Below are 57,671 nucleotides of genomic sequence, written 5' to 3' on the forward strand. Positions count from 1 at the left end.
AGCTTAGCAAATTTATTCAGGTAAACAGTCGCATAATATTTATCATTGCTTTGTATCAGTGCGTCAATGCTATTAATGCAATTGAAAATAAAATGTGGATTCATCTGTGCTCTCAGCGCCATCATTTCTGTTTCCGTAATCTTTTGTTTCAGGGCTGCTTCATAACGGATGTTACTAATCCTCCTGCGAACCACCCATAAAACAATGCCGGCTATAGCCAGCAGGCAGCCTGTACGAAACCACCAGGACTGCCACCAGGGCGGCAGAATGGTGAAGGCCAGTGTAGTAATTCCCTGGCTCCATTTTCCATCGCTATTGGCCGATCGCAGCTGAAAACGGTAGGTGCCTGACGGGAGACTGGTGTAACTGGCTTCATTATTATTGCCACTATTAGTCCAGTTATTACTGAGCCCGAGCATCCGGTAGGCAAACTGGTTGTTTGCACTGTTTGAAAAATTATTCACTGCAAATTGTAAGGTGATAAAATTCTGTTGGTGATGTAATACAATTTCATTCATCGTGTGCGTTGAATTATTCAATGGCCATGCAACAGCATTTACCTGCATCGCAGTGATGAGTGGGTCGGGACTGAATGTATTTTCCCGGAGCGCCATAGGGTCAAATTTTATGATGCCTCCTACTCCTCCAAATAAGAGGGTGCCATCATCTTCAGTAAGCGCGCTGGCGGTATTGTACTCAAGAAAACCAAGGCCGTTATCGAGGTCGTAATGCTGTACCTGGTAATTGCCAGGGTCCATTTTATACAGACCGGTGTTGGTGCTTACCCATAAAAAACCTTTACGGTCTTTCTGAATGGCATAACATACGCCGGAGGTATTTGCGGTATTAATGGTAACATGCCTGATCACTTTTTTCCTTTTGAAATCATATTGGACAATACCATTGTCGGTAGCTATCCAGAATAAATCTCCATCACGCAGGAGGTGCCTTGTGTTAGGAGAGTATTGTCTTACAGCTTCCTGGATTTCAAATCTGCCCGTCGGGTAGTCGTATTTTATGAGGCCGCCACCTGTGGTACAAATCCATACTACGTTATCCTGATCTTCATAAATATATCTCCCGATATAGGCATTTTGCTGTAGTAATTTGTCTGAACAGCTTGTCCAGTGATGGTCTTTCAATGAAAAAAAAATGGGGCCGTTTTCACCGGTAATAAAAAGACTGTCTGCATTTTTTAACTTATGCACACAATACAGTTTTTTTGTAGTGAGCAAGCTATCATCTTCCTGGAGATAGAATTGTTGCCTTTTCTTATCAGACCGGATTAACCCTCCCCAACTGGCTATCCAGAGTTGATGGTCATCTTCCGTAATATCGTAAATGGTATTGTCTGCTGTACCAAATGTAGCGAATGAAGGGTAACGGTAAAAATGGTTTGTAGCAGTATCCCATGTCGCCAATCCTTTATTCTGAGTACCTGCATAGTGTTTGCCATCTTTATCTTTATAGATATCAAAAATCATATTATCGGGCAGCGTAGCGGTATTCAGCAGTTCGTTAGTCAGGTTGCCAAATTGATACTTCAACGGATCATATTTAGCGATACCGCCACCGCTAAGGCCGCACCACAAAATGTTTTGCCGGTCACGGAACAGGGACAATACAAAATCTTTTCCCGGCGTGCGATCATCATATCTGTTGTGTACAGCGGTTTGTATTAATTGTGAACGGGGATTAAGTCGTATAATACCATTCCCTCTGGTACCTATCCATAAGTTGCCGGTGCTGTCTGTTGCAAAGCAACCAATACCGCCGGCAGTGGCCAGAAACGGATGAATATTCTGTGCTGCTTCAAGTGGGGTGTTTATATAGAAACATCCTTCGGTTGACGTACCAACCCACAAAGCATTCCTATAGGAAAACAATTCTCTTATTTCTGAAAAGGAATGCTGTATAGGTAGTGGTTGCGCTTCATAATGACCGTTCTGCGGTACGATGCAAAACAAATGTTGTGATACTGCTACTATTATTTTTCCCTGATGCAAAATAATGCTGCTTACGAGAGATCGGTTCTCCTCATCGCCAAAAAACGTATGGATACTTTGCGCTTCCGTATTCATTTGCAATAATCCGTTGTTATAGGTAATGATCCAGTATTCATTTTTCCTGAAACTAACAATTTGCTTTATGGGCATCTTTTCCAAAACTGTTGCAAAAGGGAAAAGTTCACTCACGCTCAGCAGGGAATCCCTTTCAGTGTAATAGATGCAGGCACCGCGGACAGTACCCACCCACAATAGTTTTTTATAAGGATCAAAAAAGAGCGATGAAATATAGTTAGAAGGTAATTTTTTACCGGCATCATTTTGCGGTAGAAAAATTTTAAACTGTTTACCATCATATCGGTTAAGGCCGTCCTGCGTACCAAACCACATAAATCCTTCTGCATCCTGTGCAATGGCAAAGCAACTGTTCTGAGACAGACCATTCTGAGAAGTATAATTTTCAAAAAACAATCCACCGGTTTGAGCTGCCAGCAAGTGATAACTCAATACCATAAACGAGAGCAGGCAATATCGGGGTGTACAGCTCAAGCCGGTGATTTTCTCAAAATTACTACTAATTCCGGACCTCTCTATTCGGAAAGGTGATAATACCTCAGTACCGCATAATAATCGGCATAATTGACCGGTGGACTGCTGCTTTGCCGTCCGCCCGGAAGTATAGTGGCTGCAGGTGCGATAATGACCCTGATCTTTCTAAAAGTCACCGGATTAGGATAACTGAATCCTTTTAGATCCAACGTTAATAAGCTCAATTCGTAAATACTTGGAGAGGCACTTGACTGATAAAGATAAAAACGCGTTTGATACATAGTAGCAGAACCGGCACCTGGCGAGGGATACCATGCTGTGGTAGCTTCCGTAACAGGATTATAATAAACAAGAATAAGGCTGGAGTCTATTCTACCCGGTGAAATATCTTTCAGATAAAGCCTAAGTAGTCCTACAAAGCTTTGCGATTCAAATGTATACATCGTAACACTGGCGTTCCCCTGCGGGCCCGCAGGGCCATCATCTCCTTTTTTGCAGGCTATAAAGCTGAGCAGGAGGAAAGCAAAAAGATAGTATTTCATTTCATCAGAATTTAGTGATTGGGAAAATTTATCCCCTGACTTTTGGGAAAAGTTGCTCGCTATGGATGCTGAATAACGTCTCTTATATATTTAAACCTGGGATCGTTTGCACCATTGATAAGATCAATATTTAGTTTATCGAACTCCCCTCCGTTGAAAAAGCCGTTGTACCAATCGCTGACAATAGCAGCTTGCTGCTCCAGATTGTATTTGTCATATGGTTTTTCCGGTGGCCATTCATAGGGATATGGATCGATACCCATCTCCTCAGACGCAGCATCTGCAAAAGCCTCCGCTATAAATGTCTGCGAAAGGGTTGAATGATAAATTTGCCAGGCATGTACCAGCTCGTGGATAAGCACTTCTCCATATTTTAGCAGAGTACCGTTGGTGGGATTTGTTTGATTTACCAGATATTTCCGGGGATCAGCAAAACCGTCTGCTCCCATATTGAGCGTGATCAGCGAACCGTACATCGGAAATGTAAATCCCCGGTGGTTAGCGCCAGTGGTATCCGTTAGTAATATCGAATTTCTTGGAGGAAGGGTATTATTAAAAATTAATTGGTTTGCCCAATTGTATTCGTCCTCGCCCAATTGTTTATGGTTAGATCCAATCGCAATCACAGCACCTCCTGCGATAGAATAAAGGGTGCCATAAGGTCCCATCATCCATAATGTGCCGTTGATAAGGCGCGCACCTGTTTCGAATGAGCCTGTGGCTCCTAAAGAGAATAATTCAGTACTCAGGAAAATAACCAACCCGACCACCAGGTCCGGGATCAGTACCAGCCCCAACACCCAGGAGAATACCAACTGGAGACAGTTTTCCAGTGTGCTTACTGCGCTACTGGAATAATTTTTACTGGCATCTATCCAACTGTTAATAAATTCTTCAAAAAATTCTGCCACTGCTGGACTGAAAATATTTTCATTGTGGGTATCAGATCCCCGATGATCAATCTCCCCGGATTTACGAAGCAATATCACCTTCCCACTTAATGAAGTGATCAGTACAACAATGCTGTATTCATAGTGATCAAAATAGCTGCTGTTTGTTACAACACATTGGAAATTAACTTCTCCTGTTCTATGTAAAATAACTTTTATGATGGCCCCAAATGCATACCATCCGTCAGAGGTAATTACCTTCGTTAGTATCACGGTGTCTCTGTCCGGCATTTCCCAACCACCGGCCCTGCCATACATTTTATGCAGCAAGCTGGTAAGGCAATGATCACCAGGCTGAAACCGCTGATTTAACGCGGTAAGACAATAAGGCGGAAAATATGTTTCACCTAAAAGTTTCTCCTGCCGTAAAATGGCTTGTTTAACTGATAACATGATCTGGTTTTTTAAGTTACCGTAGCGATACCAGCACTGGAATGTATCCCTGTCCGTTGGCCAGAGGTTTTAGTGCCTTACCTATCACGGCACCAAATGCCCTCACCGGATCTGATGCTTTCATAGCATGTCCCGGCGTAAATGAAGTGGTGAGCAGGTCCCCTGTTTCAATAGCACCGTACTGCGCATCTACTTTGCAAAAAACCTTTCCCATCAGCGCAAGTGGTTTCCTGGCGTTAACCGATTGCTGCTTATCCAATATAATTCCGGGTCTGTAAGTGCCTGCCCCGGATATGATCCCCGCTACGCGTTTATCATATTCGTTTGCACTTACCCGGAGAAAGTCTTCTTCTCCCAATATCATTACAGTACCTGGTTCCGCATCCACTTCATTTATCACGTTAAAATCTTCCGCGAAGTCAGCCCCCTGGCAACAGATATCTCCATCTGCAGTTATGTTACCTGTTACGTGAACATTGCCTTCGAAAAATCCGGCGTGCCCTCCCTGGCCTTCCTTCTTCGCAAACAGTGCAGCACCGGTTCCTACGGGGTTCAGGTGAAGGGCAGTGATGGCGTGTAAACGTGGTGATCTTGTTTCTGCGTGGAGCCCTTCAAAGGTTTCACTTTCCGCCCATATGCCGATTCCTGATTTACTTTTACCAACTACTCCGGTATTAGTTTTACTTTCTCCCCATACACCAAATCCGGCGTTACTCTGGCCTTCTACAGCGGTGTTGGTTTGGCTTTCACCCAGTACCCCTCTTCCGGAGGTACTTTTACCCAGCACGCCAATACCGATCCCCTTCTCTATTTTGGGCCCCTGGTGATGTACTTTTCCTTCGGCTGCCCCGTGCGGGATGTCGTTATTAAGAACCGAAAGGGGGGGCTGATCTTTCGACTCTCCATATACCCCGATCCACGCCTCACTGAAACCGATAACACCAGAGCCTTTTGCAGATTCCCCATGTAACCCGGTTCCTGCATAACTCTTGCCGTATACACCGGTTGAGCGCTCTGATTCGCCATGCACTCCCAGCCATACTTTACTCTTGCCAAATACACCCGTCAGTTGATCAGATTCGCCCTGTACCCCGATCCATTCTTTACTATGACCGTATACACCGACTGCTGTTGTTGATTCACCGGTTACACCCGGCCCCTCCGGACTAACACCGGCAACACCGGCCTGCTGCGGCGCATCCGAAACACCTTTTACCCCAATATATTTTTCGCTTTCGCCATAAACACCAGCAGTATTAGGCTGGGTGGCTTTGCCTGTTAAGTGTGCCATGATATTTTGTTTTTTATTTATAATCAGGAAAGACCAGCTTGCATGTCCATTATCCAGTCACTGGTGAACAGCCAGGAGCATTTCCAAACAAATTTCCCATATAGCAGGAGATGGGAAAAGACCTGATGAGCCATTCACAGATATGGGTGAGTAAGCGGCGAAAATAGCTGGTAATTCCCACCATTGGCTGAGGCATTCCTGTTGGCGTTACGATATAACTGTCTTATTCAACAGATGGCGCGGGCATCAGATGAAGGGTAAGGGGATACACCATAAAGGCAAAAAAACATCGGGGAATCATCAAAATCAGTAAAACCAAAAAAATGGATTACAAATCATAAAACTGTTTCGTTCGGTTGATCCGCAAATCCCTTAACAGTCCGGCTTTGGCGCTGATGGTGAAACTAAACTGCCGGTAGGTACCAAATGGAATCAGGTTAATGGATAAATTGAAATCATGCAGGTCGCGCGAGATATACATATTCGTATAGGCAATCTGCATATTGGTGAAATCAAATCCACTATTCAATCCGATCTTCCATTTCGGCGTGAGACTAAAATCGCCGTTGAAACTAATGTACTGCGTAATGCGTTTTACCACGCCACCGGAATCAGGAATGATGGTATTGGTATAGGATAAGCTATACGAAAGATCTATGCGCCATGGAATATCGAAATCTACATACTCGCCCGGGTTTGAGCGTACCATGGCCAGTTGCCGCTGTTGCGCGGCAAAGGCAGCATCTCCGTTTTGTACATTGGTGATAGAATCTATTTTCTGTTCTTTGGCCTGACTCTTTTTATCTTTCGACTGAAACGAAGTACTCATGGAAATACTGGCGTTGGTTAAACGACCCAGACTGATTTTACCTTGCTGCCATACGTATCTATCAATGCGGCGACCGCGGGCATCTGTCTGGTAAGGATCAATATTGCCGCTGGCAGAGATATTCAGCTTGTCGAACAAATTGGTACGTGCATATAAACTGAAAGTGGAAAGCTTGAAGGAATCGGCTACCAGGTTATAGCTGCCGTTGATCCCAAAACCATCCAGTAGTTTTATTTTTCGTTCATGGTTGCCCGTAGTATCTTTTTTGGAATATACTTTCATCTCCAGGTTATTGTCCAACCCGAAGTTCAGGCCACCAAAAGAACCAGGAGAAGGTACGCCGATAATGGCGCCGTCATATACGGATACCATGGTTTTGTCACCGGCCTTGTTATATTGCAGTTCCTTATAAAGATTGGGATTCAGATCCGGTCGGTAGCTGGCGCTCAGGGTAGGGCGCATCACATGTCGGATGGCTTTTATTTTGGAATTTTTATTGAACGTGTACATGCCATACATGGCGGTCGACAACGACATGCTGGCGCTGACATCACGGGCAGTGAAAAATCCGGCTTCATAACTGGTGTCAATGGCGCCATTCATCTTCAGTCCCGGGTTGTATTTATCATCTTTCCATTTACGGATAAACTTTTTCGTATACCAGTACTCGGTATAGTTAATGCCCGGAGATAAGGTAAATGTTTTAAACACCGGTATAGAAAAGGAAATCGGGATATTATGCTGCATACCCGTTTGCATGGCATCAAACATGGCCTGTTTACCAAACAGGGAATCTTTGAAGTTAGCCTGATTGCGCAAAACGGTATTATAGGAAACGCCTATTTTTTCGTACCATTTTGGGCTGCCCACCATTTCTTTCCGCTGGAAAGGATAGATAGTATTGACGGTGAAGGTACCATCCGGGAAGGAAACGGATACATCGCGGGTACTGAGGTTTTGCGAATGGTTCAACCCCAGCGTCAGGTTGTAAGGTTTCCCTATCCAGGTTTTGGAGAAGGTAATAGATGATCCGATATTATTATTTACACGGGTATTATAATCATACACGTTGTATTTATTATAGGAGGAGGTACCGAAGTTGACGGCTGCTCCGAAGTTAACGCCGGGACGGGCTTTGCTGTCCATGCTGTGATTCCAGGTTACCCGGAAATCTTTAGAGGTACTGAATTCTGATGTTACTTTAGGATCACCGAAGCGGGTGTTGGCAAAGCTGAAGTTCAGTCCTCCGTTGTATTTGTATCTTTTGCGGTAAGTAGGGCTGGCAGTGAGGCTCCAGCTGCCGTAGGAATATATATCCCCGCGCATGGTGAGGTCGAAGTGTTCGCCCAGGCCCAGGTAATAGCCGCCGTTTTCAAGCCCTATTCCTTTTTGTTGATTGACTACGTACTGTGGTGGTAGTATCCCCGACCGTTGTCCCTGTGTGAGCGGGAAAATGGCGAAAGGAATAAACAGGGGAGTAGGGATGCCTTCAATTTCCAGGTTAGCCGGACCAGAAATCACCAGCTTGTCGGGGATGACTTTTATTTTGCGGGCGCGGAACTGAAAATGTGGTGTGTCCAGGTCACAGGTAGTGAAAGTGTTTTTAAAGCCGAAGATGGTATTGTCGGGCATTCGTTTCGACTGCTGGCTGCCTATATATGCTTCTCCGTATACGGAGCGGGTATGATAAATTTTTGCTTTGCGGGTGTTGATATTAAACAGCATGGTATCCGAGTCAAAGCTTTGACCGTTATCTGTCATCACAGGTCTGCCATAGGGTTTACCGGCGGTATCTACCATTTTAGTTGCTTCTACCATGCCTGTTTCCTGGTCTACGGCTATCCGTTCTGCAGTGATGCCGGTTTCTTTATATTTGGTGTCGGCATTGCCGTACAGGAGTATACGTTTTTTAGGTATCTGCATCACGATAGAGTCCTTGGCTTTGTAGTGGATAGGAGCATCCATCGAGTCTTTGGACAGGCGTATTGGGACGGTATCAATGTGCATAGAATCAGCTGGAATGCTGTCGGTAGCATTCCCAATGTTAGCATAAGCATGATGTGGATTACCGGAGGCCATCAAAATAAAGGCAATCAGTAATCCTGAAAGAAGCTGGCAAATGAATTTCATGTACGTTGCGGATCGCATCCGATCAGCGAAAATAATACCGGAATATGTATGTTTGTCTTGTGGAATCAGTTACAAAAAGGATACTGTTATGGAGCATTTAGATGAAAAAGCTTGTAAATCCGCTGGCATGGCGGTTCGGGATACGCTGGAAGCCATCAATGGTAAATGGAAGCTGCTCATACTTTTAACATTATATAAAGGAGGTAAGCGCCGTTTCCGGGAGTTGGTGAAAGAAATTAACATTTCTCCGCGGGTGCTTTCGAAAGAATTGCAGGAGTTGGAAATGAATAAACTGATCAGTCGTACGGTATGTGATACCCGGCCGGTCACGGTAGAATATGAGTTGACGCCGTATTGCAAAACCTTGTCCGGCGTGATTACCGCCATGAAAGAATGGGGGGAGCAGCATCGGGTGGAGATATTGGGGAAGAGAGCGGAGTAGCGACCGTCAGTTACATAATGTTATAAAAAGAAGAAAGCTATGGTCGCAACATGTTGCGGCCATAGCTTTCTTCTTTTTTTTAGCGCTCTTAATAAAATAGGATGTTCAGGAAATTTCTTTTATCACCTGGCGCTGGTTTACTGGCCAGGAACGTATTCATTTGTGAGGAACTGAGTACCCCACTGAGGTTTGTTTTAAAGGTGTTGAATAATGCCGGTTGTTGTTGCTGATAACTCGTTGGATCTTTCCTGGTAGCCAATGCCAGGGTTCTTTTCGCATTCAGGTAGTCTGCTATGATTTTGTTTACCTGCGGCTTTTGCGTATCCGACACCGTTATCTTTTGTAGAAAGATATGGGTGAAGTCAATTTTCGAAACGGCTTTTACCCGATCTGCTTTGATGATATCCACCGCGCGGGGGCTACTTTGTTGTGCATATATATGATGAGCACAGAACAGGGTAATAACGGCTATTAATAATATCTTTTTCATTTGCTGTTATTTTGAATTAAAAATTATTGGTGACTCCACGTGATCCATCCCAGTGCATCACCAGCGGAAACCATGTCATAAGAGGTGCCATCTTCCTTACGTACAACATAAAATCCGGGAGAATCCGCGGCATACGGAGGAGCGGTTTTTCCGGTGGCCAGGAGAATAATGGTGGACAACAGGTCCGGTGGATTTACCACAGGAGAACCAAAATCCAGCATGTCAAATACGATACGATCGCCATCAAAAAAAGTATTGGAAATACCACCTGAGCCTAAGTAAGGATAGTTGTCATCGATACCCAGAAAGTAAGGAGATACAATATCCATGAAGTTGCCGCCACCTACGCCTACGCCACCAGGATAGAAAACAAACCGGAAGTAGTTGCCTCCCGGGTAAGTAAGCTTCAGCAGGTTATAGGCATCATCCACGCCCTTTACGTGAAAGCCCGCTGTGGCCAGCCATGGATTTTCACTGCCCTCGATATAAAAATTTACCGCGATATCAGCTTCCGGCGCCAATGGGGCGAGGGCCGGGGAAATAGTAGCGGCAGTAGTACCGTTGATACTGGTGCTGATGGTTTTCGAGGCGGCATTCCATACCAGGTTGTTGAAACTCTTGATGGTTTGTCCGCCTAAGGTTACCGGTGTTTCCAGGACAATGTTATGTGCGGTAGACTGGAAAGCTACATTAATCAGCTGTGGATGACTGGCTGATTTAATATTAAAGGAACGTCCACCTATGCCGGGCGTTAATTCAAATGGTTCTGTACCGCCAGTTACCTGTTTGAAATAGGTCAGTATTTTATTGAAAGTATTATAAGCGCCAAATCCGGCAGTGGTGAATATCTGTTGTTCCTCCTGCGTGGCTTTCACAAGGATGGCATCACTTTTATTCAGATTTCCGCGGAGATGGATGGTATCTCCTAAGTCAGCAGCCGCGATATTGTCGGCAAATGAAAATTCAAAGTCAGTACCCCAGCCAAAGCCATAACCAAAAGGACTGTTGGATATAGATGCGTCCGGATCACAGGGCGTATGCACATAGCTGTATGTATCAAAGATCAGCGTAGGACGCTGGGTGGCTTTGATAAAGTAGGAGGAGGTATTGAAGGTGGTAGACATTGGCAGACTAAAGTCTGAGATCATCGATACCTTATCGCTCTTATCAAACTTCATGTAGTAAGAGAAGATGACTTTGGGACCGGTTTGTGTAACACCTCCATTAAGAGCGGTGCCATTAGTATACTCCGTGAACACCCATCCATAAGGCGCATCAACAAGCTTTTTCTGATAGGCCGCCAGGGCTTCTGTGAGTCGCTGGTCGGTAGATTTACCATCTATATTCAGATCCGATTTCCTGTCACAGCCAGAGAACAGGGCAGTGATGCAAAGCAGATATATCGTTAGTTTTTTCATAAATAATAATTCAGATGATACAATTATTGGAAATAGGCAGTCAGTGCACGACGGCATCTGCGTTGCAGTGCGTAAAAGTCTATGGACCATGCCCTCGCATAATAATCCACTACTGCCGCTTCTTTTGCCCTTAGTAAGGCATAAGAGGCGGAGGTGGGACCACCGGTTTGTTCTGCCATTATTTTTTCGTAATCATCATAGCCGGATTGACCATTCCTGCCACCTATCAACATGGTTGCCACCATTTCTACAAAGTCTTCTCTCGGATCCGACTCTGCATAGGCGGAGATAAATCCCTCCTGTCGGGCTGTCTGGTCAGCAATATTGTACCAGTTGCCGGTGTAATGAGGCGTAATTTGTTTGAAAGAAACCGGGAATGCAATGTTCTGATTCAGGATATGCCCGAATTCATGGTGCATGGTATGTCCCATTTCTTTCAGTATGGCGGAATCTTTTGCTAGTCTGCTGAAACTATTGATCTCATACAGCAGCATAGCAGTACCACCTTCTGCCTGACCTAAAATGATGGAGCCGTTACTTTGGTATTGTCCGCTGCCTGCCATTTTAAGTACTTTAGGGAGATATTTTCTTAAGAAGACCGTACTACCGGTTTGGTCGTTGTAAGGTGCGAATGCCACTGCCAGCAATGCTTTCAGGGCAGGTATTACCTGTGCTTCCCTGGGAGGAACAATTTCATATGGAAAATCCAGTTGCCCCGGTTGCCATTTGTAGTATACCGCAATGTTATAAGGGATGGTGAGACTATCATAAATAAATACATCACTGGGTGTGGTGGCGGTAGAGTCGCCACCTAGTCCTACGGGGATCACATCCAGGTGCACGGTTTCCTTTTTACAGGCGCTCCATCCTGTTGCGAGCAACAGTAACAGCATTAGTTTGGGAAATATATTCAGTTTCATGGTGTTCATTTTAGAAAGGTTAAACCGGATGTTGTTTATCTTGGATTGAGTGCCATACCATCGTTGACAGCTTCGGGTGGTAATTGCAACAATCGTCTTTTATCGCCGGGCACCAGTGTGGTACTGTAGTTATTGGCGCCGGTATGTGTTACCGGTATATCCAGCCGCAAAATATCCAGCCATCTCAGTCCTTCCTGCAGATAGGTTATCCGTTTCATGTCCAGCACCGTTTGTATCATGGAGGCGTCCTGTGATAATCCATAAAATGCGATGATTTTATTGACGGTGACATTATGCGCTGCCGGTGTATAGCGGCTAACATTTTTGCTGATCCATATATTGATGTCTGCAATGGCTGCCGGGTAATTTTTTAACCGGATATTGGCTTCAGCCCTGTTCATCAGCACTTCTTCCATACTAAATAGGGGCTGTATTTTTAACTTATTGGTGAATTTAGGAAAGTTGAAATACTGGGGACTGGCGCCATATATACTGATGGCATAGAAGCCACCGGTTACGTTGCTGGAGTTCAACAATTCCTGATTCAGCGCCGTCCCGATACCATAACGATAGGAATAATAATTATCCATGTATTTTGATCCGGGTGCTTCCTGCAGTAAAATGTTGGCAGGGCTGCTGGAGCTGGTGTAGTTGGTGACCATGTCATCGTACGACATGCCATATACGGCCACCTGGTCACGTATCAGCGATGCAATATTTGCGCTGCCAAAAACAGCGGTGGCATGTGTTACTACTTTATCGTATTCCCTTTTGAATAAATAGAACCTCGCAGCGAATGCATGTGCTGCCTGCGCGGTGAAGTGGAATTTGGGAGCATCACCGTACATTTTATCCTGGAGTAGCGGCAGGCCGGCCGTCAGATCACTTTCTATCTGCTTATAGTCGTTGGCCACCGTGCCTCTGTCATATTTAGCGAAAACGGATTTGCTTACTTCCGTAATATAAGGTACACCCGGATCGCTGGCAGCGGTAGCTGGATTGTATGCTTTGGCAAAAAGTGTTACCAGCATGAAATGAGCGTAGGCTCTGCATATCAGTGCTTCTCCCTTTTGCGCGGAAAAGTTGGCTGCATCCGGTCCGTTGCAATAAGTGAGTGCCTGGTTGGCAACGGCAATAGCGGCGTAACAGGAATCCCAGTAAGCTACCGGGGAATCTTCCGTCACGGATTCAGGATCCAGGTATTTAAATGTTTGCGAATTGATCAGGAATGTTTGCTGATCTATTCCCACACCATTGTTTCCTTTATCTTCCACGTTATCGCTCAACGCTTCGCAGAACAACATGTAGGTACCATGGGGATAAGCGGTGGTGAGCAACTGGGATACCTGTTCCGGTGAAGTAATCACGGTCCTGTTATCCGGGAGGGTTTCCAGGTATTTTTTGCAGCCTGGCAATGACAGGATACCAGTGATCAGACCTATATATATCAGTAGTTTTTTCATAATTAATACTTTTTGAATTAAAGGCTTACTCTCAGCGAAAAAGTGACTTGTTTATTTACCGGAAGGGCTACGCCACCAGTATTATAAAACTCCGGATCCTGGCCGTGTAAGCGGGGATCAGCGTAAATAAGCCATAAATTGTTTCCGGTTGCTGTCACTGAGCCGCCTTTTAATCCTATCCGGCTTAACAATGGTAACGGGAGCTGATAACTCAGCGTCACTGTTTTCAGTCTTACAAAACCACCATCTGCCACACGGTCGTGTGAGAAATTATAGTTGTTGTAAGGATACTCGGTGTTGTTCAGGAGATCTACCTGTGTATAGATATCTGCTACAGACGGGATATTGGTTTTTTTGTCGTCTCCGGGTAGCGTAAATCTTCCTTTAAACTCGTTGGGCAGGGCATTAAAATCGGAATAGTTGGTGGTGTATACCGGTGTTAATCTTATTTTGTTACCTGCCTGATAAGTAACCAATGCACTCAGGGAGAAATTTTTGTAACGGAAAGTATTGTTCCAGCCGCCGGTGATGGTAGGATCTGCAGGGCCTTCATATTTCAGGTTCTTTACATTATGACTCTGCAGGTAAACACCGGGAGACACGCTACCGGTATCATTGATAAATCTTGCCTTTCCATCATAGGGATCCAGTCCTGCATTTTGCAGGGAGAATAAACCTCTTACCGGGTATCCTTCCAGCGCACCGCCGCCTTCACCAATCAGGTCCATGATCACCGGGTTATTTTTCGCATTGGTGATCAGGGTATTGTTATAGCTGAAAATAAGAGTGCTGCTTAAGCTGATATTTTTATGTGCAATAAGCTTACCTGTCAATGACACATCCACCCCATGAGAGTTCATGTTGGCATAGTTGGCAAATTGATTTACCTGTCCGCCTACGCCGGAGGTTCTGATCAATCCGATCAGGTCAAAGCTTTTTCTGCGGTAGTAATCAAAAGTGAATCCCAGTCTTTCTTTAAAGAAGCCGACATCCGTACCCAGGTCCAGTTCATATTTTTTCTCCCAGGTTAAATCCGCATTTTCCAGTGCCGCCAGCAGGATGGCGGTTTGCTGATCCACAATGTAAGGGCGGTTAGTTACGAAGGAACGGAGGATAGCGGTAGAGTTGGTGGCGCTACCAGTGCTGGCATTCAAACCATAACTGGCTTTCACAATCATATGACTTACGGTAGATGATTCTTTCAGGAAATCTTCCTGGTCTACATTCCAGGCACCAGCTACTGTCCAGGTAGGCAGCCACCGGGCGTTAGCGGAGCTCCCCAACCTGTTGGAGCCTTCTTCCCTTACCGTGGCAGTCAGGGTGTATTTATTAAGATAGGTATAACTGGCGTTAGCATAAAAAGCGATGAAGCGATCGTATTCATTGCTCATACCATAGTAAGTCTCATTATTCTCTGTCATCTTTTTAATGAACAGGTAATTGACAAAAGGTGTTCCGCCGGTATTATACTGGTAACCCACGCCGGTGCTGCCGGAGGTTACGCGATCGGCATATTTCACTTCCTGTCCTACCAGCGCGTTGAGCTGGTGCCTGTCGTTGTTAAATGACTGGTTAAAGGTCAACTGATTCCGGAAGGTATAGTTCTTCAGTTCTATATCTTTTCTTTTATAGAAACCTCCGTAAGGCAATACTACTACTGCCGGGTCGTTGGGGAAGTCAGGGTTTTTATAGAGGAACTTATTATTTTCTGTTATAATGGTGGTGCCGGCTGCCCTGTAGGCATTGGCTTCATTGGAGTTTTCATTCACTTTATGTTCTACGGTTGTTTTGGCATATCTGATAGCGCCGGTAAATTCGTAGTTCAAATGTGTATTGATTTTATAACCGAGGTTACCCTGCAATCTGAAGTCCATCAGGTTCAGATCCGTGTAGTTGTTTTTTGTTTCGTCCAGGATATTGAATGGGGCAAAATTGCGGGTGAAATACTCCAGGTTTCCTTTATCGTCATATGCGGTCAATGCTCTGCTGGTACTAAGTGCATAGGAAAAAGGATTGATGTCGAAGTCCCTGGTATAGGTACCCTGTACCGCATCTGTAACCCTGTCTTCCGTACCCGGTGCTTTCTGCTGACGTACGTTACCATTTACCAGGAAGCCGTAGGTTAACCTGCTGTTAGGGGTATAGTTGGCCCGTAGGTTCACCGTATATCTTTTCACATTATCTGCAATGGTCCATCCCTGGTCATTGAAGAAGCTGGTAGAAAGATACAGCTGTGATTTATCGGTACCGGTGGAGATACTGAGTGAGTGCTCCTGGGTCAGTGAATTCCGGAACAGTAAGTCAAACCAATCGGTGTTGGCATTGGCATATTTCAGTAGCCACTGCTGCCTGCCTTCCCGGGTATTTAATACGCCAAACTTATTGTCGCCATCAGGATATTGCAGCAGGCGGCCCAGTTTACCATATACGCCGGAAGTAGGTTCGTTGATCAGTTCTTCCGGTTTCAACAGTTTTTTACGTTCCAGTTCTGCATATACGGACATCTGATCGGCGGAGTTCATGATGTCATAGTTATTATAGGAAGGTTTCAGTTGCACACCAAAATTACCGGTATAAGATACTACGGGGCTGCCGATCTTTCCTTTTTTAGTGGTGATCACAATTACGCCGTTCATGGCGCGGGCGCCGTAGAGCGCTGTAGCGGCGGCATCTTTCAGGATATCGAATGTTTCAATATCGTTGGCATTAATACCTGCAACAGAAGACCCCAATAACGTACTGGCGTTACCGTTAGTCAGCTGTTCATTGGATACGTTGACGATATCTTCCAGTACCACACCATCGATTACCCACAGTGGTTTGTTTTCGCCGGAGATAGAGGTGGCGCCGCGGATACGTACTTTGGGGGCAGATCCGAAAGTACCGGAAACATTCTGTATACTCACACCGGCAGCGCGGCCTTCCAGCATACGGCTTACATCTGTTACGCCGTCTATTTTTACATTATCTGCTTTCAGGGTAACGGCTGCTCCGGCAAATTTCTTACGGTCTATTGTCTGGAAACCGGTAACGACCACACCACCCAGTTCTGTCACATCTTCATTCAGTGAAATGACCAGGTTATCCTTCGCTTTTATTTCCATGGTTTTATAGCCGATGGCAGATACCACGATGGTAGCGCCATCCGGTACTTCCAGTTCAAAGGCACCGGCGGCATTGGTAATGGCACCTTTGGTATTGCCTTTCACTTTTACAGACGCGCCTGGAATCGGCTCTCCTTTGGCATTACGGACGATACCACGAATAGGTGGTGCCGCCGTAATATTTACCGGTGTTGGTTTCGCCCGGGTAATAGTCACCATTCTGCCGTCTATAGCAAAATCCAGTGGTTGATTTTTCAGGCATTCCTGCAGGAAGCTGTTCAGTGATTCCTCTTTTGCATTAATAGTCACCGGCGTGGTTTCGTTTTGCAACAGCTGATAGTCATAAAGGAATACATATTCCGTTTTTTTGGAAACGTCTGATAGCACTTTGATCAGGGACGTTTGCTTCGCGGCATACGTAATCTTTTGTGAGTAGCTTCTGGCGCTTACCTGCAAGCAAAAGGCAAGTAAAAAAATGGACAGTAGTTTCATAGCTCTCAGCGATTTAGTTGAGTGTAAGGACAGGAATGTATCTGCGACAGTTAATACATGCCAGCGCTCACCTTTTTTGGTTGAATGCATAAGCTAGCACTTTGGGTTTAATTCTGATAATAAAGGACTATATATTTCCAGTTGATAAAATAAGCATGCTATTTGGTTGACTGGGAGGCCAGTACATTAATTTTCCGACCATTGGTTTCAAACCGGATTCCATATTTCTCCAGAGCGCTCAGAATACCCGACAGTGGGAGGTTTTTGTCTATACCTCCACCGAAAATCACATCAGGGACTTTTCCTTCATAGGCGATATCTACATCATACCAGCGGGATATCTGCCGCATAATTGCCGGCAGTTGCCGTTGATCAAACCGAAAGAACCCTTTTTTCCAGGCAATCGCTATTTCCGTATCGGTATTTTCCACCAGAATGGACCCGATTGTTTCCTGTGGGAATATAGCTTGCTGGCCAGGGATTAGCTTTTTACTATTGCCGGATCTGGATACCAGTACGGATCCTTCCAGCAGGGTAGTGTGTACTGCCGCTTCATCGTCATAAGCCATAATATTAAAGCGGGTACCCAGTACAGTTACTTCTCCATCATTGTTATGCTGCGTGTGTACCGCTACTTTAAAAGGGGCCTGTTCATTGCTGTTAACTTCAAAATAGGCCTCCCCGGATAAAATAACTTTCCGGTCCGCTCCCTTGGGGAATGCCACGGGATATTTGAGGGTGGTGGCAGCATTTAGCCATACCTGTGTACCATCAGGTAATACAATTTCATATTGGGCGCCACGGGGAGTAGTAATGGTGTTCCAGGCCACTTCCGTGGAAGGGGCGGGATCTGTTACATCATAGGTTAATGCGCCGGTAGCGGTTTTCACGATGCGGGTGCCACTTTGTTTGGCCAGCGCGCCTTGTTTGGCGCTGTCCAGTACAATGGTAGATCCATCTGCCAGCGTCAGGATAGCGCCGGTTTTTCCCGGCAGAATTTCTCTCGTCACATGACTGGCAACAACCTGAGGTCGTGTAGCTGCCCGTTTTTGCAGGAAGAAGAAACCGGAGCCTGTCAGTAACAGGAGAAAGACGGCGGCAGCAGCCAGTTTTCTAAACCGCTTGTTGCCCGGGGTGGTTGTTTTTTGTAACAACTGGGCGGTAGTATGTTCAGAAAACAGGATCTTATTCAATACCATCCTTTGTCTGTCTTCCGGTAAAGACTGCTCTCCTTCGTCTGATTGCCAGTACTCGGTGATTTGTTGCCTGAATATTTCGTCAAACTCTTCACTCTTTACATACTGCATCAACTCCTGCTCTTCGGCAGGGGTTAAATGATGGTGTAAATGTTTTTGAAGTAGTTCGGCGATACGGCGCATATATATAAGACGACCGGGAAAAGAGGAGGGAGTAGTGGTGCGGGAAAAAATTAACAGGAAAGCAACCAAATGATTAAAGCACCGCCATAGCTGCTGATATGACTGCCCAGGTGCTGGCGGATGCTGTGCAGGGCCACCGCCATATGTTTTTTTACGGTAAGCCGGGAAATGCCCATCTGTGTGGCAATTTCTTCGTGCGACAGGCCGGCTGTTTTTGCCAGCTGGTATACCTGTTTTTGCTGGGGAGGCAATCCGTCTACGGCCTCCTGTAATAATATTTCACATTGCCGATTGCGTAACAGATAATCGGTGGTATCGATAAAGTCAGGAACAGATGCGGTAAAGGCTTTCAGGTGATTATTTTCGTAGGCAGTTTTCTTAAGCCTGTCCAGTATCAGGTGGCGGGTCATAGACAGCAGGTAGGCTTCCAGGTTTTTAACGCGGCCAAATTCGGCGCGCTTCAGCCATACTTTCATAAATACATCCTGCACAATTTCTTCCGCCGGTGCGGCCGATTTAAGAAACCCCAGTGCAGTACCGTAAACTTTGGGCTGATACCTGCCGAATATGCTGGCGAAGGAGGATTCATCTCCCTGCACAAGCAATTCCAGCAATTTGGATTCATCAAAGGTTTCGGGCAATGCCATAGTAATTATTTCATAGTGCTTAGGCTAATTTAGCTAAAAAAAATTACAAGCCTGCTGCATTTTGCCATAAACGATTTTTGCTGTATTTTGCTTGCTATCACTGGGCCTAATCCCAATATTCCAAAGTCATGCATGATAATGAATTATGGTACTCCTATAAGGAAGGGGATGTAAAAGCATTGGAAGGTTTGTACGAACAATATTATACCCCACTCACTAACTATGGATTTAAGTTTACACCGGATCATGTTTGCATAGAAGAAAGCATGCAGGATCTTTTCCTGAAACTCTGGCAGAACAGGGAGCGCATTGCGCGTCCTGCTGTGGTGAAGCAATACCTGTATCTTTCTTTTCGCCGTGTCCTGCTCCGTAAGCTGGAATACAATCCTTCCAGGCATGAAGAAGAACTGGCAGGAGAGCATATTCCCTTTAACCTGGACCTGACCTACGAACATCCGCTGGTGCGTAAAGAACGTATGGAGGAACTGACCGCAAAGGTAGATGTGTTGTTGAGCGCCCTCACTAACCGGCAACGGGAGGCTGTCTTCCTGAAATACTATGAAGATCTTTCCTATGAACAGATCGCGGAGATCATGCACATGAATATCGGCGGTGCCTATAAACTGGTTTATCGTGCACTGGAACGCCTGCGTGAACAATTCGGCGACTTCACTTTACTGCTTCTCCTGTACATCTTAAAACGTGCCTGAAAAAAATTTTCTGTTAAATGGAAAAAATGGGATAATTCCACGTTAAACAATGGAGTAGCAAACTAACGTCGGGCGAAGGTGGGAATACAACCGGAACAGTGCCGCCGTCGTCAAACAAACGGCAGATACTACCGCCGCAGTTGCCTGGATACAACAACAACTGGTACTGGAAGGTATTCTGTTGTCAGAAGTGAAGTATGCCAAATACACCAGTGAGGCGGAATACAAGGCCGTCAATTATTGTTGAAATCCCGTATGACAATATCTGAAAAAGAAGAGCTGGATTTGAAGCAGATTACAGATAGTTTGTAAGAGCAGATTTTATGAGAAGAGGTGGCCTCCATGAAGATGGGGATCACCTTTTTTATACCCTCCAAACATAAAAAGGCTGCCTCCTGTTACAGAGACAGCCTTCCAAGTCACATGCATATCAGCTTGTTTTACAGAACGCGATATGATCATGTATCTGTGATATTTTCTGGTGACCATCGGTGAGACCCAGTTGCACATCCAGCCAGAGGATATATGCGCATGGTTCCATACCCATGGTACTGAATACCTTATTATTGTCATGGTATTCCGCAGCATATGGAGGTGGTCCGGCGCTGAACGATGCTGGCAGTGTTGGGTTGCCTTCAAAGCGTAGCTTGAGACTTTCTATATGAGGGTGACAAACCGTGTATTGTGCAGTGACTGTGGTGGTAATACCGCCGCAACCATGGCCGCTGCCGGTAGTTTCCGCAATTTCCAGCATGGCTGCTGCCATGATGTTTTCATCACCGGTGTATCCCCATCCCGGGTGTCTCCGTTGCTTGTAATTCACGTTGGAGATCACAATTTTATCCAGGGTATTGGTGGCGGTAAGCGTGGTCGTACCTACTTTACGTGCTTCAAACACAATTTTGAAGGTGTGGATAGGTGCACGCTGTGCGCCAGGTACTGCGTTGCCAGCAATGAGTACAGAAGGAGCTGTCAGATCAAATGAATCGCTGGCGAAAGCAGTATTACCCGCGTTCAGCGCCAGGGCAGCAGAGTTGATAACAGCCAGTGAGCCGTCTGTAGGAGTGAATATACCGGTGACCAAATTGTTACCACGAGGCACGGTGATCCATAATTCGCCTGCACTGTTGAGGGCGGGGGTGATCACTACGGCTTCGTGTGTCCAGGTGATAGGACCGGTTTGTTTCAGCAACTCACCGATTTTAAATGGTACCATCGCATTCAGCACCTGGGTAGCTGTCAGCTCATAGCTGGTATCAGCATTGAAGATGCGGAAGCGGTATTCCATTGCATTGGTGTTGGTTCCGCTGGGCAGGGTACCGTTGAGGTCCAGGCCGCCGTAGAAGGCAAGTTTAGGCACATCTGTGGTGTAGCCATTGGCATCAAACTGAGCGCCGGTAGGACCAATATCATAAATGCCCACTCTTTCAAACAGGGCAGGTACTTCATTATTAGGAGGTACTTCCTGTGGTACACATAATTCTATGCAGAAACAAGGACCTCTGTTGGTGCGGTCGGCACGATGGCCTACGCTGCGGTCTTCATTGAGTAATACAGCGCCGGAAACGGGTTCTGTGATGCGGAAGTAGATATCCGGTCCTGCAGGCCATTCCACGTTGAGAAAAGGCAGCAGTGTTTTGCTGAAATCAGCTTCGGTGTAGTCGATGCGGAAATGTCCGGTGGCATCAGTAACGTTGCTACCCAGTGGGTCGTCCTGTAGCCAGTCTACATCAAATGCGGCTACAATTAAGCCTTTCAGCGGCTGTTTGGTTTTACAGTTCACCACGCGGCCACAGATGATCCATGCGTCAAATCTGCCACGGATCAGGCACCACCAGCGGTTGGGAATTTCATAGGCCCAATAAGCCATAAAATCATTTTCCGTTTGTTTCCACTTGGGTTGCAGGGTGGTAATGTGGAACTGTAGTACCGGCAGTTTTTTAGGGTAAGGCTTAGGACGGGGAACATTGCCGCATTCGAAATCAATGTCGAAGGCTTCTCCTTCGTATTTGCTTTCGCGGCCGAAGTCGATGGTGAAATTACCCTCGGCATCTGTCAGGGTTTCCGCCAGCAGGCTCTTTTCCTTACTTTTTAACTCTTCTGCTGACACCTCATGGAAGGTTTCCTTGACGGCAGCAGCGGCTTGTGATACCACTTCTCGGGAGGCGGTAGCACGGTAAATTCTGATTTTTACGTTGGCAATGGCTTCACTGCAAAATTCATCGCAGAGCAAACCTTTTAGATTGCCTTTGAACTGATAGCTCATGACTTACTTTTTTTGGGGTTATTGGAATATAGAAGCAATAGCGTTTTGGGGTGCTGATAATTGATAAACTTTTGGGGAACGTGTATACAGTTAATGGCTAGTGCTTCGATACAAATGTCCACCTAAATTAGTTAGTTATCAAGCGGATAAATGCGTAAAATACCGAAAGCGTATATATACCCGGAATGGCAGGGTTGGATTTCCGGAGAAGGCGGGTTTGGCCCGCTAGGATAAATACCTTTATTTTGCCGGTTACGTTTGGTCGTGCAACATGAAAGTAGACAGCAGCAATTATTCCCTATATGACGAGAACGATTTGGTGGTAGCTTTCCAGGTGGATGCGGATATGCGTGCGTTTGAAGAAATCTATAAACGTTTCTGGTTCAAACTGTATAGTGCTGCCTTTAAGAAAACCACTTCCCAGCAGGAGGCCGAAGAGCTGATACAGACTATCTTCGAGCGGCTCTGGGCTAACCGGGAAAAGGCAGTGATCCACAATATAGGGGCTTACCTGGCGGTTTCGCTGAGAAACATCCTGCACGATTACCAGCGCAGAAGGGCTACGGCAGAAAAGTTCCGGCAGTCGCTCGACCTGGAGCCGCTGGTCAATACTACCGAAGAAGATGTAAACCGGGAGTTGCTCCTGAAAGCGATCGATAAAGCCCTCCGGGAGTTGCCGGATAAAACCCAGACCGTTTTCCGGCTGAGCCGTTTTGATAATAAGTCGGTTCGGGAAATTGCCGGCAAGCTGGATCTGACCGAAAAAGCCGTGGAATATCATATTACCAAAGCCATCAAACTCCTGCGTCAACGACTCCGGGGCTACCTTCCTTTCCTGTTCTGAAAAATTTTCATCTTTTTTTAGGGATTCATTTCAGTAGTGCGTCAAGGTATTCAGATAAACTGATTCCATGAGCCAATATGAATTTGACGATCTGCTGGAAAAATACCTTTCGGGGCAATGTACGCCTGCCGAAGAAAAATTGGTATTGGCATGGTATAAGTCATTTATTGATGAAAGTGAAATAGCGCTTTCAGCGGAAGAGAAGCAGCGTATTGAAAGCCGGATCTGGCTGAATGTAGCCACAACGGTATCTGCTGAAACGCCGGTGGTGCGTATGTGGCCACGCCGTATTACCCGCATGGCCATTGCGGTTTCCCTGTTACTGGCCGTAGCAGGTGGCTGGTACTGGATGTCGCACCGGCAGCCGGCACCTGGTGAGATAGTTTTTACCGCAGAGCGGGTACCCGGGGGATATGTATCTGTGAACAATACGAATGAAACAGACCAGGACGTAGCGTTGAGCGATGGTTCTCACATTAAACTGGAGCCGGGTAGCGTGGTGTATTACCCACCTGTTTTTAGTGGTCATACGAGAGATGTATACCTCTCCGGTAATGCTTTTTTTCAGATTGCTCACGATACCAGCAAACACTTTATTGTACATACCAGTGAAGGGATATTGGCAGAAGTACTGGGGACCAGCTTTTACGTAAGCCACGACAAACAGCATCATAAAGTAGAAGTCTCCGTAGTGACCGGCCGGGTATCTGTATATGAGCGGAAGAAAAAGAACGACTCCATGTTTACCGCATCTACCGAAAGCATTATTATAACACCTAATCAGAAAGTTTCCTTTAAACCGGAAAACAGCCAGTTTACCACCTCGCTGGTAGATGATCCGAAACCAGTGATGACGGAGGAAAAGCCTGCCAGCTTTAACTTTGAGGAAAGCTCACTGGAAACCGTATTAAAGACACTTGAAAATACATACGCTATTACCATCACCACCGACAATGAACATTTCAATCATTGCCAGTTTACAGGAGATATCACAAAACAAAATCTATACGAAAAGCTGGATATTATTTGCCAGTCTATCCAGGCCTCTTATGAGGTAAAAGGAACCACGATCTATATTAAAGGGAAAGGATGTAATTAAGAAATTATGTTGCTAAAATAAAAGCATATGTAACACTCATTCACGTTCGCTTGAAAAAATAAACTGGTAATGTGGGGCATTACCAGTTTAATAAAATTAACCGTTTGCAGCGGTTAAGATGCCTTATGTCCGCAAACTAACATTAACGAAAACAAAGCCACACAAGTTATGAAAAAAAAGCGATTCGCTGCCGTAATCTACTACGTTATGAGATTAACTGCTATTCAACTTATTCTTGCTTCCGTTTTTTCACTTTCGCTGTATGCCAATACGGTGAGCTCACAGTCTGTGCTGGAAAAGCCGATCAGTATTTCTGCAGAACAAACTTCTGTGAGGAAGCTGCTGAACCAGATCAAAAACCAGACAGGTGTGAACTTCACCTACAGCAGCAGCATGGTGGATGTAAACCGGAAAGTGTCCTGCAAGCTGGAATCCAGACAGCTAAAGGAATTTTTTGATGATATATTAAAGCCCATCGGGATCGATTTTAAGGTGATAGATAACCAGCAGATCCTGCTGTATCTTACTCCTGAAACACCTACGCAAAACATTACGGTCACAGGCCGGATTGTGGGCGAAGACAATAACGGGATTCCTGGCGCCACGGTGCGGGTAAAAGGCAGCAGCATTGGTACTACCGCCAATGTAGATGGTAAATTTAGCTTGTCTGTACCCGATAAACAGGCCGTGCTGGTGATTTCCTTTATCGGTTATCAGCAGCAGGAAATTGTGGTGGGAGAACAAACCTTTATTCCGGTGAAACTGCTGGCAGAAAACAGTAAGCTGAATGAAGTGGTGGTAGTGGGTTATGGTACCCAGAAGAGAAAAGATATTACCGGTGCGGTGGCGGTAGTAAAGGCTGATGAATTCGAGAACAGACCTATCGTAAGTGCGGCGGCAGGTTTACAGGGACAGGCTGCAGGTGTGAATGTAACCTCTGCTTCCGGTAAACCAGGCAAAGGACTCACGATCAGCATCCGTGGTAATACATCACTCACCACCAGCAATAATCCACTGTTTGTAGTAGACGGGGTGATTGTTTCTGATATTGATTTTCTGAATCCCAATGATATAGAGAGCTTTTCCGTACTGAAGGATGCGTCCTCTGCGGCGATCTATGGTGCGGCAGGTGCGAATGGCGTAGTGTTGGTGACTACCAAAAAAGGAACCAGCAAATCCAAAGTATTTGTGAACGCTTATACTGGTATGTCCAATTTCGCAAAGAAAGTAGATGTACTGAATGCTACCCAATACAAAGAACTCATTACTGAATTGGGTTATACTGATCCTAATGATAATAATACTGACTGGCAGAAGGAAACGTTTAAAACCGGCCGGGAACAGAATATCCAGGTAGGTGTATCCGGTGGCAGCGATAAAGGACACTATTATATTGCCGGCGGTTACCAGAAACAAAAAGGGGTGGTAGCACCATCAGATTACGATCGTTATTCTGTGAGGGCGAATGTAGACAACAAAGTAAAAGACTGGTTAACGTTAGGCGCTAACCTGTCGTTCAACAGATCCGTGTATGTAGATGTACCGGACAACCTTGGTGTAGCGAAAGGAGGTACGATTTTATCTGCCTTAACTTCTCCGCCAACGCTAGGTATCTTCAATCCTGATGGCAGTTACACCGCCAACGTTAATCAGAAAAGCTGGCAGAATCCTATTGCCTATGCTTTTGCTCCTGATCAGAAAGCGGTGAACAACCGTTTCTTAGGTAACGTAAATGCTGATTTCACCATCACTCCGGACCTGCATCTCCGTTCCAACCTGGGTGCGGAATCAGAAGGCAACCGGTATGATTATTTCCTGGATCCATATTCTACTGATTTCGGAAAAAATGAAAAGAAGGGCTATGGTAAATCCCAGTCGACCGAACGTTTTGTATGGTTATGGGAAAACACCCTCACCTATTCCAAAGTGTTTGGCAAACATAATGTGAGTGCTATGGTAGGTCATACCATGCAGGAATCGTCTTATAACTTTACAGATGACATTGCCCGTGGTTACCTGAATGATGCGATACACACCCTGGAAAACTCCACCATCCGTGAAAAGCAGTCTACTACCATGGCGCAGTGGTCCAAGCGCTCTTATATAGGTCGTGTAAACTACAGCTATGCAGATAAATATTTATTGACCGCTAACCTGAGATATGACGGTTCTTCCCGGTTTGCGCCGGATGACCGATATGGTACTTTCCCATCTTTAGGTGCAGCATGGCGTATTTCCAATGAAGAGTTTTTCAAAAAGGGTTTTGTTACCGACCTGAAACTGCGTGCCGGCTGGGGTAAAACAGGTAATGACGGTATTGGTGATTACGACTGGCGCCGTTTGTTTACTTCCAATGGAACAGGTGGTCTTACCTTCACCAACCTGCCCAAGAATACGCTTAGCTGGGAAAAAACAGCCCAGACAAATGTTGGTATTGATGCAACGATACTGAATAACCGCATTACTTTCACCGTTGATGCCTATATTAAAACCACCAGCGACTTACTGGTAAATATTCAGACTCCCATTTCCTCCGGCTATGGACTACAGCGATATAATGTGGGCAAAATCGAAAACAAAGGGCTGGAATTTAGCGCGAATGCTTTGATCGTAGACAAAGGATTGAAATGGAATGCTAATGGCAACATCGCCTTTAACCGAAATAAAGTGATCAGTCTCGGTGCCACTACACCTGGCTTGTCTTTCGGTGATGTATACGAAAGAGGAAATGCGATTCGTGTAGTACCGGGACGTCCTTTGGGTGAATTCTATGGCTATATCGCTGAGGGTGTAGACCCTAAAACCGGTAACATGATCTATGCCGATCTGGATGGCAGCAAAAATTTGTCTGATGGTGACCGTACCTGGATTGGAAATGCACAACCAACCTTTACTTATGGTTTGACCAATAATTTCAGCTACAAGAATTTTGCATTGAACTTCTTCTTCCAGGGAGTGCAGGGAAATGATATTTTTAATGCTTCCCGTATGGAACTGGAAGGATTGTACGACTCCAAGAATCAAAGTACTGCAGTGTTAAGACGCTGGAGAAAAGATGGAGACATCACGGACATTCCAAAGGCGGAAAAGGGAAATACCGCGAACAGCCAGGTATCTTCCCGCTTCGTGGAAAACGGTTCCTACCTGCGTTTGAAAGCTGCTACGCTCAGTTACAACTTTGCCAATGACGTATTGAAGCACATGGGTATCGGCCGTCTGAATGTATATGTAACAGGACAAAACCTGTTTACCATCACAAAGTATAAAGGTATTGATCCGGAAGTAAGCAAGGATAGCCCTAACGGTCCTTCTATGGGTATCGACTATGGTACTTATCCACAGGCCCGTGCTTTTATCTTTGGCTTGAATGCTGAGTTTTGATCTTAAAAATTAATGAGTCCGATTATGAAAAAATTCACTGTTTATATAGCATCCGGAGTTCTCAGCATCACCATGCTGGCATCCTGTACAAAGGATTACCTGGACAAGAAACCGATTTCCCAGTCAGAGAAAGCGACCATAGAGTCCCTGTTAGGAGGCGCCTACGATAACCTGTATGACGAATACTATACTTCCGATTTCCTGACCAATGGTGATGTATCCGCTGACAACGGTTACGCGGGAGGCGACAATGCCGCCAACTTTGGTATTGATAAATTCACTGTAAGTGCCACCAACGGCAACATAAAAAGGGATTGGGGGTATTTGTATACAGATATCAAGAACTGTAACCTGATCCTGAGCCTTGCTCCTAACGCAGTGGCCAACGACCGTGGGCTCACAGAAAAGCGCCGCGACCAGATTGTGGCAGAAGCTTCTTTTCTGCGTGCCTGGCATTATTTTAATCTGATAAGGTCATGGAAAGAAATACCTATTATTACCGCAGTACCTACCGATCTGGCCAGCATGTATGTGAGCAAGAAACCAGCCTCCGAAGTATATCCGTTTATCATCAAGGACCTTGAATTTGCTCTGGCACATATTGAAGACGATAAGCCTAATACAAATAAAAATCTGGCTACCAAAGGAGCCGTAAATGCCTTGCTGGCAAAAGTATATGCGCAACAGCCGGTACCTGACTGGAATAAAGTAGTGAGCTATTGCGATGCGGTGACCGCGGCAGGCTATGACCTGGTACCCGACTTCGCCACGCTGTTCCAGGTATCCGGAAAAAATAGTGTGGAAGCTATCTGGGAAACAGCGTTCGATGGCGTGGTACACCAGAACTGGATAACGGGCATGAATACACCATTTATGTGGGGCGACTGGAAAAAGTTCAACATTCCTTCGCATGCGGTGGTTGTTGCCTGGGATGCGGAAGGTGATGTGGTAAGGAAAGCTGCCAGCGTGAAGTTTGTTAACGTATCCTGGACAGACGATTATTGGGCAAAGACCAGCCCGGTGCCGGTGATTTTTAAATACAATGATCCCGACGGTAAAAGCGATACATACCGCCTGCGTTATGCAGATATTTTATTGCTGAAAGCCGAAGCATTAACGGAGCTGAATAAACTGGATAACTCGATCAATGGTGCACAGTACTACATCAATAAAGTAAGGCATCGTGCCAGGCTCGGTGATACTCCTGCCACCACACAGGCCGCGCTGCGTTTGGCGGTGGAAAAAGAAAGACAACTGGAACTGGCGTTTGAAGGTCACCGCTGGTACGACCTGATACGCACTAACCGCGCTATACCAGTGATGAATGCGCAGAAAGATGGTAACGGCAATTCATTGAATTATAATGTTACGGCAGATAAATTATATTTCCCGATTTCACAGGATGAAATAGACAGCAATCCAAACATTAACAAGTAACCTGGAATTATAAAAATGAAAACGGAAAAGGGCCTGGTTTTTTGCCGGGCTCTTTTATTTAAAATCAACATATGAAAAACATTCTCATTACTATATTATTTTCAGGCAGCGTGTTGGTAACGTTGCTGTCCTGCTCCGGTAGCAAAGGGATTACCAATCCGGTAGTACCTACAGATACATCGCACGCCGCTACTGGTGCGGTGGTGAGCTATTGGATCAGCAGTGGTGATCAGCAGCAACTATTGCAGTTACAAACAAATAAACCTGTTTTTGGTAAAGGTAACGTCAACGGTTACACGACTATTGAAGTAGACAGCAGCCAGGCATTTCAGGAAGTAGATGGGTTTGGCTATACCTTGACTGGTGGCAGTGCACAATTGATCAATGCCATGAATGCTACCGCCAGGGCAACACTGTTACAGGAACTTTTCGGGAATAGTGGTAGCAGCATTGGGGTAAGTTATCTGCGCATCAGTGTAGGCGCCTCCGATTTGAATGCAAATGTCTTTTCTTATGATGATGTGTCTGCAGGACAAACAGACATCTCACTGACGCATTTTTCCCTGGCCGCAGATGAAGCCGCCGGCACCGGTTTGATTCCGCTACTGAAGGAAATATTGGTGATTAATCCCCAACTGAAAATACTGGCGACTCCCTGGAGTGCACCGGTATGGATGAAAGATAATGGATCCTTTAAAGGAGGTGCTTTACAACCTAAGTATTATGATGTATATGCGCAATACCTGGTGAAGTATATTCAGCAGATGAAGACAGCAGGCATCACTATTGATGCTATCACGCCGCAGAATGAACCGCTGAATCCGGATAATACGCCCAGTCTTAAAATGGTGGCGGAAGAGCAGCGCGACTTCATCAGGAATAGCATGGGACCTGCTTTTGCAGCTGCCGGCTTAACAACTAAAATCATCGTGTATGATCATAACTGTGATCATCCGGATTATCCACTCACTATCCTGAATGACCCGGCAGCGGCAAAATTTGTAAATGGCAGCGCCTTCCATTTATACGCCGGCGACATCAGTGCACTTTCTACAGTACATGCCGCCGCACCGGACAAAGCCCTGTATTTCACAGAGCAATGGACCAGCGCCAATGGTGGTTTTGATGGTGACCTGCGATGGCATATGAAAAATGTAATCATCGGTGCGATGCGCAATTACAGTCGCACTGCCCTTGAGTGGAACCTGGCCAATGATCCGAACTATGGCCCGCATACGCCGGGTGGCTGTACGGAATGTAAAGGAGCACTCACTATCAGCGGCGCCACGGTAAACCGAAATGTGGCTTATTATATCATTGCCCAGGCATCTAAATTTGTTCCCGCAGGATCCGTGAGGATAGGCAGTAATAACAGTGGCAACCTATACACCGTTGCCTTTAAAAGACCTGATGGCAAAAAGGTGTTGATTGTATTGAATGACGACAATGCCCCTGCTTCTTTCAACTTAAAATACCAGGATAAACAGATCACACCTGTGCTGCCGAAAGGCAGTGCAGCTACTTTCGTGTGGTAGTGGTCGTTAGTAAATACAGCGGAGCATCATTTTTGTTCCGCTGCATTTATTTAGCCCGGAATGAAGTACAGATTTCCTTCAGAATGATTACAGATTATCTGTTCCCCGATTCTTTTTTCCACTTTTTCCTTGTTATGCCCACGGGTTGGGGGTTCTGACTATTGAGCCACCAGCCATCATCTGCACATATTTGCACCCAAAGAAGAGCCCTCCGCTGTTAACGAATCATTACGTTATAATTACCATTCTATTAAGATCGAAGCTACCCCTGTTATGTGAAAAAAATTAAAATTTCCTTTGCACAAATTCTACCGGATGATAAGAACGATACTCGTCTTCTTTCTGTTTTTTTGCTGCATATCAACCGTTTTCAGTCAGCAGGCTGAAGTTGTCTTCAAAGGAAAAATTATCGATGCTCAAACAAAGGAACAATTACCCGGCGCCACGGTGCGCTTACAGGAATCAAAGAGGGGTGGAGCAGCAAGACTGGACGGCACTTTCAACGTTGATAAAATAGCAGCCGGCACTTATCATTTGCGGGTGACCTATATGGGATATCATACACTGGACACCGTGGTGAATATAGATGGCCGAACGAATATTTTGTTGTTGATGCACAACAACAGGAAAGACCTGAACACCGTGAGCGTGAATGGAAAACGCGATGGCGAATCCGCCGCTTCGGCCAAAAAATCGGAGCAGTTGGCAGGTAATGTGATGAACATCATCTCTGCAAAAAATATACAGTTATCACCGGATATTACTATTGCCAATGTACTACAAAGGGTATCCGGTGTATCACTGGAAAGAAGCGGTAGCGGAGATGGCCGTTACGCCATTATCCGTGGAATGGACAAACGATATAACTATACGCTGATCAATGGTGTGAAGATCCCTAGTCCGGATAATAAAAACAGGTATGTGCCATTGGATTTATTTCCTGCCGACCTGGTAGAAAGAGTGGAAGTAAATAAAACACTCACACCTAATATGGAAGGTGATGCGATTGGTGGTACCGTGAACATGGTGATGAAGAATGCACCGGATAAGTTTTACGTGAATGGTAGTGTTTCTGCAGGTTACAACCAAACACTGATAGACCGGCCATTCGATTACTTCTCTACAAGTGCGATTAATCGTCAATCTCCATACGAAGCGCATGGCCCTTCGTACCTGGCGCAACCAGGCGATTTTACCCGTGATAATTTAAACTTTACGAAGAAAAATTTTACGCCCAATGGCTTTGCCAATTTATCTATTGGTAACCGTTTTTTTAACAACAAGTTGGGTGTGATGTTGGGAGGTTCTTATCAGCATACTTATAAGGGCTATCATAGTATTTATAACCCGGTAGATGAGTACCAGGACATCACGGATGCATATGGAGTGATATATATCAAACATGCCTATGTGCGTAACTATTCTACCGAGGTGAAAAGAACAGGATTAAATGCGAAAATAGATTACCGGTTTAATGATCATCATAAAATCAGTGTTTATTCTTTCACCGCTATATTAGATGAAGCACAGGCAAGAATAGGAATGGATACCTTGCAACCACCTCCACGTCTGGGGCCTGGCCTGGGACAGGTATGGTATCAGAACCGATCCAGGTATCAGCGGCAATCTATTAACAGCACGACTTTACAGGGAGAACATGATTTGTTGCCGGGTCGTTTGAAACTGGACTGGTCTGCTGTATATTCCAAGGCCAGCAGTAGTATTCCTGATCTGGCGGAGTATGAATATGATGGTGGATTTTATGCAGATGGCACTAACAAAGAACCTTACCTGCATCCAAATGTAATAACAGCGTATAACCGCGAATGGTGGAAGAATAATGACCGGGATTATGCCGGCTATCTGAATGCCAGCTATAGTGGCAAGGTGGCTACTATTCCTTTTAAGTTTTCTGCAGGTGGTATGTACCGGGCCAAACACCGGGATAACTTTCACCAGATTTATAACCTGGACAGAGTACCTGATGCAGGACAGAGTTTTCAGTTGTGGACAGATATTTATCATTTTAACTGGACGGTGCTCAACCCGGCGGGATCGCCCGCAGATGGTAACAACTATCGTGCAGATGAAAATATTTCCGCCGGTTATGCCATGCTGAAATTTACCGTAAAAAAACTGGAAGCCATTGTAGGTGCACGCATGGAGCATACCGATCAACAGTATGATACAGATGCCCCTTCAAGTACAGAAGGGAAAATGGGTTCGATTACCTATAGTGATATCATGCCGAGCGTGCATTTAAAGTATATGCTGAACAGCCAGACCAATCTGCGCTTATCTTATTTTAGTTCTATCAGTCGTCCAGCTTATTTTGAACTGATTCCATATCCTTTCAATGGGGATGAGTATGTGGAAAAAGGTAATCCGAATCTGAAACATACCACTGCCGATAATTTTGATTTCCGCTATGAATATTTCCCCCGCCCGGATGAACAGATATTGATCGGGGCTTTTTATAAGAAGCTGACCAATCCTATTGAATACGGATTTGTATCTACCGATGTGCAGAGCCAGGCAGTATATCAGCCTAATAACTATGGCGACGCTACGAACTTCGGCTTCGAGGTGGTGTACGAAAAATACATCCGCAACTTTGGTATCCGCGCCAACTATACCTATACTAATTCTACCATAGAAGCGCCTAAGCTGCGCACATTTAACCGGGTAAGGTCATATCCGCTGCAGAAGCGTCCATTACAGGGGCAGTCGGAAAATGTGGCCAATGCTGCATTATTGTATAAGAACCAGAAAATTGGATTGGATATACAACTGAATTGGCAGTTGACCGGTAAGCGCATTGCTGTTGTATCCCGTTATTATGGATATGACTACTGGCAGAAAGATATGAACACGTTTGATTTTTCTGCAGAGAAAAAGATTGGAAAGCATTTCTCTGTATTTACCAAAATACAAAATTTACTGAACACACCTTACGAGCTATATATCAAAGGAATACCATCCAACACTGTTCCTATGCCTAAGTCGGGCAATAATGAAACACTGATACAGAAAGATACTTATGGTCAGGATTATCAACTGGGTGTGCGATTTGTGCTTTAACATTTTTCAATAACATATTTCAAAATTTCCAAGCAGAAACTTATGAAAAAGATCGGCTTAAAAAGCGGCCTGGTTGCTATGGTGGCCATGTCTGTAATCTCCTGCAAAAAAGGTGATGAACATGTAGACATCTCCAAACCACTGGTGATTGTTGGACAAACCATCAGTGATACCATTCTCCCAAAGAAGGATGCCAATAACAATGCGATTCCGTTAAAAGGAACCATGCTGGCAGGTAAGACTTATCATATTATGTCTGATGTTACGATCAACGAAGGAGATACCCTTTACCTGCAGCCAGGTGTGAAAGTGTTGATCCATGGCGATGGTAAAAGCCCGGCGACTTCTCCTGCCTTCCTGGTTAATGGTACGCTGGTAAGTGATGGAACCAAAGATGCACAGAACTGGTTTACAGTAGCAGAAACGGAGACCGTTAAAAAGTCTGATGCCAGCTTCAAAGACGATGCCGGTAATGATCCTGCTTTCAAAGGCTACTGGGGTGGTTTCCAGTGTGGTGGTAACGCCAAACTGCTGTTACTCCGCTGGTCACATATCGAATATACCGGCGGCGCCTGGGGTGCTAATGCGCCTGATTATGGAGCAACTCCCGGTGATGCACGCTTTACTATTTACATGAACAGCAAAACCACTACCCTGGGTACCCTCATCGTAGAAGATTCCTGGTTTTATGGTAGTAAAGATGATGGTATCCGTCCGAATAACGTATACATGAGCATCATGCGTAACACCTTTTCTAAAATGGGTGCTACTGGTGGAGAGTCTGCCAACATCAAAGATGGTGTGATCGGTGATATGGCTTATAACCTGACCTACGGTATCGCCACCAACGGTCTAAAAACCTCTGGCTCCACCGGCAAAAGCTGCATGGTGAATATCTACAACAACACCGTCGTAAACTGTGGTTTCAGACAGACCAAAGCTACCCGCAATGGTTCTATCAATACAGAAACCAACGCAGGTGGTTATATCTTCAACAACATCATCGTAAACTGTAAAGCCGGTCTGAGAATATCTTTCCACTCAGAAAAAGGTAAGCCAAGCGATACCCTGAATACCCTGTACAACAACAACCTCACTGCTATTGGCAGAGGTAAGGCCATGGGCGGCGCAGAACAATACATGGTGTTTATTGAGCCTAACCAGTTTACACTGAAACAGTCTTATGACATCAACGGTTACATCAATGGCACTATCGCTGCAGATGGTACTAACAACGGTACCAATCCTGAGGCAGACTCGTTGAAGTATGATCCGATGTTCGCGAACTACGACATGGCTGCGATGAGTAAAGACAGAAACTATCGCATATACCAGATTCCTGCGGGCGCAGATTTTCACCTGAAAACAGGATCTCCGGCTATTGGTGCAGGCGTATATGCCGCAGGTACCGGCAAAAATGCTATTCCATCTAAAGTTACTGCTGCATTGCTGAACCAATATGGTTTCCCAATGAAAGTTGTAAAGACCGGCGGTATTTACGGCGCTACTATCACCGCTCCTAATAAAGATCTTGGTGCATTCCCTACTGATAACTCCGGCAATCAGCATACTTATTAATCGCTATACCTGGCATATGAAAAAGGACGTCTTTGCACGTCCTTTTTCATTTTAATTTTTCAACAATGAATCGTGCTTACAGCTTTATTTTTTTATCCGTATGTATAACAGTTGCCGCCGCCTGTGGAAAAGATGGTAAGGGAGATGTCACCACTCCTGGCAAGGATACTACTGTGGTAGTGGTGGATACCGTGAAAACAGCCACCTATGACCTTTCCCTGCTGGACCGCTGCATGTTGTTCAATGAAACACCGCAGGTGAATGCTACGGCAAGGCAAGACTACCAGGAACTATCCGGCGTAGCGCCCAGTCACGTATATCCGGGACTGTTATATGTGCATGAAGATAGTGGCAACTCCAACGAAGTATATGTGACCGCTGCCGATGGCAGAAATGCCGGCAAGCTGGTATTGCAGGGGGGCTCTAACCGTGACTGGGAAGACATTGCCACCGGGCCGGGGCCGGAGAAAGACAAGAGCTACATCTATGTAGCAGAGATAGGTGATAATAATTCCGCTTATCCCAGCGTATTTATTTACCGTTTCCAGGAACCCGACTTGTCGGCTGCCAATGCCGCTACGGTCATCAATATTACCGCCATTGATAAAATAGAATTGCAATACCCCGGGGGGCCGGTGAACGCAGAATCGCTATTGCTGGATCCACTTACGAAGGATCTTTACATTGCCACCAAACAAAACAGCAGGAGTACACTGTATGTGGCCCGTTATCCACAGTCTGCCACCACCAAAACAACATTGATAACCCTGGATAAGCTGCCTTTTGATCTGCTCACTTCCGGCGATATTTCCGCCGATGGCAGCGAAATAGTATTGCGTAATACAGGGCAGATCTGGTACTGGAAAAGACAGGCAGGCGAAACCATCGCCGCCGCGCTGTTACGTAAACCACAGGATGCTCCCTATGCCCGCAACGAACGGCAGGGAGAAGGTATCTGCTTCGCCCTGGATGGCAGCGGATATTTCACGGACTCAGAAACAAAGAAGTATGCCGGCGAAAAAGTAGCCATCTCATTTTATAAAAGAAAATAAAAATGAACAGCTTTATGAAAAGAAAAGCAATATACCTCCTTCCTTTGCTGAGTGTAGCAGTAATGTCCGGATGCAAAAAGGATGATGAACCAACGAAAGAAGAGCCAGCCGCCATTGTACAGTTTGTATTTACCTCTGATGCGCATTATGGCATTACCCGTGCTGCCTTCCAGGGAGGTGCTAACGTTGACGCACATACGGTAAATGCTGCCATGGTTGCAAAAATGAATACCTTACCAGATCTGACCTTACCGGATGATGGTGGGGTAAATGCCGGTAAAAAAATCGCCAGCGTAGATTATGTGATGGAAGCAGGAGATATTGCCAACCGCATGGAAGTAAGCGCCAGCGTACAAACAGCAGCCATCTCCTGGGGACAGTTTAAAACGGACTACCTGCAAAATCTCACGCTGAAAAATAGAAATAATCAGCCTGCCGGTTTCCTCATGGTGCCTGGTAATCACGATGTATCCAACACCATCGGCTACTACGCTAAAATGCAACCCTTAACAGATGCCAGCTCTATGGCAGAGATCTATAACCTGATGTTTAAGCCATCTCTGCTCAGAACAGCACTCACTTATAATTATAACGGTGATCGTATCAACTACTCCCGCGATATTGCCGGTGTGCATTTTTGCTTTATCCAGATGTGGCCCGATTCTGCCGTGAGAATTTGGCTGAATACCGATCTTCAAAACGTAAAAACCGAAACACCGGTGATTATTGTGGCACACGATCAACCCGCCGTTGTATCCAATCATTTTACCAATCCAAACGGTAACCACAGCATCAACACTACCGATAAATTTGATAACGTACTGGATGAACATTTCAAAGATGGTGCCTCACCTGCCACAGCCGGAGCGATTGAGCAGCGTGCATTTGCTGCTTTCCTGAAGCAACATACCAATATCCGTGCATACCTGCACGGACATGTACATGAAAGTAAATTCTATACCTGGACAGGTCCGGATAACGATGTGTCGTTAAGCGCTGCCAGTGCCGACTCTCCGATGAAAGGAGTGGTGTCAGCAGGTGATGAAACCAAACTGACTTTCCTGTTTGCCGCCCTGGATCCTGCCACGATGAAGCTGACGCTGAGAGAGGTGTACTGGAATGCTGCGCCGGTGAAATGGGGGAGTATGGTGACGATAGATTTGAAGAAGAAAGGGTAGGAGCTCATCGACTTTTTTGGGGAGGTATCGCATATGATGATACCTCCTTTTTTGTTTCTCCCCCGTTGTCCATTTCCGAACACTCCAGCGTCCCTAATCGAACAAATTAAAAATAACCACCATTCGATAGCTCCTGATTTTAAGCCACCTCCACCCTGGCATTTTCTTCGCCCATATCCACCGGTACTTGTGAACGGGATCATCTTATCAACTATCACTGATGTTCAAAAACTATCTCAAAATTGCCTGGCGCAATCTCTGGAGAAACAAAGTATTTTCTGCTATCAACGTATTAGGTCTTACAGTAGGGCTTACCGCCTGTTTCTTCATTTTCCTGTATGTGCATTTTGAATGGAGCTATGATAAATTTCATTCCAAAGGGGATCGTATTTATCGGGTGACCTGTGATGTGCAAACACCCAGTGAATTAATCCACGGAGGTATTACGCCCTGGCCTTTTGGACCCAATATGCAGCATGATTTTCCGGAAGTAGAAGCGTTTGCAAGGTTCAACAAGGCAAATCTGCTGGTGAAGAAAGGGAATGTCAGCTTCCAGGAAGAACGTTCTTTGTTTGCTGATTCTTCCATATTCCGGGTATTTGATTTTAAGTTACTGAAAGGAGATCCCGCCACTGCCCTGCAAAACGTGAATAGTGTGGTGTTAAGCAGTTCTGCGGTGAAGAAATATTTTGGGGAGGCGGATCCGATAGGTCAAACGGTATTGCTGACAGGAGACATGATACCCAGCACCGTTACCGGTGTGATTGCAGATATGCCGGAGAATTCGCAGATCAAAGCAGATATGCTGGTATCAATGAGTTCGTTGTTGAAATTGAATCCGAACTTAGATAAATCCTGGGGGAATTTTGGTGCAGTGACGTTCCTGCTCCTGAAACCGAATGTCAATCCAGTATCATTGGAAGCAAAGTTTCCGGATTTTATAGAACAGCATAATGGTAATGAGAGAAGGAAGGCAAAGATGTTTTATACCGTGAAGCTGCAGCCGCTGGAAAAAATTTATTTGTATTCCGGCGCTTATTCTGCTTATGAAAAGGGAAGCATTACCAATGTGTATATTTTTTCTGTCGTAGCTATATTTATTCTCTTCATCGCCTGTATTAATTTTATCAATCTGACTACGGCCCGGTCGGTAGAGCGGGCAAAAGAAATAGGCATCCGTAAAGTGGTGGGTGCTACCAAATATGAGCTGCTCCGGCAGTTTATCGGTGAATGCGTGATGTTGTGTTTAATTGCTTTTGTGTTTACGGTATTATTATTTATGTTATTGCTGCCAACGTTTAACCTGTTGGCAGGTAAAACCATTGCTACTGGTCTGTTTGCCAATGGCTGGTATGTATTGATATTGTTTGTATCCGCTGTTGTGATTGGCTTGCTGGCGGGCATTTATCCTGCGCTGGTGCTTTCTTCTTTTAAGCCGGCCTCCGTGTTAAAAGGACGTTTTGCTACCGGCACCAGAGGTGTTTTTCTCCGCAAAGGGCTGGTGGTAACACAGTTTGCTATTTCTATCGCGCTGATCATCGGTACCATCATCGTATCGTTGCAAATGCATTATATGCACAACAAGGATCTGGGCTTTAGTAAAAATCAGATGCTCGTCATCGATACGCATGGCGACCCGGCTAAAAATGCGCTGAAAGAGGCCATTGCCGCATTACCTAAAGTAAATTCCGTGAGTATGGCCTCAGGTGTGCCCGGGGGAGAAACGAATGGTGCTTATTCAGAGATCGTCAATAAACAGGGCGATATGCAGGTGGCTAACCTGGACCTGTACGATGTAGATTACGATTACCTGAAACAATATGATATTAAAGTGGTAGCAGGTCGTGGTTTTTCAAGGGATTTTGGAACAGACACCACGAGTGCCATGATGATCAATGAAGCGGCGGCCAAATTGTTTGGCTATGCCAAACCGGAAGAAGCGGTGGGCAGAGGATTCCGGCAGTGGGGCCGGCAAGGCGTGATTATCGGGGTGGTAAAAGATTTCCACTTCCGTTCCCTGCAGGAAAATATCAAGCCACTCACCATGCGTATTGAACCGCAGGACTGTGATATGATTTCGGTGAACGTAGCGCCGGGTGATTTGTCTGGTACCCTTGCAGCGATTGAACGCAAATGGAGAACGATGATGCCTGACCGCCCGTTCAGCTATTTTTTCCTGGATGAATTTTTCGACCGGCAATACCGTACGGAAGAACGATTTGGTAAGCTCTTTTTCAACTTTGCACTGCTGGCCATCATCATTTCCTGCCTGGGATTATTGGGACTGGCTTCCTATAGCGCTATACAGCGTACCCGCGAAATAGGTATCCGCAAAGTTATGGGGGCTTCCGTGGCGGATATTGTAAACCTGTTATCCCGCGATTTTCTGAAACTGGTCCTCATCTCCTTTATCATAGCTACGCCGGTAGCCTGGTATTTTATGCACAAATGGTTGCAGGTATTTGCTTATCGCATCAGCATTGGCTGGTGGGTATTTGCGGTAGCCGGGATCATTGCGCTGATCATTGCCATTGGGACTATCAGCTACCAGGCATTAAAAGCTGCACTGGCAGATCCTGTGAAAAGTATGCGGGCAGAGTAAAACGCCCAAAATATTTTAAACGGTTTTGAAGAGCTGGAGGCAGAGGGTAAATGACGCGGTTTTGGGTCTTGCATAGGATTATACTGATTTTGATGATTTCATGATTGTTTTTATTGGAGTTAAAAGATTAGCGAAGATTAACATCATATTGTTAGTCTTCGCTAATCTTTCCATCTTTTCAAATCAAAAAACAAAAATCCGGAAATCATCAAAAACACCTAATTAATTTGGTATTTTGGCAGAAAATCAACCGGAGTAATTTAATTCCCCTAATGAAAATATTCATGCAAAGAAAAGCAATAAAAAGTATAGCCGTTTACGTGGTAACCTTCCTGGCATCGGTGCCGGTGTTTTCGCAGCAACGGGAACAGAAGCTATGGTACGACCATCCATCAGGTAAAGTGTGGGAGGCTGCACTGCCAATAGGTAATGGCCGATTGGCTGCCATGGTATATGGCAACCCCGGCGAGGAACTGGTGCGGCTAAACGAAAATACGCTATGGAGTGGCAGCCCCAATCGCAATGATAATCCACATGCACTGGCGGCTTTACCGGAAATCAGGCAGCTGATCTTTGATGGTAAAATGAAAGAAGCCAGTCAGCTGGCGGCAAAAAATATCCAGGCAGAGAAAATCAACGGCATGTGTTATCAGCCTGTAGGAGATCTGCAACTGCAGTTCCCCGGTCATGATCAGTACACCGGTTACTCCCGGGAGCTGAACCTGGAAACCGCAGTAGCCAGTACTTTTTACAGCGTAAACGGGGTGAAATACACCCGGCAGGTATTTGCTTCTATACCTGATCAGGCGATCATTATCCGGCTCACTGCCGATAAACCCGGCAGCATCACTTTCGCTGCATCGGTGAAGAGTCCGCAGAAATCAACAGTAACAGTAAAAGGCAATAATGAGCTGGTATTGTCTGGTATCAGCGGCGACAGAGATGGTGTGCCTGGCAAAGTGAAGTTCCAGTCGCAGATACGTTTCAAAACGGAAGGCGGCACAAGTGCCGGCAGTGGCGATGTTATCAGCATCACCGGCGCTAATGCAGTCACCGTATATGTTTCTATCGCCACCAACTTCGTGAACTATGCGGACATTAGTGCCGATGAAGCCAAACGTACCACGGATTATATGAATAAGGTATGGCCTAAGAACTATGCCGCTATGCTGAAAGATCATATTGCTGCCTATCAGCATTTTTTCAACCGCGTACAACTGGATTTAGGCAGTACCGACTCTGTAAAGAATCCTACCGACATCCGCGTGCGTGATTTTGCACATGGCAACGATCCGCAACTGGTGGCACTGTATTTTCAGTTTGGCAGATACCTGCTCATTGCCGCCTCACAGCCAGGCGGACAACCAGCCAACCTGCAGGGTATCTGGAATCCGCTCATGAGTCCACCCTGGGGTAGCAAGTATACGATCAACATCAATACAGAAATGAATTACTGGCCGGCAGAAGAAACCAATCTTACTGAAATGCATGAGCCGCTGGTACAGATGGTGAAAGAATTATCTGTAACTGGTCGCGAAACGGCTAAAGTGATGTATGGCGCCGGTGGATGGGTAACCCATCATAATACGGACCTATGGCGTATAACCGGCCCGGTAGATGGGATCTATTCTGCGATGTGGCCAATGGGAGGCGCATGGTTAAGTCGCCATCTCTGGGAAAAATATACCTTCAACGGTGACAAAAAATACCTGCACACAGTATATCCTGCTTTAAAAGGTGCTGCAGAATTTTATCTCGACTTCCTCGTAGAAGAGCCCATGCATAAATGGTTGGTCGTATCTCCTTCCATGTCACCGGAAAACAATCCCAAAGTATATCCCGGCGTATCTATTGCTGCTGGTGCTACCATGGATAATCAACTGGTATTCGATCTTTTTTCCAACGCTATTCATGCGGCTGAATTATTAAATACTGACAAAGTACTGGTAGAAAAAATGAAAGCTGCCCGCAAAAGATTACCACCTATGCAGATAGGTCAATATGGTCAATTGCAGGAATGGCTGCAGGACCTGGACAATCCAAATGATAAACACCGTCACGTGTCGCATTTGTTTGGACTGTATCCAGCCAACCAGATTTCTCCTTATCGCACGCCCGAATTATTTGCAGCAGCACGTACTTCACTTATCCAGCGGGGAGATGTGTCTACCGGTTGGTCTATGGGCTGGAAAGTGAATCTCTGGGCACGTTTGCTGGATGGTAACCATGCCTGGAAACTGATTAAAGATCAGCTCACACCTGCAGGTGTAAACAAAGGCGAAAACAGTGGAGGGGGTACTTATCCCAACCTGTTTGATGCGCATCCTCCTTTCCAGATAGATGGTAATTTCGGTTGTACGGCAGGTATCTGCGAAATGCTGCTGCAAAGTCAGGATGGCACAGTACACTTACTGCCTGCGCTACCGGACGACTGGAAGAAGGGGCGTGTGAGCGGATTGCGTGCGCGTGGTGGTTTTGAAATAAAAGAAATGATATGGGAAAATGGACAGCTTAGTAAAATTACCATACAGTCTACGCTGGGCGGTAACCTGCGCCTGCGTGTACCGAATGCGTTAAAGGAAAACGGACAACTGAAAGCAGTGAGTGGTCAACAGCCGAATGTATTCTTCCAACCGGAGGAAACGGAAAAGGCAGCAATTAATCCGAACGCCAAAGTGGAGATAACGGCATTGAAAGAAACGATACAATATGACCTGGCTACACAGGCAGGGAAAACGTATACGTTTACCAATAAATAAAAAGATGGACGCGATGTAATTTAAAATGGCGCTGGACAAATTTTGTCCGGCGCCATTTTAATGTCAACTATATTTTTGTTAATCTACCAGTTGCTCTTTCAGTCGCATGAGCGTTGCTTCTGCATCGCTGATACAAAAACCGGGATGTACTTTCGATGTTTGTATAATGCTGCTCCGCGTGGCAGTAAGCCAACGGAAACGCCCTGCCATATCCAGTTTGGCGATAGGGCCTCCAGCTTTACTACCTTTGCTGATTTCTACAAAAGCTTCGAGGTAGGGCCTGATAGTATTGATATCTGTTGTAGGCGAAAATGCACGTAGTCGTTCTTCGTCCAGCGTATACACGGCCTGTAAAAATTTTTGCTGCTTACAATAAAGGATCACGCCAACATTCAAAAATTCTTCCCGTTCCACACTTGGTACCACGCGTATTACGGCATATTCATATAAGTGCTTGTCTTGCATGTTGTGCTTCTTTTACAAAAATTTCAGAGTGGCTGATCCGCGTTGTTAAAAATTCAAAATATACCTGGCGACGTTCTTCCGGCGTTTCATCGGAATGATCTGCTACCAGCCATTCATCGGGGATGATATTTACAATGGCACGTATACGCTCCGGTGTTAGCAGTAAGCGAAACGCGGCATCTGTGCTTTCCAGTTCGCTGGCCTGCGGCAACAGTACATGATCTTTTACCTGTACAAACGGGCGCAGGGCCTGTTCCTGCCAGTTATGCCAGGAGTGATGGAAGTAAAGAGCGGCGCCGGCATCTATCAGCCACAGCTCATTACGCCACATCAGCATATTGGTGTTGCGGGGGGTGCGGTCTACGTTGGTGAGCAAACAGTCCAGCCACACAATCTGAGACGCCAGCGCCGGCGCAATAGTATTTACAGTAGGATCGTAGGTAGTAGCACCGGAGAGGTAGTGCAGGGCGAGATTGAGGCCTACACTTCTTTTCAGGAGATCCTGTATTTCTTCGTCCGGCTCGGTGCGGCCAAAAGCTTCGTCCAGGTTGGCAAATACCAGTTCCGGTACTTTCAGTCCCAATACCCTGGCTATTTCATCGCCGATTAATTCTGCAATGAGTGCCTTTACACCTTGTCCGGCTCCACGGAACTTGAGTGCATAGAGGAACCCGTCATCTGCTTCGGCAATTGCCGGCAGCGAGCCCCCTTCACGCAACGGCGTTACGTAACGGGTTACGTTGACCCTCCTTAGCTGAAGTTGAATATCATCTATCATCTGACAAATATCTGGCTTTTTTGGGAGTTAGTTTTTGTTGAGGAGAAAGCAGAAAGCAAAATTCACCACGCTCTGCCCGAATCCTCTTTCCAATCGTAAGGTAAGATCTCTGCCAAAGTAACTATGATACCGTTTTTAACTTCAATAGTAGCCTTGAGATTTTCTTTCGACAGTTGACTGATCAATTCTCTGCATCTTCCACAAGGGGAAACTGCATTACCTTCTCCATCTACGGCTACTAAAGATTTTATCTGACTTTCTCCATGCTTCAGCATTTCAGCTACAGCACTGTGTTCCGCACAAAACCCCATGGAACAGGCAGTGTCGATGCTCACGCCGGTGTAAATATTTCCACCAATGGTTTCAATAGCAGCGGCCACACCACCATATTCAATAAAGTCATTTAAACGTTTACTGCCGGCAAACTTTTGGGCGATTTGTTTTAAGCTTACATTATCCATAGGACTTCACATTAGCATTACATTCCTCCAAAAGTAGTATTTTTCAAATCTACGGACTTCTTATGCCAATGTTTTTCCCATGAAAGCGGCGTAGGCCGTTCCCGCCGCGGCGATAGCTTTATCGGCGGATTTATTGCTGCGCAATAGCTGTGTATCTACCACCAGTTTATCCCGCGTTTCTTTACGGCTCCAGATCCCGCTTATCTGCCCGTTGACTACCACCACCGGTTTAAAGATGCCATGCCCCGTTTGCAGGATCAGGGCGGGATTGAGTATATCGCTCCGGTCTTTATAGGCCACTGCATATTCATCATAGGAGGGCAGGAGCAGGGCGGAAGTGGTGCGGGAGGCAGCGGGCGTGGTGTCCGCAGAAAACCAATAGGCTTGCCCGTTAGTGACCACATGTGTGAGCAGGGACTTATTCAACAGCAGTCCTTTTTTGATATCCGTCATATTTAATCCGCTCCACCATTGGAAGTCATTGACTGTAGCGGGGCCTCTGCTGCTGAAATACAGCCGGGTAAGCCGTGCAATGGCCGTGTCACGGTCAATCGGGGGCTGGACAGGCGCCCTGTCGGATAGCAGGGCATAGGTAAATTGTTTACCCTGCCGGGGGCCGCTGCAAATGAGGCCTTCAAGTTCTGCATCCATGAGGTGGAAGCCGAGGCGGATATCGTCTGTATTGATTTTTGCTTTTGCCAGCAAGGGGATGAGGGCACTCCGGGTGAGGAATGTTTTGTTACCGAGGGCATTGGTGATGACGGTTTTGCTGCGTTTGAGGTCTTTGTCAGAGATCCCCAGCTTTGCATGTAGGTTTCTATTGAAAGCTTTTACTTTGGGGGCTGTCAGCTGCAGCATCCAGCCAATGTCTTCCGGTGAAACAAAATGCCAGGTAGGGCGCAGGATATGGGTACGGAGGATTTTACCTTCGTTAAAATCCTTTTCAATACTGGCATCACTGCTGCCTGTCACGCGGTTGCCGATGGCCCATTTGGCCCCGGCATAATCCTGTGCCTGCATACACCCCATCCATTTTACCAATGCAGCGGGTTGGGTAAAGTGGGTAGCCACTATTTGCTGTTGCTGCAACCGTAGTTGTGCGATTTGCTGACTGTTCATAACCCAAAATTACCTGGCTGCTATGACAACAGTATGTCAGTTGAGAAACGGGATCAGGAAACTTTTTGCAGCATTTCCTGTAAACGGTCTTTTACCAGGGTTTTTAATGAGGCGGGCTCAATAATGGAAGCCTGGTCCGCAAAAGTGATGTACCAGCGGGAAAACGCCTGTATGCAGGGCGCCTGAAAGGTCATTCTGGTGCGTTTGCGGCCCTGATTTTCGCCGGCAAACCCATAGTTGAACTTCTGCTCTACCAGGTAGCGGGCCATCGTATTTTCTACTTCTATGACCACAGGGAATGAACCTGCCGTGGACTGGGGGCGTTTGGCCAGGTATTCTCTTAGGGTGATGTGTTTCCGCGGGGCGGTTTTGCCGGTATCGCTCACTGACAACATCCGTTCTGTCCGGAAAGCATGATATTTTTTAGATGTGGTACAAAATGCAATGGCATTCCAGCTACCGTTTTCATGGTAAATGCCGATAGGTTCGATGTCTCTTTCGTTGACCCCCTGCTCTGTAGCATATTGAATACGTAATACTGATTTGTCGCCCACGGCCTTGATGATGCGGGGGAGACTATCATTGATCAGGTGGTTATGTTCAGAAACTTTTTCTTTTACGTCAATACTTTCTTCCATTTCTTCCATCACCTTTTTGGAGGCGTTGCGGAGTACTGCTTTTATTTTATACATGGCGGCTTTGAACAAACGACTGTTATGCAGGTCGGAATGTTGTTCCAGTATTTTTTCTGCCATGAGGAAAGCCACTACTTCTTCTTCCGTAAACATAACGGGTGGAATACGGTATCCTTCCATAATGGAATAGCCCAGTCCTTTTTCGCCGAGAATGGGTACACCGGCTTGTTCCAGGGAGCGGATGTCGCGGTATACTGTACGCAGACTTACATCAAAACGGTCGGCTACTTCCTGGGCTTGTACCAGTTTTTTTGATTGCAGCTGAATGAGGATAGCGGTTAGTCTGTCGAAACGATTCATGGATGGCAATATGTTAGGGAGCTAATTTACAGCTTTTCCGCAGATATGAATTTTTAACAAACGAGGGTTATCTTTGCTCCCGCCGGTAAAACCCCGGAAAAGAAATACGCTATATGATAAAACGTTTGTTTGTTATGTTATGTATGCAGGCTGGCCTGATGGCGACCTGCTTTGGACAAGTCCCGGCTGATGGCCTGAAAAAGAAAAATATCAGCGATACCCTCCTGTTGCCCACCCGTACGTTGTTACTGCCAGGAGCTTTCAATGCACAAAGTGCACTGCTGCAATTGTTTCCCGGTAAGCATTACCGGTTAGTGGATGGTAAATATGTGAATGAGATGATCAACTGGGAATGTAAAACCTGTAAGCCTAAAAAATATGAAGATGTAAATGAAGATGGCCTGGGCAGCTTTCCCTATAGCGTTGGTGTGGCTACCCGTTTACTGGATGTGATGGATTTCAAAGATTCTTCAGGGCTGGCCTATAAAGTGATCAGCTTTAGTCATTCTGAATTTGACGAAGATGGCGCTACTGTTTCCCGTTTTACCGGTGGTTTACTGGGCCTGGCAAAATTTGTACAAACAGATCAGGGTTGGAATCTGCGCATGTTTCAGCCGGGCATCAAAGCATATGGTGCTTTTTCTTCCTGCCCTACTCCTAAACCATTGCTGATAGGATCCGACCAATATGCTTTTATATTAAAGCATAGCAACGGCGGCGCCGGTGGGCCCTATGACGGAGACTATTACCTGATTGCAGGTGTGAACGGTGGCTACCAGCAGGTAATGGCAGCATATCGTATTGAAAGAACCGAAGGTGGAGGGGAAGGTGAAGAGTTGTCTTCCTGGACAAGTACCTATAGCGCACCCGTAAGTGAAAAAAAGTATTTCAGAGATATCCTCATTACTTTAAAAGGAACTGTCAACGCTGCGGATACAGAACAGTTACCAGATGAAGTGAAAGCCCTGGTAAAAGGGAAGAAGAAAGCAGGTTTCATAGCAGAAGAAAGATATGTATATAAAGGTGCCAGCAAGGGATATCAACTGCAATTACCTGTAAAGGCAAGTTTAACGAAGTAATTATTTTTTACAGGGCGGCTGTTTCCACAGTGCGTCCTGTAATTTTTGCCCTATGCATTTTACCCCAGGCCGTTAAGGCATTCAGCACATCTCCCAGTGTGTGGCTATATTCACACAGTTCATATTCTGCCACATGTTTGGCATCCTCCACAGGCACCTTCTGAATAAAACCATTCATCTCCATTTCTTTCAACTCATTGGACAATACTTTGGCGGAAATGCCAGTGACCTGCCGCTGTAGCTCATTGAACCGGAGTTTGCCATTCAGTAAGGCAATAATAATTTTCAATTTCCATTTGCCACCAATGGCATAGAGTGCATCTCCCATGGCGGCTAAAGAGGCAGTACAGGTTTCCCTGGTGGGTATTGTTTTCGCTATTGAAGTACTCATGATGATTCATTTTAACTAACCTGCAGGTTAGTACTAACCTATAGGTTAGGCGGTATTTTCAGTTACCAAAGGTAAGTACTTTTGAGGCATTAAAACAGAATCATCATATGAGTAAAATATTGGTAACAGGGGCAACAGGCCCTCTTGGAAAGGCGGTAGTAGATGAATTACTGAAAAATACCGCTGCAGAAAACATTGCTGTATTAGCAAGGGATCCCTCCAAAGCAGCCGGTTTAGCTGAAGCAGGGGTAACGGTACTGCAAGGGGATTATAACGACTACAACTCCCTGCTGGCTGCTTTTAAAGGAACAGACAAATTGTACTTCGTATCCGGTAATGATGTGACCGGGCGTATTCCCCAGCATGAGAATGTGGTGAAAGCCGCTATCGCTGCTAAAGTGGGACATATATTTTATTCCAGTTTTGACCGTAAAACGGAAGATGGTAGCTCCGCCATTGCTTTTGTAGCAGCAGCACATTTGCATACAGAACAACTATTAAAAGCATCTGGCATACCTTATACCATTCTGAAACATAGTGTTTATACAGATATGCTGCCAATGTTTCTGGGAGGAAAGGTATTGGAGACAGGAATCTATCTGCCGGCAGGCAAAGGAAAAGTAGCTTTTGCTACCCGCCAGGATATGGGAATAGCAGGTGCAAAATTAATGTTGGGAAGCGGTCATGAAAACAAGTCATACGTACTCGGTGATGACGTATCATATTCCTTTGATGACATAGCTGCGATATTAAGTGAGCTGTCCGGGAAAACCATTACTTATACTGCGGCATCTGTAGCCGAATATACTGCACAATTAGCAGTAGCAGGTGTTCCTGCGGAACATGGTCAAATATTTGCGGCCTTTGGACAAGCCATAGATCAGGGGGAATTTGATGCTTCGGATGGTACTCTGGCGAAAATATTGGGCAGGAAACCAGAATCGTTACGGGCGTATTTGAAGAGAGCTTTTAGCCATTAGCTTTTAGATTTTAGGAAATGCAGCGAAGACTATAATATGTTCATCTCCGCTGCATTTCCTAAAAGCTAAAAGCTAATGGCTAAAAGCTATTTTTATGCGGACAGCAGTGCGAAATCTTCTGCTGATAGTTCAATTGTTCCGGCTTTGATGTTTTCTTCCAGGTGAGCGATGCTCTTGGTGCCTGGAATGAGCAGGATGTTAGCGGCACGTTTCAGCAGCCAGGCCAGCGCAATCTGCGCGGTGGTGGCGTTATAACGGCCCGCTATGCTGCTGATCTTTGCTTCCAGTGATTGCGGAGCCGCAGCCAGCGGGTACCAGGGAATAAAGGCAATACCTTTTTGTGTGGTATAATCCAGTACGTCTTCCCATTGGCGGTTGCCCAGGTTATAGAGATTTTGTACAGATACAATGGGCAATACCTTTTCTGCTTGCTGAATCTGTGCTACACTTACTTCAGACAGTCCCACATGTTTGACTTTACCTGCTTTCACAGCGGCGGCTACCGCTGCCAGTGTTTCTTCTACCGGCACTTTCGGATCTATACGATGCAGTTGCCAAAGATCAATATGATCCACCTTCAGGTTTTTCAGGCTGTCGTCTATGTTTTTAGTGATCCAGGCGGGTGATCCATCCGATATCCACTGTTCCGCACTGGGGCGATGAAAGCCACCTTTGGTAGCGATCAGGAGGTCTTTTTTATAAGGATGCAGTGCATCTGCGATGAGGCGTTCATTTGTTTCCGGGCCATAGGCTGCGGCGGTATCAATAAAGTTAACCCCTGAAGCCACCACCCGCTGCAATACCCTGATGGAATTGGCGCGGTCTGCTGCTTCACCAAAAGCACGGGGACCAGCCAACTGCATAGCACCATAACCTACGCGGTTAATATTGAATTCGTCACCTAAACGAAAAGTATGTACGGGAGATATTTGAGTCGTTTCCATGTTTTTCAATTTTGATGGATCAAAGGTAAGTAGGTATGATTCACCAAAAATTGTGAAAATAGAAGAACGACTTGTAAAAATCAAAGTATTGATTTTGGGGGATAATTAAGGCGTCAGCCATTAATTATGTACGGTAACCGGGCGGTCGGTCAGGGCATGCAGGAAAGCAATAACATCCTGTATTTCCGTCGGAGTTAATCCCAGTTTGGCTGGAGATAAAGTCTGGTAAGGATCTTCCATCCCGAGGCTATTGCCGCCACCGGCATTATAAAACTCCATCACTTTTTCCAGGTCTTTAAATGCACCATTGTGCATATAAGGAGCAGTCATAGCACTATTACGAACCGTTGGTGTTTTAAAGGCGCGCTTATAAAAATCGATCGGGAAAAATTCAAACCTGCCGGCGTCTTTGTCGGCCTGTGGATGCAACAGGTCATCACTGGCAGTCATGCCCAAGTTTTCAAATTCAGTGAACTGGTAAAATGGTGGCGTAAGTCCGTTGAACAGTGGCGCGAAGTGGCAGGTAGCACATTGTGCCTTGCCCATGAATAAATTGAAACCGTTGATTTGTGAAGGTGTCATTGCCTGTTTATTCCCTGCGAAGTAATCATCCATAGCACTGCTCATAGGAGCGAGCGCATAAAGGTACGCCGCGATGGCAGCAGAGAGATGCTGCATTGTAATAGTGGTGGTATCAGGTGACGGTGTAAGTGTTGGCTCCGGAAAGGCGGTATGAAACGCCTGCTGGTAACGAACACTATCTCTGAGCCGGCTGATCACCACTGCATGTATCCCATTCATCTCCTCGGGATTACTAATGACCTGTGCAATCTGTTTGGATAAGCTACCGGCTCTGCCATCCCAGAACTGTGCATGCTGGAATCCAGCGTAATACAGACTGGGGGCATTTCTACGAACGTTGCTTTTGCCGTCAAAAGTGATGCTGGTTTTTAGGCCATCGCTGAAATATTTTTCCGGCTGATGGCAGGTGGCACAACTGCGGGTATTATTTCCGGATAATGCTTTTTCAAAAAACAGTTGCTGCCCCAATGCTTTCATAGCAGCAGTAGCGGGGTTGCTATCGGGAAAGGCCGCCGGATTTAATGCATCTTTACTGAACAGGTTTTTGGCGTTGTAGTTCAGGGCGCTACGCGTATGCTGGTCCAGTTGCAATGCAACAATCAGTTTGCTCAGCTGCTCCTGCAGCGGCAGTGCATAAGCGGACAGAAATTCCAGTCTGTTGAATGTATCAAAATCCGGGTGTTGCTGCAGGTATTGTATGCACTGGGCAAGGTAATTTTTTACGGGTATATTTTCGGGAGAAGAAGTACTGATCCAGGGCTGTAGCACTGATTGGATCGTCTGCAAAGACTGGCACGTTTCTGCGATACCGCTTTTTAATTCCGGTGCATCATAGCCGGTGATACCATTTGCGTATAGCCGTACCAGTTCGATACGGATGCTTTCCATAATCGCTTTGTCAGTGGTATGAAACTGGTACAGGAGGGCTGGCAGATCTGTGGCGGAAGCACTGATCACTGCAGCTTCTTCCAGTAATGTTTTTTTATGGGAAACGGGATCTTTATCATACAGCAATACTGCCATCTGCTGTAATCCGGCAGGGGCCTGGTATTCCATGTAAGGTTCGTCAATTTCTGTTTTGGCAGGGCGATTATATACGAGGGAGGAGCTGAAGAAGAAGTAATCGAGAAAGAATTCTATTCGTTTGTATTGCAGCCGGCATTTTCTAAGTGCATCTCTGGCCTGGGTAACACTGCGCGGCTGGGCAGCATCCAGGTTATGCATGGCCTGTTCCATTTCCAGGGAGGCTGCCGCAAAACCGGCGGCGCCTTCCCTGAAAACGTTGACAGTATTTAAAACACCGTTGTCATCTGCTGTTTGTTTAAATCCCCAGGCGCTGAAAACAGCGGTGAGCACAAACAGTGGCCAGATGATCCAGTTGATTTTATTTCGATACATGTACGGTGAAAGTATCTTTTACATTATTGAACGCATCTGTAACTGTGTATTTGGTTACTGCTGCAGTAGGCGTCACCGTTATACTTCTGCCGGTATCAGTACGATTGTTCCATTTATAGGCACCAATAAAAGACGCCGTTAAGGTAGCTGTTTGTCCTTTTTTAATGCGGATATCCGTTTGGCGGTTTACATTTTTCATCATGGTAAACTGATCACGGATAGTACCATCGGCGCAGATCCATTTCAGGTCGAGGCGGTTGTCCTGGATTTCCAGCATGCTGGCGCCGCCATGGTCTGCATCTGAAAAGTACATGGCCTTATGTGGAAAGGTGGTTTGTTTGCCGCCGAGCTTTCCGGCAGAACCACTCACCACGTATACGGTACCGGTGTTGCGGATACTGTCTTTGATGTAAGGCGCTGCATTGTTGCCACCGTCATATCGTCCGGAAGAGTTGCTGACGTTATGTTTGGCCGGATCAAAAGTGTTGGCCAATCCATAATGTCCTTTGATCATGCGGGATCTTTCGTAGTCGTGGCTATGTCCGTTCAGCACCAGGTCTACGCCATTACGTTCCAGTACCTGTATAAAGTTTTCCCGGATATGTACCAGTTCATCTTCCTCATCAGAGTTATGCGAGCCCATGGTATATGGGGGATGGTGCCAGAAAGCAATCACCCAGCCTTTATTTTTATTGGCGGCGAGGTCTTTCTTTATCCAGGTCACCTGTGGGCCGGTGGTGTCGTACAGGCGGTAGGCACTGTCTTCTTTGCCATAGCTATCGAGCGACAGAAAGTGGATGTTGCCCAGGTCGAAGGAATAGAAAGAAGATGTATGAGAAGGCAGGCCACCGGATTCTCCTTCGGAAGGCATGGAGAAGTTCTGGTAATAAGTGGTCTGGTGAGTGAGTTGTGCCTGTCTTTCAGAGAGATCGGTATCATGATAATCATGATTGCCGGGGGCAGGGAACAGTGGATATTTTTTGAGCAAATCATCTTTGTATACGTTAAAGAATTTGCTTTGGTATTCCGCGTCAGTGCCATCGGGGTAAGCGTTATCTCCCAGTAATATCCATGCGTTGAGGTAGTTGTTGCCCAGGTACTTTACCAGTTGTTCTTTTACCTGTCGCTGGTTCACGGAGTTGTCGCCGCAGTCGCCGAGGGCGGCAATACGGTACAGTTCTGTGCTGCCGGCTACTGGCAGGGTCACGAAGTAGTTGTTGGCATCGCCCTGCAACGGGTCTTTGTAGCCGCCAATGGAATAGTAGTAGCGGGTGTTGGGTTGCAGGTGTGTTAAACGTACTTTATGCTCTGTTACCAGGCTGGCATCGTCTGCTTGCTGATCCAGCTTATCCGGCGAGGTGCCATATTTAACACGACTTCTGGAAGAGGCATCAGTGCGCCACCGGATTAATATGCCTTCACTGCTGGCTGCCTGTAAATAGGGGCCACGAAGTAGTTTAGGTGTAAACGTTACTTTTTTAACAGGTGCTTCCTGTGCCTGTGTCATGGTATAGCCGGACAATAGTAGCATGGAAGCAAGGACGATCGATTTCATATAGCGGGCATTATTTTTTTGTTGGCGCGAATTCCAGTTGTTTACCGGCAATATCTTCCCATCGGTAATAATGGAAAGTCCTGTCATCACTCATCACTACAAATAAACCATGCCGGAAGGTATCATTCAGCGGGATGTTCACTACATCTGAGCCGTCACTGTGACCGGCACTTACTTTCACCACTTTAAGAAGGGTATGCTTTGTGCCTTCTCTGCTGAAGATATGGAATTTATTGGCTCCCTGGTCAGATACCAGCAGGTAACCTTTTCTGGAAGATGTTTTATAGATAGAAATGCCTTCGTGGTCTTCCGTAAATCCGGTAGTGCCGAAAACGGATAGTTCTTCATTTCCTTTTTCCGGTGCTGCATAGTATTGTCTTACACCGTATTGTTCATCTGAATAGTAGATGTATCCTGCTTCGTTATCTACCGCAATAGATTCTATTTCTTTTTTGCCGCTGTAGTGGCCAAACTTGCGTACCAGTGTAGCTTTTACTTTACCGGCACCGTTGTCGGAGAGCAGGTATTGCCATAAATAGGTACCATCCTGCGGACCGGTTTTGCGTCCTACGATGGCATATTGCTGACCGCTTTTATTGGTGTATACGGCGATGCCCATTAAGTCGCGGTATTGTTTTTCTGTTTCCCCTTCAAATACAGGGATGCCGCCGTCATCGATGGGTTGCATATCGGGCAGTGAAAAGAAACGGAGCTTATGGGTGATGCGTTCGGTGGTAACGGCATAGTCTACACGTTTTCCATTCAGCAGCAGGCCATAGGCAATGTCTACGTTGTTGGGTCGTTGCAGGCCATGTACTACCTGCTTAATTTTACCCTGCAGGTCAAATACGTAGAGCGCGCCGTCTGCTGATTTATCCGTCCCGATTACCAGGCTCTGAGCGGGATTGGCAGGATTTACCCATATGGCCGGGTCGTCAGAGTCGAACTGTACGTGTTCGGTAATGATAGCAGGTTGAATAGCGTTAGTGGTATCTGTGTATGCTGTATTCGTTGATGCGTTGGCGTTGGTATTCCCGATGTTGTTTGCTTTGGCAGCTGGTCTTGCACAAGCAAGAAAACACAGCAGTCCTGGGACTGCTGTGAGTAATAATATATTGCGTTTAGTCATGTGTGTTAGTTCGCTGTTTAGTTTTTAGTGCCATAGGCACCGATGGTAGAAGATGGGGCGGGAGAAGAATAGGTATAACCATTCATCACCAGGCCGGCAGCAAAGTTGCGTACGAATGAAGTTGTACCTGCACCGATGGCGGGTGATCCTGCCTGCACGTGAAAGTCCCAGCTTTTGTTAAAATCCGGATTATTCATTGCTGTGTTCAACGGGTAATTTACGAATTTGGGATCGTTGTCACCTGCTTTGGTGCCGATGATATCGTTCTTACCACCTATTACGTCTTTTGAAGGCTGGAACTGATTTACTGTAGCCTGGTCAAATCCATAATAAAGGTTCTGGCTGATGACAGAGCGTGCATCTTCCGGTTTTTTGGTATCTCTTTTAATACCGAAGCGTGTGTTGGCAAACAGGTTATTATGCAACTCGGCGAATACGGTTGCTTCCACCCAGATAGAGCCACCTTTTACGGTTGGTCTTCTCCATCCGGTGTTGAGGATGGTGTTGTTATAGGCAATGACGTGCGCCTGCGGCGTACGGTCGCCGGAGTTAGAGAGCTTCAGTGCATTGGTATTGGTGGCGTAAAACAGGTTGTATGCCACATCTGCGATACAACCGGATTTGATATTGATGCCTTCTCCGCCGGTGATGCCGGTGCTATAAAATGAATTATTGGAGAAGATAATTTTACCGCCTTCAATGTAGGTGCAGTCTTCGTTGAAGTTCCTGAAAATGCAGTTGGTCACCACCAGTTTACCATTCACATTGCTATACCATAAAGCAGGAAGGTTTTCGCCGCTGGTCGCTTTATAAAGGCCCATTTTCACGGAAGTGGAGGACTCGGTGGTAGTGGCGCCACCGTATTCCAGGATCGTATTGTCCAGCAGGAGTTCAGCGGAGGTAGGTGTAGCAAGAATTCCACCCCATTGTTTGCCAAATTTGCGGCTGTCGTTGCGGAGGTTTTCTTCGATGGTAAATTTCACCGGGTTTTCCGGTGTTCCCATAGAGTAGAAGTTACCTTTTACAATTATTTCCGGTTTGGTGAGGGTATCCATGATCACGATCACCCCTTCTTCTATTACCAGTGTTTTACCTTCTGGTATAATGATATCGCCGGTAATCCGCTGCGTGCTTCCTTTAGACCAGATACCAAATACTTCTCCGTGAATACCGCTACCACCGGTATTGTTTTCTGTAAGGTCTACTGCTATATTGGCTTTTTTGCAACCGGTGATGACGGTAGTGATGAAAGCGATGTAAAAGAAAATATTTTTATATTTCATGACGATGAATATTTTAGCTTCGTTTATAATTTGTAACGTACACCGAGCAGGTAAGTTTGTTTGTAATAATCTCTTCTGAGCAGTGTTTCGTTGGATTTTCCCTGACCGGGAATGGTGGCATTTTTATCGTTGGTACCTTTGATAAATAATTCAGTTGGCGTATTCAGGAGATTGCCTGCTTTGGCAAAAATGCTGAAGTTGTTACGGAATCTTTTTTCCACAGAAATATCCATCTGGATAAATCCTTTCTGCCAGTAATCATTATCCAGGAATTGTGATACTACGGTAATACGTGGGCTGGTATAGGAACCAGCCAGCTGTGCGTCCCATCCATGCTGCGTGTCTTTATACAACAGGGAGAGGTTCCCAATGTGCGCTGACTGGCCGTACAGGGGCCTTGTTTGCTGAGTGGATGCGGTATGGATGTCGCCCTTATCATCTCTGAACCGATAGCTTTTTGAGGTAGTGATAGCAGAGTTGGTATAAGTATAATTCGCCTTGAAGCCTACCTTGTGGAAGAATTTGATGTAATCTACTTCCAGGCCGTAATTATGCGCTGTACCAAAGTTGCCGGGCATGTAGAACTGATCCTGTCCACGAATACCGCCGGGGATAATGGTGTTTTCAATGGGATCCTTAATTTTTTTATAAAATACACCTAAGAGCAACTGATCGGTATGATTCGGAAATAATTCATAGCGCAGGTCGAAATTATCGGCCAGGGCACGTTTCAGATCCGGGTTACCTATTTCTTTATATTCTTCATGTACGATAGGACCAGGTACCAACTCAAAGAAGCCCGGACGGTTGAGGGAACGGAAGTAGGACGCATGGAGGTTCTGGTGGGAAGTGAGTTCATATTTCAGTGTCAGGCTGGGCAATACATCGGTATATACCTGGTTGCCCGTTGGCCGGCTCTCTCCTTTGGAGAAAAGCATATGATATCCCTGATCGGTATGTTCCACCCTTGCGCCACCTGTGATTTCGATGGAAGCTACCTTGAATTTGAACATGCCATATCCGGCAGATGTTTTTTCGCTTGCATCATAGGTCAGGGCATTATCTACGGCACCGGTTGGGTTTTGTAATTCCCATTGAATGTCGGTATAGCTGTTGAAATCTTTACCATATACATCGCCTACATGGAGCGGTTTGAACACGTAGTTATTAACGAAACTGCTTCTTTGTTTATCTCGGTACAATCCTCCCGCGGAGAAATCTACCTTGGTACCGGCAATGCTGGCGGTATAGGTCACGTCTGCATAACCGGCGATATCGTTGTCTGTATTACGTTCCCACCTACGGGCGCCATCATCTATTGTGGTACGTGTTTCCACAAAGTTTTTGCGTATGCCATTTACACTGATGGTAGTATTATCAGGTACTTCGTTTTGTGCAGATGAAACAACGGCAGACCACTGCAGCTTTAATTTATGCGGAATGAGTTTATGTTCGCCGTGCAGGGTAGAAGTATAGATGCGCTGGTTTATTTTCCTGGAGCGCTCTTCGTAGGTGATCTGTGCATTGCCGGCGGCAGGATCAAAATCTGCATTAGATACGTTGGTAGTGATACCTGAACGGGTCTGGAAGCTTTGCAGGTTCATGTAAGATGTATACAGGGACAGCTTATTATTGTCATTAAAAGCATAGTCTATTTTGCCATGGAGACCACTGCGTTTTTGTTGCTCACTGTATTGACGATCCTGCATGGAGGTAATCACCTCGGTTTTATCCGTTTCCACTGCTGCAGAACTATAGAGGGTACTGGTGGTACCTCGGTAATTGTTCTGGAAGCTGCCAGCCAGGATCACGCCCAGTTTATCCTTGAAGAAGCGCTGACCTATTGATAAACCAGCCACTACGTTAGGCGCAAAGTTTTTAGGCTGATAGTTCAGGGTACCGGTGGCAAAGTCTTTAGGTGTGGCATTGTATTTCTTGCCATTTA

Annotated in this window: 40 protein-coding genes (2 of these 40 cut by a window edge); 15 read left to right on the forward strand and 25 right to left on the reverse strand. The window is 45.9% G+C overall.

Annotation, left to right across the window (positions count from 1 at the left end; translation table 11 throughout):
* From AC1DCV_RS04310 to AC1DCV_RS04330, 5 genes are all read right to left on the reverse strand, one after another.
* Nucleotides 1-2,555, reverse strand: partial view of a ligand-binding sensor domain-containing protein gene (locus tag AC1DCV_RS04310; protein WP_477022006.1) — the 5' portion only. 484 nt of this gene lie to the left of the window's left edge; only the first 2,555 of its 3,039 coding nucleotides appear in the window; the start codon lies at nt 2,553-2,555; its stop codon lies beyond the left edge, outside the window.
* A gap of 41 nt (nt 2,556-2,596) precedes the next feature.
* Entirely contained in the window at nt 2,597-3,097 is a 501-nt protein-coding gene (locus AC1DCV_RS04315) for a hypothetical protein (RefSeq protein ID WP_477022007.1), read from the reverse strand.
* Nucleotides 3,098-3,156: 59 nt separating this feature from the next.
* Nucleotides 3,157-4,440: a hypothetical protein gene (locus AC1DCV_RS04320; protein ID WP_477022008.1), complete on the reverse strand. Its 1,284-nt coding sequence runs from the start codon at nt 4,438-4,440 to the stop codon at nt 3,157-3,159.
* Between the two features lie 16 nt (nt 4,441-4,456).
* On the reverse strand, nt 4,457-5,731 hold the full coding sequence (locus AC1DCV_RS04325) for a hypothetical protein (protein WP_477022009.1): 1,275 nt from the start codon (nt 5,729-5,731) through the stop codon (nt 4,457-4,459).
* A gap of 328 nt (nt 5,732-6,059) precedes the next feature.
* Nucleotides 6,060-8,690 (reverse strand): putative LPS assembly protein LptD, encoded by a 2,631-nt coding sequence (locus AC1DCV_RS04330; RefSeq protein WP_477022010.1) that lies wholly within the window; start codon nt 8,688-8,690, stop codon nt 6,060-6,062.
* 88 nt (nt 8,691-8,778) lie between these two features.
* Between AC1DCV_RS04330 and AC1DCV_RS04335 the strand changes: the two genes are divergently transcribed.
* Entirely contained in the window at nt 8,779-9,132 is a 354-nt protein-coding gene (locus tag AC1DCV_RS04335) for a winged helix-turn-helix transcriptional regulator (RefSeq protein ID WP_477022011.1), read from the forward strand.
* Nucleotides 9,133-9,220: 88 nt separating this feature from the next.
* On the opposite strand, the gene AC1DCV_RS04340 is transcribed toward AC1DCV_RS04335, so the two are convergent.
* The 7 genes from AC1DCV_RS04340 to AC1DCV_RS04370 form a co-directional block, all read right to left on the reverse strand.
* Complete coding sequence (locus AC1DCV_RS04340; protein ID WP_477022012.1) at nt 9,221-9,622, reverse strand: hypothetical protein; 402 nt, start codon at nt 9,620-9,622, stop codon at nt 9,221-9,223.
* Nucleotides 9,623-9,645: 23 nt separating this feature from the next.
* Nucleotides 9,646-11,040: a DUF4302 domain-containing protein gene (locus tag AC1DCV_RS04345; protein WP_477022013.1), complete on the reverse strand. Its 1,395-nt coding sequence runs from the start codon at nt 11,038-11,040 to the stop codon at nt 9,646-9,648.
* A gap of 23 nt (nt 11,041-11,063) precedes the next feature.
* A complete protein-coding gene (locus AC1DCV_RS04350) occupies nt 11,064-11,960 on the reverse strand; it encodes a substrate import-associated zinc metallohydrolase lipoprotein (protein ID WP_477022014.1) in 897 nt (298 codons plus the stop codon).
* A 35-nt stretch (nt 11,961-11,995) separates the two neighbouring features.
* Nucleotides 11,996-13,423: a RagB/SusD family nutrient uptake outer membrane protein gene (locus tag AC1DCV_RS04355; RefSeq protein WP_477022015.1), complete on the reverse strand. Its 1,428-nt coding sequence runs from the start codon at nt 13,421-13,423 to the stop codon at nt 11,996-11,998.
* A 17-nt stretch (nt 13,424-13,440) separates the two neighbouring features.
* A complete protein-coding gene (locus AC1DCV_RS04360; RefSeq protein ID WP_477022016.1) occupies nt 13,441-17,019 on the reverse strand; it encodes a SusC/RagA family TonB-linked outer membrane protein in 3,579 nt (1,192 codons plus the stop codon).
* Between the two features lie 158 nt (nt 17,020-17,177).
* Nucleotides 17,178-18,398: a FecR family protein gene (locus AC1DCV_RS04365; protein ID WP_477022017.1), complete on the reverse strand. Its 1,221-nt coding sequence runs from the start codon at nt 18,396-18,398 to the stop codon at nt 17,178-17,180.
* Nucleotides 18,399-18,448: 50 nt separating this feature from the next.
* Nucleotides 18,449-19,045, reverse strand: a complete 597-nt coding sequence (locus AC1DCV_RS04370; RefSeq protein WP_477022018.1) for an RNA polymerase sigma factor — start codon at nt 19,043-19,045, stop codon at nt 18,449-18,451.
* Between the two features lie 128 nt (nt 19,046-19,173).
* Between AC1DCV_RS04370 and AC1DCV_RS04375 the strand changes: the two genes are divergently transcribed.
* Entirely contained in the window at nt 19,174-19,755 is a 582-nt protein-coding gene (locus tag AC1DCV_RS04375; RefSeq protein ID WP_477022019.1) for an RNA polymerase sigma factor, read from the forward strand.
* Between the two features lie 430 nt (nt 19,756-20,185).
* Here the strand turns inward: AC1DCV_RS04375 and AC1DCV_RS04380 are convergent, their stop codons facing one another.
* The gene (locus AC1DCV_RS04380) at nt 20,186-22,021 is read right to left on the reverse strand and encodes a transthyretin-like family protein (protein WP_477022020.1); all 1,836 of its coding nucleotides are present in this window, start codon (nt 22,019-22,021) and stop codon (nt 20,186-20,188) included.
* 271 nt (nt 22,022-22,292) lie between these two features.
* On the opposite strand from AC1DCV_RS04380, the gene AC1DCV_RS04385 reads away from it, so the two are divergent.
* The 11 genes from AC1DCV_RS04385 to AC1DCV_RS04435 all read left to right on the forward strand — a co-directional run bounded on the left by AC1DCV_RS04385 (nt 22,293) and on the right by AC1DCV_RS04435 (nt 42,567).
* Entirely contained in the window at nt 22,293-22,865 is a 573-nt protein-coding gene (locus AC1DCV_RS04385) for an RNA polymerase sigma factor (protein WP_477022021.1), read from the forward strand.
* Between the two features lie 67 nt (nt 22,866-22,932).
* Entirely contained in the window at nt 22,933-23,964 is a 1,032-nt protein-coding gene (locus AC1DCV_RS04390; RefSeq protein WP_477022022.1) for a FecR family protein, read from the forward strand.
* Between the two features lie 207 nt (nt 23,965-24,171).
* Entirely contained in the window at nt 24,172-27,345 is a 3,174-nt protein-coding gene (locus AC1DCV_RS04395; RefSeq protein WP_477022023.1) for a SusC/RagA family TonB-linked outer membrane protein, read from the forward strand.
* Nucleotides 27,346-27,369: 24 nt separating this feature from the next.
* Entirely contained in the window at nt 27,370-28,782 is a 1,413-nt protein-coding gene (locus AC1DCV_RS04400) for a RagB/SusD family nutrient uptake outer membrane protein (protein ID WP_477022024.1), read from the forward strand.
* Between the two features lie 71 nt (nt 28,783-28,853).
* The gene (locus AC1DCV_RS04405; RefSeq protein ID WP_477022025.1) at nt 28,854-30,317 is read left to right on the forward strand and encodes a glycoside hydrolase family 30 protein; all 1,464 of its coding nucleotides are present in this window, start codon (nt 28,854-28,856) and stop codon (nt 30,315-30,317) included.
* Between the two features lie 315 nt (nt 30,318-30,632).
* Complete coding sequence (locus AC1DCV_RS04410) at nt 30,633-33,398, forward strand: TonB-dependent receptor (RefSeq protein ID WP_477022026.1); 2,766 nt, start codon at nt 30,633-30,635, stop codon at nt 33,396-33,398.
* Nucleotides 33,399-33,440: 42 nt separating this feature from the next.
* Nucleotides 33,441-34,976 carry a hypothetical protein gene (locus AC1DCV_RS04415; RefSeq protein WP_477022027.1) on the forward strand — a complete coding sequence of 512 codons (1,536 nt, stop codon included), beginning with the start codon at nt 33,441-33,443 and terminating at the stop codon, nt 34,974-34,976.
* 65 nt (nt 34,977-35,041) lie between these two features.
* Nucleotides 35,042-36,028: a hypothetical protein gene (locus tag AC1DCV_RS04420; RefSeq protein ID WP_477022028.1), complete on the forward strand. Its 987-nt coding sequence runs from the start codon at nt 35,042-35,044 to the stop codon at nt 36,026-36,028.
* 14 nt (nt 36,029-36,042) lie between these two features.
* Complete coding sequence (locus tag AC1DCV_RS04425) at nt 36,043-37,206, forward strand: metallophosphoesterase family protein (RefSeq protein WP_477022029.1); 1,164 nt, start codon at nt 36,043-36,045, stop codon at nt 37,204-37,206.
* Nucleotides 37,207-37,426: 220 nt separating this feature from the next.
* Entirely contained in the window at nt 37,427-39,808 is a 2,382-nt protein-coding gene (locus AC1DCV_RS04430) for an ABC transporter permease (RefSeq protein ID WP_477022030.1), read from the forward strand.
* 284 nt (nt 39,809-40,092) lie between these two features.
* Complete coding sequence (locus tag AC1DCV_RS04435; RefSeq protein WP_477022031.1) at nt 40,093-42,567, forward strand: glycoside hydrolase family 95 protein; 2,475 nt, start codon at nt 40,093-40,095, stop codon at nt 42,565-42,567.
* A gap of 78 nt (nt 42,568-42,645) precedes the next feature.
* Here the strand turns inward: AC1DCV_RS04435 and AC1DCV_RS04440 are convergent, their stop codons facing one another.
* From AC1DCV_RS04440 to AC1DCV_RS04460, 5 genes are all read right to left on the reverse strand, one after another.
* On the reverse strand, nt 42,646-43,032 hold the full coding sequence (locus AC1DCV_RS04440) for a DUF3037 domain-containing protein (RefSeq protein WP_441572006.1): 387 nt from the start codon (nt 43,030-43,032) through the stop codon (nt 42,646-42,648).
* Nucleotides 43,010-43,810 carry a HipA family kinase gene (locus tag AC1DCV_RS04445; protein WP_477022032.1) on the reverse strand — a complete coding sequence of 267 codons (801 nt, stop codon included), beginning with the start codon at nt 43,808-43,810 and terminating at the stop codon, nt 43,010-43,012. Before AC1DCV_RS04445 ends, AC1DCV_RS04440 begins: the two co-directional genes overlap by 23 nt.
* A gap of 62 nt (nt 43,811-43,872) precedes the next feature.
* Nucleotides 43,873-44,271 (reverse strand): cytidine deaminase family protein, encoded by a 399-nt coding sequence (locus AC1DCV_RS04450; RefSeq protein WP_477022033.1) that lies wholly within the window; start codon nt 44,269-44,271, stop codon nt 43,873-43,875.
* A gap of 60 nt (nt 44,272-44,331) precedes the next feature.
* On the reverse strand, nt 44,332-45,390 hold the full coding sequence (locus tag AC1DCV_RS04455) for a winged helix DNA-binding domain-containing protein (RefSeq protein WP_477022034.1): 1,059 nt from the start codon (nt 45,388-45,390) through the stop codon (nt 44,332-44,334).
* A gap of 53 nt (nt 45,391-45,443) precedes the next feature.
* Nucleotides 45,444-46,385 (reverse strand): helix-turn-helix transcriptional regulator, encoded by a 942-nt coding sequence (locus tag AC1DCV_RS04460; RefSeq protein WP_477022035.1) that lies wholly within the window; start codon nt 46,383-46,385, stop codon nt 45,444-45,446.
* Between the two features lie 113 nt (nt 46,386-46,498).
* Between AC1DCV_RS04460 and AC1DCV_RS04465 the strand changes: the two genes are divergently transcribed.
* Nucleotides 46,499-47,464 carry a hypothetical protein gene (locus tag AC1DCV_RS04465; protein ID WP_477022036.1) on the forward strand — a complete coding sequence of 322 codons (966 nt, stop codon included), beginning with the start codon at nt 46,499-46,501 and terminating at the stop codon, nt 47,462-47,464.
* A 7-nt stretch (nt 47,465-47,471) separates the two neighbouring features.
* Here the strand turns inward: AC1DCV_RS04465 and AC1DCV_RS04470 are convergent, their stop codons facing one another.
* Entirely contained in the window at nt 47,472-47,855 is a 384-nt protein-coding gene (locus tag AC1DCV_RS04470) for a winged helix-turn-helix transcriptional regulator (protein WP_477022037.1), read from the reverse strand.
* 107 nt (nt 47,856-47,962) lie between these two features.
* Here AC1DCV_RS04470 and AC1DCV_RS04475 point away from each other — a divergent pair, with 107 nt between their 5' ends.
* Complete coding sequence (locus AC1DCV_RS04475) at nt 47,963-48,835, forward strand: SDR family oxidoreductase (RefSeq protein ID WP_477022038.1); 873 nt, start codon at nt 47,963-47,965, stop codon at nt 48,833-48,835.
* Nucleotides 48,836-48,927: 92 nt separating this feature from the next.
* Here AC1DCV_RS04475 and AC1DCV_RS04480 read toward each other — a convergent pair whose 3' ends face one another.
* The 6 genes from AC1DCV_RS04480 to AC1DCV_RS04505 all read right to left on the reverse strand — a co-directional run.
* Nucleotides 48,928-49,779 (reverse strand): aldo/keto reductase, encoded by an 852-nt coding sequence (locus AC1DCV_RS04480; protein ID WP_477022039.1) that lies wholly within the window; start codon nt 49,777-49,779, stop codon nt 48,928-48,930.
* Nucleotides 49,780-49,899: 120 nt separating this feature from the next.
* Nucleotides 49,900-51,759, reverse strand: a complete 1,860-nt coding sequence (locus AC1DCV_RS04485) for a cytochrome-c peroxidase (RefSeq protein WP_477022040.1) — start codon at nt 51,757-51,759, stop codon at nt 49,900-49,902.
* Nucleotides 51,746-53,314: a purple acid phosphatase family protein gene (locus tag AC1DCV_RS04490; RefSeq protein WP_477022041.1), complete on the reverse strand. Its 1,569-nt coding sequence runs from the start codon at nt 53,312-53,314 to the stop codon at nt 51,746-51,748. The genes AC1DCV_RS04485 and AC1DCV_RS04490 overlap by 14 nt, the downstream gene beginning before the upstream one ends.
* A gap of 10 nt (nt 53,315-53,324) precedes the next feature.
* Complete coding sequence (locus AC1DCV_RS04495) at nt 53,325-54,443, reverse strand: phytase (protein ID WP_477022042.1); 1,119 nt, start codon at nt 54,441-54,443, stop codon at nt 53,325-53,327.
* A 17-nt stretch (nt 54,444-54,460) separates the two neighbouring features.
* Nucleotides 54,461-55,726 carry a hypothetical protein gene (locus AC1DCV_RS04500; protein WP_477022043.1) on the reverse strand — a complete coding sequence of 422 codons (1,266 nt, stop codon included), beginning with the start codon at nt 55,724-55,726 and terminating at the stop codon, nt 54,461-54,463.
* Nucleotides 55,727-55,749: 23 nt separating this feature from the next.
* On the reverse strand, nt 55,750-57,671 hold the 3' portion of the coding sequence (locus tag AC1DCV_RS04505; protein ID WP_477022044.1) for a TonB-dependent receptor. The gene runs 838 nt beyond the window's last position; 1,922 of the gene's 2,760 nt are visible here — the last part of the coding sequence; its start codon lies off the right edge, out of view; the stop codon is at nt 55,750-55,752.

The organism is Chitinophaga sp. 10T418, from assembly GCF_056394125.1.

Excerpts from the sequence above, each read along its gene's own strand:
- AC1DCV_RS04500 (WP_477022043.1), bottom strand. The coding sequence starts at position 55,726 with ATGAAATATAAAAATATTTTCTTTTACATCGCTTTCATCACTACCGTC.
- AC1DCV_RS04340 (WP_477022012.1), bottom strand. The coding sequence starts at position 9,622 with ATGAAAAAGATATTATTAATAGCCGTTATTACCCTGTTCTGTGCTCAT.
- AC1DCV_RS04365 (WP_477022017.1), bottom strand. The coding sequence starts at position 18,398 with ATGCGCCGTATCGCCGAACTACTTCAAAAACATTTACACCATCATTTA.
- AC1DCV_RS04315 (WP_477022007.1), bottom strand. The coding sequence starts at position 3,097 with ATGAAATACTATCTTTTTGCTTTCCTCCTGCTCAGCTTTATAGCCTGC.
- AC1DCV_RS04425 (WP_477022029.1), top strand. The coding sequence starts at position 36,043 with ATGAAAAGAAAAGCAATATACCTCCTTCCTTTGCTGAGTGTAGCAGTA.
- AC1DCV_RS04455 (WP_477022034.1), bottom strand. The coding sequence starts at position 45,390 with ATGAACAGTCAGCAAATCGCACAACTACGGTTGCAGCAACAGCAAATA.
- AC1DCV_RS04450 (WP_477022033.1), bottom strand. The coding sequence starts at position 44,271 with ATGGATAATGTAAGCTTAAAACAAATCGCCCAAAAGTTTGCCGGCAGT.
- AC1DCV_RS04335 (WP_477022011.1), top strand. The coding sequence starts at position 8,779 with ATGGAGCATTTAGATGAAAAAGCTTGTAAATCCGCTGGCATGGCGGTT.
- AC1DCV_RS04470 (WP_477022037.1), bottom strand. The coding sequence starts at position 47,855 with ATGAGTACTTCAATAGCGAAAACAATACCCACCAGGGAAACCTGTACT.
- AC1DCV_RS04475 (WP_477022038.1), top strand. The coding sequence starts at position 47,963 with ATGAGTAAAATATTGGTAACAGGGGCAACAGGCCCTCTTGGAAAGGCG.
- AC1DCV_RS04465 (WP_477022036.1), top strand. The coding sequence starts at position 46,499 with ATGATAAAACGTTTGTTTGTTATGTTATGTATGCAGGCTGGCCTGATG.
- AC1DCV_RS04405 (WP_477022025.1), top strand. The coding sequence starts at position 28,854 with ATGAAAAACATTCTCATTACTATATTATTTTCAGGCAGCGTGTTGGTA.
- AC1DCV_RS04395 (WP_477022023.1), top strand. The coding sequence starts at position 24,172 with ATGAGATTAACTGCTATTCAACTTATTCTTGCTTCCGTTTTTTCACTT.
- AC1DCV_RS04485 (WP_477022040.1), bottom strand. The coding sequence starts at position 51,759 with ATGTATCGAAATAAAATCAACTGGATCATCTGGCCACTGTTTGTGCTC.
- AC1DCV_RS04325 (WP_477022009.1), bottom strand. The coding sequence starts at position 5,731 with ATGGCACACTTAACAGGCAAAGCCACCCAGCCTAATACTGCTGGTGTT.
- AC1DCV_RS04330 (WP_477022010.1), bottom strand. The coding sequence starts at position 8,690 with ATGAAATTCATTTGCCAGCTTCTTTCAGGATTACTGATTGCCTTTATT.
- AC1DCV_RS04350 (WP_477022014.1), bottom strand. The coding sequence starts at position 11,960 with ATGAAACTGAATATATTTCCCAAACTAATGCTGTTACTGTTGCTCGCA.
- AC1DCV_RS04420 (WP_477022028.1), top strand. The coding sequence starts at position 35,042 with ATGAATCGTGCTTACAGCTTTATTTTTTTATCCGTATGTATAACAGTT.
- AC1DCV_RS04490 (WP_477022041.1), bottom strand. The coding sequence starts at position 53,314 with ATGAAATCGATCGTCCTTGCTTCCATGCTACTATTGTCCGGCTATACC.
- AC1DCV_RS04360 (WP_477022016.1), bottom strand. The coding sequence starts at position 17,019 with ATGAAACTACTGTCCATTTTTTTACTTGCCTTTTGCTTGCAGGTAAGC.
- AC1DCV_RS04380 (WP_477022020.1), bottom strand. The coding sequence starts at position 22,021 with ATGAGCTATCAGTTCAAAGGCAATCTAAAAGGTTTGCTCTGCGATGAA.
- AC1DCV_RS04435 (WP_477022031.1), top strand. The coding sequence starts at position 40,093 with ATGCAAAGAAAAGCAATAAAAAGTATAGCCGTTTACGTGGTAACCTTC.
- AC1DCV_RS04375 (WP_477022019.1), top strand. The coding sequence starts at position 19,174 with ATGCATGATAATGAATTATGGTACTCCTATAAGGAAGGGGATGTAAAA.
- AC1DCV_RS04410 (WP_477022026.1), top strand. The coding sequence starts at position 30,633 with ATGATAAGAACGATACTCGTCTTCTTTCTGTTTTTTTGCTGCATATCA.
- AC1DCV_RS04415 (WP_477022027.1), top strand. The coding sequence starts at position 33,441 with ATGAAAAAGATCGGCTTAAAAAGCGGCCTGGTTGCTATGGTGGCCATG.
- AC1DCV_RS04480 (WP_477022039.1), bottom strand. The coding sequence starts at position 49,779 with ATGGAAACGACTCAAATATCTCCCGTACATACTTTTCGTTTAGGTGAC.
- AC1DCV_RS04370 (WP_477022018.1), bottom strand. The coding sequence starts at position 19,045 with ATGGCATTGCCCGAAACCTTTGATGAATCCAAATTGCTGGAATTGCTT.
- AC1DCV_RS04400 (WP_477022024.1), top strand. The coding sequence starts at position 27,370 with ATGAAAAAATTCACTGTTTATATAGCATCCGGAGTTCTCAGCATCACC.
- AC1DCV_RS04430 (WP_477022030.1), top strand. The coding sequence starts at position 37,427 with ATGTTCAAAAACTATCTCAAAATTGCCTGGCGCAATCTCTGGAGAAAC.
- AC1DCV_RS04390 (WP_477022022.1), top strand. The coding sequence starts at position 22,933 with ATGAGCCAATATGAATTTGACGATCTGCTGGAAAAATACCTTTCGGGG.
- AC1DCV_RS04495 (WP_477022042.1), bottom strand. The coding sequence starts at position 54,443 with ATGACTAAACGCAATATATTATTACTCACAGCAGTCCCAGGACTGCTG.
- AC1DCV_RS04385 (WP_477022021.1), top strand. The coding sequence starts at position 22,293 with ATGAAAGTAGACAGCAGCAATTATTCCCTATATGACGAGAACGATTTG.
- AC1DCV_RS04355 (WP_477022015.1), bottom strand. The coding sequence starts at position 13,423 with ATGAAAAAACTACTGATATATATAGGTCTGATCACTGGTATCCTGTCA.
- AC1DCV_RS04320 (WP_477022008.1), bottom strand. The coding sequence starts at position 4,440 with ATGTTATCAGTTAAACAAGCCATTTTACGGCAGGAGAAACTTTTAGGT.
- AC1DCV_RS04460 (WP_477022035.1), bottom strand. The coding sequence starts at position 46,385 with ATGAATCGTTTCGACAGACTAACCGCTATCCTCATTCAGCTGCAATCA.
- AC1DCV_RS04445 (WP_477022032.1), bottom strand. The coding sequence starts at position 43,810 with ATGATAGATGATATTCAACTTCAGCTAAGGAGGGTCAACGTAACCCGT.
- AC1DCV_RS04345 (WP_477022013.1), bottom strand. The coding sequence starts at position 11,040 with ATGAAAAAACTAACGATATATCTGCTTTGCATCACTGCCCTGTTCTCT.
- AC1DCV_RS04440 (WP_441572006.1), bottom strand. The coding sequence starts at position 43,032 with ATGCAAGACAAGCACTTATATGAATATGCCGTAATACGCGTGGTACCA.